The following is a 57671-nucleotide window of genomic DNA, read 5'->3' as shown; positions in this document are numbered from 1 at the left end:
GCACAGGTCACGGGGGGAGGATTTGGTGTGCGGTGCCCGGTTGCCATACGGTAACGACTGTGACGTGACCGACAACGGCGTCGGCCGTTGAATGAATCGGGAGTGAGCATGATTCAAGACGACCAGACCTGGGCGGCCAGAGCGGCCTGCGCCGCCGTTGAGCCTGACCAGCTCTTCGGCAAGGGGGCTGAGCAGCGCGACGCGAGATCACTGTGCTTCGCATGTCCGGTTCGTATGGAGTGCCTGGCCGAGGCCCTCAACTCCGAGTCCAGTTTCGGCGTGTGGGGTGGCCTGACCGAGCGGGAGAGGCGGGCGCTGCTGCGACGCTTCCCCGAGGTCGACGACTGGGGCCTGTGGCTCGAGCGCGAGGACGACGAGCTCGTCGCCGAGATTCACGCCCGTCGCGCCCCTCGTATCCTGGCCCGGGTGCGCTGCGCCTCCTGAGGCCGCCCCCGTGTTCCTGACTTCCGGCGCCTCGCGGCGGGCTCTAGGCTGAGGCCCATGACTGCATCTTCTGAGCCTGTATCCGCCGCGCCGACCACCTGGGAGTACGTCACCGTCCCCCTCATCACTCACGCCACCAAGCAGATCCTCGATCAGTGGGGCGCTGACGGCTGGGAGCTCGTCCAGGTCGTGCCCGGCCCGTCCGGCACGGACAACCTCATCGCCTACCTCAAGCGCCCCCGCTCCTGACGAGCCGTTCGGCGACCCCACCAAGCATGACGCCGCGCCCGCGGTCCGGTATCTCCCGGCCGCAGGCGCGGCGTCATATGCGTCGTTGATGCGGGCGCCAGCGCCCGGCGGCTCATCCGGTGCGCTGTGCTGAGGGCTCGCGACCCGAGACGGGACCTCAGCGGGCGCGACGGCGCAGGCGGTCGACGTCGAGCAGCGTGACGGCCCGGCCCTCCAGGCGGATCCAGCCGCGGGAGACGAACTCGGCCAGCGACTTGTTGACCGTCTCGCGCGAGGCGCCCACCAGCTGGGCGAGCTCCTCCTGCGTGAGGTCGTGGGGGACGTGGACGCCGTCGTCGGTGGGCGATCCGAAGCGGTCGGCCAGGTCCAGCAGGGCCTTGGCCACGCGGCCGGGCACGTCGGAGAAGACGAGGTCCGCCAGCGCGGTATTCGTGCGGCGCAGGCGCTGGGCCAGGGCGCGCAGCATGTCCTTGGCCAGCTGCGGGTGGGACTCCACGAAGGTCATGAGCTGGTTGTGGTCCAGCGTCAGGAGCTCGGTGGGGGCCACGGCGGTGGCGGTGGTGGAGCGCGGGCCCGGGTCGAACAGGGTCAGCTCGCCGACGATCTCGCCGGGGCCGAGCACCGCGAGCAGGTTCTCGCGGCCGTCGGCGCTGGCGTGGCCGAGCTTCACCTTCCCGGAGAGGAGAATGTAGAGGCGGTCGCCTGAGTCGCCCTCGTTGAAGAGGGTCTCGCCACGGCGCAGAGTCGTCTGCGTCATCATGGCGCGCAGTTCCTCCTGCTCCTCCGGGCTCAGGCCCTCGAAGAGCGGGATCCTGGAGATAATGCTGTCTTCCACGGAGATCCTCCTGGTGGTTAGGGGGCTGGCATCCCGCATGCGGGAGCCCTCGGGTCTATCCTGCCACGGCTTGTGACCTGTGGCACGCCGTCGAGCATTGTAGCCTCCGTGTGTTGCAGGTCAAAGAGAGGTGAGCAAAATCGGGTGCGTCCTGTGACACTTTTGAGCCAGGGGCGGATGGAGCCGATGGTGTTGCCGACGAGATCGCGGAAAGAGGATGAGGTGCGCAGATCGACAAGCAGTGAGGCCGGGACGGCTGAGGCGGCCCCCGAGGCTCCAGAGGTCCCTGAGGTGTCGGCGGTGGCGGATCCGGGCCGGCGCGCGGGCGCCGTCGACGACGAGCTCATGGCCCTCTACCCCGACGCCGCCTGCGCCCTCGATCACGACGGCCCCTTCCAGCTGCTCGTGGCCACCGTCCTGTCGGCCCAGACCACTGACGCACGCGTCAACACGGTCACCCCCGAGCTCTTCGGGCGCTACCCCGACGCCGCCGCCCTGGGGGCGGCCCGGCGCGAGGACCTCGAGGCGATCCTGCGGCCCCTGGGCTTCCAGCGTGCCAAGGCCGGGCACCTGCTCGGCATCGGGCAGGTGCTCACCGAGCGCTTCGAGGGGCGGGTGCCGCGCAGCCGCGAGGAGCTCGTCTCCCTACCGGGAGTGGGGCGCAAGACCGCCAACGTCGTGCTCGGTAACGCCTTCGGGCAGCCCGCCATCACCGTGGACACCCACGTGGGGAGGCTCTCGCGCCGCCTGGGGTGGACGACGTCGAAGGACCCGCTGCGTGTGGAGAAGGACATTGCGGCCCTGTGGGAGCCGTGGCGCTGGACCGACGGCTGCCACCGGCTCATCGAGCACGGGCGGCGGGTGTGCTCGGCCCGCTCTCCCCGCTGCGGCGAGTGCGTGCTGCTCGAGGCCGGCCTGTGCCCCCAGGTGGGTGTCTGAGGGCGGAGCCCGCGGAGCCGACGCCGAGCCGGGCGGATGCCGTGTCGCCCCACCGCGGTTCTGTAGGGCTAGGCGAAGAAGGCCCGGCTCGAGGATGCCAGACGTCGGGCGGAGGCGGCCCGGGCCGGTGTCGGGCTAGCCCCACCTCCGATTCGCCAGATGGCCGGATGGGCTGCGAGAGACGGCGCCGTCAGGCTGGAGGCATGACTGCTCACCCGCCCCTGGCCCCCTCCGATCCGACCGCCGCCTCCGCCACATCCCAGCCATCGACCACGCCGCCTCCCGGGCCGGACTCGTCGTCGCCCGTCGCCATCCGGCTGCGCGGCCTGACCCGCGTCTACGAGGTCCCCGGACGCCAGGACGCCCGCGTCACCGCCCTGGACCACGTTGACGCCGACCTGCCCGAGGGCAGCTTCACCGCCGTCGTGGGAGCCTCCGGATCGGGCAAGTCGACGCTGCTGCACTGCATGGCCGGCCTCGATGAGCCCACCAGCGGACAGGTGACCATGCTCGGCGCCCTCACCTCCGGGATGCGGCCGGCCGAGCGGGCCCGGTTCCGCGCCCGTCACGTCGGTTTCGTCTTCCAGGAGTACAACCTCATTGCCTCCCTGAGCGCCGCCGACAACGTCTCCATGCCCTCACGCCTGGCCGGCCGTCCCCTGAGCGGCGCCCAGACCCGGGCGGCCCTCGACGCCGTCGGGCTCGCTCACCGCGCCGGCCTCAAGCCCCACCAGCTCTCCGGCGGGGAGCGCCAGCGCGTGGCCATCGCCCGTGTCATGGCCAGCCGGCCCCGGATCGTCTTCGCCGACGAGCCCACCGGCGCCCTCGACCTGGACTCCGCCGCCCTCGTCCTGGACTGGCTGCGCCGGCTCACCGAGCAGGGCACCACCGTGGTCATGGTGACCCACGACGTCGAGGCCGCCGCCAGAGCTGACGCGGTCGCCGTCATGAGTCAGGGGCACCTGGTGCAGTGGACCGGCTGCCGTGACGCCCGCCAGATCGCCGAGCTCGTCCACTCGGCGCGAGCCACGCGCGCCGCCTGACCGGAACAGGATCAGGAGAGGATCGGAGAAGATCATGGTCACACTCATCTGGAACGACCTGCGCCACCACGCCCGCCAGTGGCTGTGGTCGCTGCTCGTCGCCACGGTCGGCGGCGCCATCATCGGCGTCATCATCACCGCCTGGTACAGCGCCCTGAACTGGGCCCAGGCCCAGGGCTCGGCCGAGCTCATCAACGCCTCCCACATCATCGGCTCCAGCCTTGTCTCCTACGCGGGGCTGGCCACCGCCGTCATCCTGTCCACGACGCTGGGCCTGACCGTCTCGGCCCAGCAGCGCTCCCACGCGCTGTGGAAGGTCCTGGGCATCCCCGGCAGCCGCATCCGCCGCATCATCCTGGCGCAGGTCGGGGTGATCGGGCTGCTCGGAGGCGTCATGGGAGCGGTGGCCAGCCTGCCGCTGGTTCGCGTCTACCTGCTCACCTGGCGGGAGTTCGACGTGTTTCCTCAGAATCTACCCATCATCATGCCGGGCTTCGGGGTGCCGTTGACCATCGCCGTGACGATGCTGTTCTGCGTCCTGGGCGCGATGGGGCCGGCCCGGCGGGCGGCGTCGGTCCCCGAGATGCAGGCGCTGCGGGAGGCCACGGCTCCGCAGACCCGGACCCGGTGGTGGCAGTGGGTGGTCGTCGGCATCATGCTCCTGGGGCTGGTCATGACCCCCTTCGAGAGCTCTCTACCCATGAGTGATGCGGAGAGGGCGGAGATGGCCACGTCCGGTATGAACCTCAACGACCCGGGGGATCGCGCGATGGCCGGCGCCTCCATGGGGCTCCTCGCCGCGATCGCCGCCCTGAGCGTGCCGAACTGGACGCTGCGGCCACTGCTGACCTGGTGGACCGCCCTCATCCCGGGCCGTAGCCCCGCCTGGTTCGCCGCCCGCGCCAACGCCCGCCACCGCGCCTCCCTGTCGATGACGACGATCGTCCCCTTCGCCATCGCCGTGGCCCTGACCGGCACCGTCTACGCCGCCGTCGGGGCCGGCCAGGCCACCGGCGCGCAGGGCTCGGTCAGCGGGTTCCTCTCTGTCGGGGTTCCAACCTTCTTCATTTCCGGCGTCGGCGGGATCGCCAACATCGCCATGGTGGGGCGGGCCCGGCGCCAGGAGGGGGCGCTGCTGGGGGTCATCGGGGCGCGCACCTGCACGGTTCTGGCCTCCACGGCGTTGGAGGGTGTCATCTACGCCGTCACCGGCATCCTCTTCGGGCTGGTGGCCACCGCCTTCAGCGCCGTCTACGCCGCGCTGTACTCCGGGGGCGGGATGGCGGTCCTGGTCGCCTCGGTCCCGGTGGGGCTGCTGGCCCTCGTCAGCGGGATCTCGCTGGCGCTCGCGGTGGCAACCACCTGGCTGCCCGCCCAGCTCGACCGGCGCTCCCTCATGGACAACCTGCGCCAGCCGGTGTGAGCCGGGGTGAGGCGGCGCCGGGCGCTCCTGCCCAGCCGTACCGCAGCCGAGCCGGGCCTTTCTCGCGCAGCCCTACCGTTACTCCGTAGGGCTGCGCGAGACGTGCCCGGCTCGAGGTGTCAAGCAGAAGTGGGCGGGGCGACGTCGGCCAGGAAGGGCAGCAGCGCCCGGACGAACCCGGCCGGGGTCTCCTCCTGGGGGAAGTGGCCGGAGCGGTGGATCGTCACCTGGCGCAGGTCGCCGGCCACGTGGTGGGTGTCGCGCGCATAGGCCTGGGCGGGCTGGACCGGGTCGAGCTCGCCCTGCACCGACAGAACGGGCACCGCCACCGGCTTGTCCAGAGCCGCCGTCTCCGCCCGGGACAGCACGAGGTTGCGCAGCGGCTCCAGGGCGCTGTGGGCGGCGCCGGGCCGGGACAGGAGCTCGGCGTAGTAGAGGGCCTCCTCGGCCACCGCCTCGCGCGTGTGCGGCCCGGCCCAGGAGCGCAGCAGGCCCTCCAGGGCACTGCGGCTGCGCAGGCGGCGTTCGGCCAGGCCCGGGATCCGCAGGCTCGCGTACTGCAGCGCCGGCCCCGACAGTGCCCGGGCCCGCAGCGAGCGCAGTGCGAGCGGGTGGGGAGCGCCGACCGGGACGATCGCCGTCGTCAGGTCCGGGGCCACGTGAGGCAGCGCCCAGGCGACCTGGCCGCCGAGCCCCGCGCCCACGACCACGGCCCGCTCGTGCCCCAGTGACCGGACCACGGCGGCCAGGTCCTGGGCGAGCGTCACCAGGTCATAGCCCGACGGCGGTCGGTCCGATCCACCGAAGCCGCGCAGGTCGAGGGCCGCCACGCGGTGCCCGGCCTGCGCCAGGGCGGGGATGACATGGCGCCAGGTCCACCAGCACTCGGGGAAGCCGTGCACCAGGAGGGTGAGGGGCCCGGTGCCGGCCGGGGCCTCAGGACCCGCCAGCGCAACATGGAAACGGGTACCGCGGGCGGTGAGGTTGCGGTGGGTCCAGGGGCCGGGGCGATTGACGTCAACAGGCACGCCCGCAGCCTACTGGTCGGCGCCCGGCACTGCCTGCGGGGCGACTTGCACCGTCCGAGGGGCGCCTTGCGCTGTCCGCGGGGCCCGGCGGGGACATTCCACGCGGTCAGGTGCGTTCCGTTCCATTCGGGGACACGGCGCGCGGTCGGGGACAGGAATCCCGTCCCCGACGGCGTCGAACGTCCCCGGCAGTGCAGGAATGTCCCCACCGGCGCAGAATGTCCCCAACCGCGAAGAAAGGAGAAGGCATGACCACCCATTGCCACCATGACTCGCGTGATGGCCCGACCGACGATCCCACCGACGACGTCGGCGCTGACACCTCTGGTCGTGCAAATGCCGATGTTGCGGCCGCAGACACCGATATCGACTCGGCTCGCCAGGCGGAGCCCGCCGCCGGGGCCGACGGCGCAGCAGGGGAGAGTGAGTCGGCGCCCGTCTCACCCGGGCGCCTGGAGGCCTTCAGCGACGGGGTCATCGCCATCGCGATCACCCTGCTGAGCCTGGAGATCAAGCTGCCCGACGGCGGCGGGAGCCTCCTGCGCTCCCTGGCCTCCCTGTGGCCCGGCTACGTGGGATTCGTGCTCAGCTTCCTCCTGGTGGGGCAGGTCTGGCTCAACCATCACGCCATCTTCGTGCGAGTGCGCAGCGTCGACCAGTGGATGCTCATCTGCAACCTCTTCCTCCTGCTCGACGTCGCCTTCCTGCCCTTCGCCACCTCGGTGCTCACCCGGTCCCTGGAGTCCGGGCACGACGAGCGCACAGGCGCCGTCTTCTACGGGGCGGTCATGGTGGTCGGCGGGATGTTCTTCAACGCCCTGTGGCGCGCGTCCATCCGGGACCGGAGCCGCCTGCGACCGGAGGTGACGCAGGCGGAGGTACGGTCCATGACCCGGCGCTTCGCGATGGGGCCGTGGCTGTACGCGCTGGCCGCACTGCTGGGGCTGGTCAGCGCCTGGCTGAGCGTGGTCACCTACGTGGCCCTCATCGTCTTCTACATGGTCGGCCACCGCCCGCGGCGGGTCAGCCCAGCAGGAGGCTGAGGGCGACGTACACGCCGGTGCCGCCGATGAGTGACAGGCCGATGGAGCGCCGCCACAGGTGCAGGCCCGCCGTCGCCCCGATCCCGCCGGCAGCCGGCAGCCAGCTCGACGGCGACAGGCTCACTCCGCCCAGCGTGTAGGCTACCAGGACGATCATGACCCCCAGCGGCATCGCCTGGGACAGGAAGGCCAGCAGCGCACTGTCCTGGCGTCCGCGCAGCAGCACGAAGGGCACGATCCGGCACACGAAGGTGATGACGGCGACGACCGCGACGGCGACCGCGACCTGCGGGTTGGTGAGCATCAGCCGGCTCTCCGCCGCGACTGCGGCCCGGGCTCCCCGGGCTGGCGAGCGCGCCAGGCGTACAGGCCCACCAGCCCGACGGCGAGCGTCACCAGCGCGGTCAGCAGCGCCGCCGAACCACCCATGGCCAGGCCGATGCCGCCGGCCACCAGCCCCACGCACAGCACCCCGATATCGGGGTGGTTGCGCCAGTTCTCGATGGCCAGGACCACGAACAGCGACGTGAGCACGAAGCCGAGCAGCTCGATGCGCTCACCCACCGCGGAGGCCAGCGCCGTTCCGGCCAGTGCCCCGACGGTTGTGCCCACCACCCAGGCGGTGTGGCTGATCGCCTCCACACCCACCAGGTAGCGCCCGCTCATGGCCCGTCGGTCGCGCGCCGCCAGCAGCGCGTAGACCTCATCGGTGATCGCGTGGACGGAGTAGAGGCGGGTGAGCGCCCTGCCCCGCACCCGCTCCAAGGGGAAGCCCAGTCCGTAGAAGACGTGCCGGCCCGAGACGAAACCGGTGGACAGGGCGATGGCGGCCAGCGGCTCGCCGCCACCGGCCAGCGGCACCAGCAGCATCTGCATGGTTCCGGAGTAGATGACCAGGCTCCACACCGGCGCCCACCACCAGGCCAGGCCCTCGGCGACCAGCAGCATCCCGGCCGCCAGCCCCAGCGTCACGTATCCGACGACGATGGGGACCGCATCACGGGCCGCATCGGCGAGGGTCTGCATCCGCCGAACCGACGGCGCACCCGTCCCGGCGGTCGGCGGGGCGGCGTCGGGCTCAGTCACGCAGGCCGCGGTCGTCGTCGCGGTTGCGTTGTCCGGCCCGGCGCGCCAGGTGGGCGACGACGGCGACCATGATCGTGAGCACGCCCATGAGGATGAAGCGGCCGGAGAGGCCGTCGTCCATGACATAGGTGGACAGGGCCCTCCCCAGGTCGGAGTGGGCCTGAAGCCGTTCGACCGTGGACCCGAGGATCGACTTGGTGACCCCCGGCATGAGGACGAAGGGCAGGCCGATGACCGCACTGATGGCGCCGACGACGAAGGCCCCCAGTGAGGAGCGCGAGATCATGAACAGGGCGGCGGCGCAGGCCGCGGTCCCGCCCAGGATCTCCAGCGCGCCCATCGGGGAGGCGGCCGACGGCCAGGCCGAGGGGTTGCCGCCGGTCAGGGTGGCGGCGCCGTCGTGCACGAGGAACCAGGCCAGGGGGAACAGGACGATGGCGACGAGCACCCCGGCCCAGTGGGTCTCGGCGCGCGAGCTCGGGGCGCTCAGCACGCTGGCGCCCTTGAGGAGGATGGAGTCGTCGTCCTCGCCGGCGCCGGTCATGGCCAGGGCGGCCTGCCGGGCCCGCGAACGGCCGCGCTCCTCCGGGTCGTCGCTCTCCCCGGCATCGGCGCTCGCGGACAGTCCCCGGGCGGTGGGGGCTGCTGAGGGCCAGGCGGGCGTCTGCTGCGGGGAGGGGGCCGACGGCGAGCCCGCCGGCGTCGGGCGGTAGTCCCTGGCACTCGTGGCGGTGGGAGCTGACTGGGTTGACGGCGTCGACGGCGCCCACTCGGGCTGCGCCGTCGTCTCCGCCGGGGCGGGGGTCGGCGTGTTGGCGGGCGCCTCGGGGCGGTAGCCGGAGAGCCCGGTGTACGGGGACGAGGCGACCCGGGCCGCCCCTCCCGTCCCCTCCGTTGTGGGGGCGGAGGTCGAGGCTCCGGCGGGGAAGGCGGGGCGGACGGAGGGCGTCGACTCGGTTGAACGCGTTGAGGGGGCGCTTGCGGCAGAGCCCGTCCGGGCCAGCTGAGCCGCGGGGGTCGCCGGCCAGGACGGGGCCGAGGGGCGGTTGTCCGTCGCAGCGTTCACCGGCGCCGTGGCCTCCGGCTCGGTCGGTGACGGCGATGAGGTCACCGATGGCGCCGAGGCCGCTGACGGCGATGAGGCCGGCGCCGCTGGCTCGGCCTTGGGCCGGGGCGAGGATGTGAGCTCCGGTGAGCCCGCCGACGGGGTGGCCGGTGTCGCTGCGCCCGCCGAAGGTGCTGAGTGTGCTGAGGACGCCGCGAAGGCCGCCGAGGCGGTGGTGGCCTCGCTGAGCAGTGCGAAGCCGTCACCAGCGTCATCAACATCATCGACGTCGGGTGCGCCGGCAGGCGTCTGAGAGCCGGAGGCCCGCGGAGTCGGCGTCCAGGTCTGCGCGGCGGGGGCTGCGGAGGCCGGCGTCGGGACGGCTGCCGGCTGCGCAGTCTCCTCGAAGTCGTCCTCGGCCTCCTGATCGGCCTCGTCAACCTCACCGGCTTCCTCGACGAGCTCGTCGTCGATGCCATCGATGTCGTCGATGCTGGTGTCAGTGTCGTCAGTGTCGTCCTCGCCCACTGCGGCATCCGTTGCGTCGGTTGCAGCGGAGGGGGTCTGGGCGGAGGCGCCCGCGGCCCCGTCCGAGACTCTGGCGGCACCGGTGGTCACGGAGACGGGCACCGCCCTCACGGCAGGGGAGCCGGACTCGGGGGTGGGGATGGCCGGGGTCGTGGGAGTGAGGTCGGCCTCCGCCTCGGGGGAGTCGAGGTCCTCGGCCTCGGTCAGATCCTCCGATTCCACGGAGTCCTCGGCGGTGTCGGCCACGGGCGCGTGTCCCTGTGCGCCCGCTGCCGCGGCCGCCGTCGGCACCGTGGCGGATGCGGCGGTCGTCCGGACGACCGGCTCGCTGCTGACTGTCTCGGCCGGCGTCTCCTCCTCGTCGTCCACCGGCGCGGGCGACGGCGCCTGCGGGGCGGAGACGGCGGAGCTGATGGGTGCTGAGGCCGGTGTGGTGGCCGTTGTGGCCGTGACGGCAGCCGTCCGATGCTCCTCGGCCCGGGCGGGCTCGGGAGCCGTGGGCGTCGTGGCCTCCGCGGCGACCTGCACCGGCTCCTCCTCCACCTCACCGGGCCCCGAGGACGGAGGAATCGACGGCGGCATGCCATCGGCCGCAGCGGTCCCGACGACTGTCTCCGCGACGGCGGCGTCGTCAGGGGTGAAGGACTCAGACGGCGTTGGCGCCGCCTGAGCCGCCACCGGGTGGGGGGAGGGGGCGGCGGGGCGCAACGGGGCCTGGGCAGGGCGGTCGGCCGGGAGGGCGCCGCCGGTCTTCTCGGCTGCGTCATCGGATGCGTCAGTGGCCGTGTCGGCGACCACCCGGGCTGCGCTCGTGACAGCGCTCGTGGCGCCCACGGCAGCGCTCCTGACGGCCTCGGCGGCCTGGCTCCCGGCAGCACCGGGGAAGGACGCCTGCTCGCGGAGGTTCAGGGTGTCGTCCTTGTCGTCCGCGGCCGCAGTCTCCTCCTCCTCAGTCTTGTCCATGGCCGCATCATCGGCCGTATCGGTGTCATCGGCGTCGATGGAGGTGCTGACCGGAACCACCTCACCCTCCGCAGCCACCGTTGCCTGAGACTCGCTGGAGGCGGCCGGGGAGACCTGGGTGGCCTTGCCGGCGAGGTCCTTGAGGGAGGCCGGGACGAGGGCCTCATCAGCCTTGGTGACCGTCGCCTCTCCCGGGCGGGGGTCCGTGGCCATTGCCCGTGCGGTGGGTGTCGACGCCGTCGGGGAGGATGGGGCGACGTCCTCGGAGGGGACGGGTGCCTGCGGTGCGGTGCGATCTGTGTTGTCGGTGCTCACGAGGTCTCCTTACGCATGCACACGGTAGTAGTAGGGATGGGGATGCCGGAAGGGGCCGGTCGTCCCCAGGACATGGAGTCGGGTATGGGACCCTCAGACGCCGGAGCGCAGCCTGGCCAGCGCGTTCGCACGACCCTGACGGCGAGCCACATGTGCTCCCCAGCCGATCGCCATGAGCTCGATGCCGATGGCGGCGAGCACGATGGCGTCCGGGCCGTACGGCAGGACCCTGGAGACCAGATGGCCGCCAGGGATCATACCGTTACTGAGCGCGGGCACCGCCGCAAGAATGAGAACCGGGCCGGTGACGCGCGCACCGAGGGTGGAGCGGGCCGTCGAGGCGCCGGCCGCGGCCAGGGCCAGGAGGGAGATGAGCACGGCTGCGAGCAGCAGCGGACCGGTCTGGACACCGGGGGCGACTGCTCGCAGGTAGGCGCGGGGCAGCAGAAGGGCCGCGAGCGCCAGCCCGGCGATGACCCAGGGCAGGGACAGGAGATGAGCGCGCCGGCGTGAGGGCGGTGGCGTCGGGGTGGAGCCCACGGTCCGGTCGGCCTGGGTCAGACGGAAGGCGGCGTGCCCCTGGGCGTGGCCGGCACGGCGGGCCAGGCGCATCCCCCAGGAGCCGCCCAGCCACAGGCCCGCCAGGACGAGCATGAAACCGGTGCTGACGAGCCGCTGTAGCCAGGGCTCGGTCAAGGAGGCCGCGTGAATGGGGGCCAGGAAGACCATCGACTGGGCGGTCAGCGCGGTCAGCCCGGTGGCGAGCGCGCCCAGCGAGGAGCGGCTGGCGAACAGGACGGCGGCGGCCGAGGAGAACAGCAGGAGCGCGCCGAGCAGCAGGCCGGTGCGCAGCGTCGAGGCCGGGTCGGTGGCCAGGCCCAGAAGGGTGGAGGCGCCCAGGGCGAAGATGACTCCGACGACGGCGGTGAGCACGTAGTCGGGTCGGCGACTGCGCGGTGGCCGGCCCGATGCGCCAGGGGTCGCGGGCGGCGGGCCGGAGCCCGGGGCGTGATGGGAGGGGGAGTCACTCACTTGATCGAGTCTAGGGGGTGCACCCGCCTCGTGCGGACTTCGTTGAGGAGAGGGGCCGTAGGGCTCCTGACGGTGTCTGTGGCTGCCGGTGTCCCCGGTGTGCCACAGTGGGGGCGTGGTGCGAATGTCTGTGGGGATCGGGCCGTCGGCGGCAGGGGGACCGAGGAGGCCCACGGCGCAGGGTGCGGTGAGCCGGCCCGGCGTGTCGACCGAAAGGTCGAATACTGGTGGGACCGACGGGTGTGCGTCAGCCGGGGCGTCTCCCGGTGGAGCGCCTCCGTCCGAGGATCCTGCGTTGGAGGCGCTCAGAGCCGTGGCCGCCGATGAGCGGGTGCGCGCCGCCGAGGCGGCGGTGCGTGAGGCCTGCTCCGAGCTGCGCTGGAACGAGGCCCTGCGGCGCCGGTGGCGTGAGGCCCGCGCCGAGGCCGCGATCCGGGGCGCCATCGCCTCGGGTGGCGTCGAGGGGGCGGTAGTTTCCGCCGACGTGCTGCGTGAGCAGGTGGCCGCCGGCTCACTCACTGAGGCCGCCACCGGTGACCCGGGCCTGGACGCCGTGGCCGGGCTGTGGCGCGCCGGTGCTCGCCTGGTCGGCTGGATGCCGGACCTGGTGGGCCGGGGCAGGCCGGTGGTGCCCCCGGCGCGCTCGCTGCTGGCCGCGGTGCACCGCGACGTCGTCGGCCCCCTGGCGGCTGGCGGCCGGGTGGGGCTGGAGGAGGTCGGCGCGCCGCGCACCGGGCAGGTGCGTGCCCGGGAGGGCGGTCCGGGGGATGCGCCGCAGGGCGAGGAGCTGGCGGTGAGGCTGGCGGGACTGGTTGAGCTCATTGAGGCGCAGCGGGCACCGGTGCTGGTGCGGGCGGCCGTCGTGCATGCCGAGATGCTGGCGGCACGGCCCTTCACCGCCGGGAACGCGGCAGTGGGGCGGCTGCTCGTGCGTCACCTCCTGGTGCGTGACGGGCTCGAGCCGACGGGGACGGCGGTCACCGATCTCTATCCCGGGCGGGTGCCGGCGGCCTACGCCGAGGCCGCCGGTGCCTACGCCTCGGGCACTATGGACGGGGTCGTGGCCTGGGTGGTGTGGCAGGCCGAGGCGGTGCTCGCTGGGGTTCAGGAGGCCCAGCGCCTGTGCCGGGCGGTGCAGGCCGGCACCTGGCGGGCCGGGTGAGCGGGCCGGGTGGGCCCCTGCGTGGGCCCGGCCGAGCGATTCAGATGCCGCGGGCGCCGCGCGGGCCGCGTCGGGCGACGAGCCAGGCGGCGGTGCCCCCGACGGCCAGCACACCGGCCACGTGAGCGATCACCGAGGCCCGGGTCGACAGGCTCGGGGGCTCCCAGCGCGGCCGCAGCCGCACCGGGCGGGCGAAGTCGCGCACCGGCCAGTCATGCTCCTGTGCCAGGCGCCGCAGGTCCCGGTCGGGGTTGACCGCGACGGGATGGCCGACGGCGCTGAGCATCGGCTCATCGGAGATGGAGTCGGAGTAGGCCCAGCACCGGGACAGGTCGATGCCGTGGGCGGCGGCGTCCTCGCGCAGCGCCACCACCTTCTCCGCGTGCAGCATGGAGCGGGAGATGCGCCCGGTGAACAGGCCGTCCTCGCCGACCTCCATGTGGGTGGCCACGGCCCGGTCGGCCCCGACGAGGCGGGCGATGGGGGAGACCATCTCGGTGATGGAGGCCGAGACCACCACGACGTCGTGCCCGGCCCGGCGGTGACCCTCAATGAGGTCGAGGGCCTCGGCGTAGACGGCCGGCTCGATCGCCGTGGTCAGGGCTCCCTCCACGACCTCCACCAGGTCGCGGCGGCTGATGCCGGCGGACATGAGGGCCAGGTGCTCCATGAGGCTGCTGGACCGCCGGACGCCGGCACCCACCAGGAGATAGGGGAGCTGGGCGATGAGCCCGTGGGCCAGGGCCCGTGAGGAGATGAGGCCGCTGCGCCGCATCGGGGTGCCCAGTGCCCAGGTCGACGACGTCGCCAGGATCGTCTTGTCCAGGTCGAAGTAGGCCGCCGCGCGGTGCCCGGTGGGTGAGGGGGCGGCGGCGGAGCGCTCCGGCGCCACCGGTGGGACGGTCGGTGCCGTCACCGGTGAGGTCGCTGTCAGTCGGGAGGGGTCGCTTGCGCGGTCCTGCGCGCTCATGCCCCCCATCACATCACGAGCCGGACCCCGGTGTCAGGCGTGTCAGCCCCGCAGTGGCCTCCGTCATCGCCGGCGGTTCCGTGGCCGGCTGTGACCGGCTGCAGCGGGCGCGGGGCCACAGGCCCGTTTCTGCAACCCGTCTCCACAGGCCCGACGACGTCGATGGGCGCAGCCGCGGGCGGGCCCGCACCCTGGTGGGGAGCCGCCCGCGGTGCTGCGGTCCCCGCGGTACCGCCGTGCGGGGCGCCGGTCGGGGAGCCGTGGAGACGGCCGGCAGGCCGCGGGGAAGACACGGCAGGACGGTGGAGACATGTGGGAGAGGGAGACGATGTCGGTGAGGATGCCTGTGAGGGAGGTGCGCGTGCCCGCGGGGGACGGCACATGGCAGGTGGAGCAGGCGGAGCAGACGGAGGAGATGGAGACACTGACCATTCCGGCAGTGGCGGAGCCCGGGGACGAGGCGGCGCCGGGGCGCACGCAGGTGTGGGACGGTCGGGATGTCTCCTTCCCTCCCCTGAGGCCCTCCGCCGGCCGGCCTGTGCAGTCCGGTGGAGATGCGCGGGCGACGGAGGACAGGGCGTGTGAGGGGACAGAGCGCTCGGGCCACGTCGCCCAGGTCCTGGCCGTCACCGGTGCCCGCGGGGGCCTGGGGGCCAGCGTCCTGCTGCTGCACCTGGCGTGGGCGCTGGGCCGAGCGGGCAGGCGGGTGGCGATGATGGACCTCGACCCCACCGGCGGCCTGGACCTCCTGTGCGGGGAGAGCGTCCTGACCGGGCTGCGCTGGGCGGACCTGCCGGCCGATGAGTCGGCCTTCCGGCCCGGCCACCTCGTCGGGGCCCTGCCCGTGTGGCACGCCATGCCGGTCCTCACCGGGGACGTGCGCGGAGGGCCCCGGCCCTGCGTGGAGGCGGTCCTGGAGGCGATGCGGGCCGAGCACGACGTCGTCCTGGTGGACCTGCCCCGAGGGGCGCTCCCGCCCCCGGGAGCCCGGGTCCTGATCGTCACCGGACTCGACCTGCGCTCGGCGATCGCCGCCGAGAGCATCGTCTCACGACTGCGGGGTGCGGTGCCCGGCGGTACCGAAGCCGCCGACACCGCTGCGGGGGTGCCGGTCTGGCTCGTGGTGCGCCAGGTGGGCGAGGACGTCCTCGCCGAGGACCTCGAGCTCATCACCGGCTGCCCGGTCCTGGGGCAGGTTCCCACCGACCGGGTCCTGGCCAAGCGGCTGGCCCTCGGGGAGGACCCGGTTCGGGCCCGCTCGGCCATCCGGCGCGCCGCGAGCGCCCTGGCCCGGGAGCTGCTGCCCCGGCTCCCTGGCGCTGCGGCACCGAACCGGGCGAGGAGCGCCGCCGGACCCACCCCCGAGCCGGCTGATGCGGTAGCCGTCCGAGGACCCAGGGAGACGGGGAACCAGTCAACGAGCCGGCCACCGAATCCGTCAACGAATCAGTTAACGAATCAGTCCAGGAGGCAGCCATGGTCCCGGTGAGTCCCGATCAGCCCGGCGTTCCCGGTGGGGTCGCGGGAGGCGACGGCCCCGAGCTCGCCCGCGTCCGCAGCGCCCTCGCACGCGGCGTGGGCCTGGATGAGGCCCTCAACGACGCCGCCGCCCCCGCCACCGGACAGGTGGGGATGGCGCGTCTCGGGCAGCGGGTGCGCGCCGACGTCGACGGCGCCGGGCCACTCCTCCAGCCCCTCATCGAGACCGACGGCGTCACCGACGTCCTCGTCAGCGGCGGGCGCACCTGGATCGACCGGGGACACGGCCTCGAACCCGTCCCCGCAGCCGCCATGGACGAGCCCGAGGTGCGGGCCCTGGCCGTGCGCATGGCCGCCTCCGCCCACAAGCGCCTCGACGACGCCTGCCCCGTCGTCGACGCCACCCTGCCCGACGGCACCCGCCTCAACGCGGTCCTGCCGCCCCTGAGCGCCGACGGCACCCTCATCAGCCTGCGCACCAAGCGCCGCCGTGGCTTCACCCTGGACGAGCTCACCGCCGCCGGCACCGTCGCCCCCGGCCTCGACGAGGTCCTGGCCGCCCTCGTGACCGGCCGCGCCAGCTGCCTGGTCACCGGCGCCACCGGCACCGGCAAGACCACCCTCCTGGCCGCCCTGCTCGGACTCGTCCCGGTCACCGAACGCATCGTGTGCATCGAGGAGGCCAGCGAGCTGCGCCCCCACCACCCCCATGTCGTCCACCTCCAGGAGCGCGGCGCCAACGTCCAGGGCGTCGGGGCGGTCTCCATGACCTCCCTGGTGCGTACCGCCCTGCGCATGCGGCCCGACCGGATCGTCCTGGGCGAGTGCCGCGGCCCCGAGGTGCGCGACGTCCTCACCGCCCTCAACACCGGGCACGAGGGCGGCTGGGCCACCCTCCACGCCAACTCTCCCGCCGACGTCCCCGCCCGCCTGACCGCCCTGGGGGCGCTCGCGGGACTCGATGAGGCGGCCGTCGCCGCCCAGGCGGCCAGCGCGCTCGACGCCGTCGTCCACCTGCGCCGACAGTCCGGCACCGCCGGGGCGCGTCGCTTCGTGGCCTCCGTCGGCGTGCTGCGGCGCGAGACGACCCCGGCCGGAGCGGTCCTTGTCTGCGAGGAGGCCCTCCGCGTGGCCGACGACGGCCGCCTCAGCCCCGGCCCGGCCGCGGAGGCGCTGCGAGAGCGGATCGGCCCGCAGGTCTTTGCCCACACCGGCCTCGACGGACTGCCCGGGCCGGGGGAGAGGAGACCCACATGACCGGTATGGCCAGCATGACCGGCATGACCTGCCTGAGGGGGCCCGTCTCCCTCCTGCCCCCGGCCGGGCACCTGGCCGGCTCCGCGAGCGGACCGGTGCCGGGCGCCTGGATCGCGGCGGTCCTGGTCGCCCTGGCCGCCGCCGTGCTCCTGCTGCCGGCCCGCCGCGGCCTGCCCCGCAGCTGGACCACGGGCGCCCCCGCGGTCGAGGAGCGAGCATCGACCCCGCAGGCGGTTCTCTCCGCACTGCGCTCCCGACGCTCCGGGGCGCCCGAACCGGACCTCGGTCTGCTGCTCACCGAGGTCGCCAGCCTCCTGCGCGCCGGTGCGACCCCGCAACGGGCCTGGGTGCGCGCCTGCCAACGCGCCGGCCTGACCGAGGGCGCCGAGCCCGATGAGGACGGCGTCCCACCCGTGCTGCGCGCGCTCGCGGACCTCCAGCACGACTCGTGGCTGCCCCGATGGAGCGACGGGCGCCTGTACTGGCGCCCGCCCCCGAGGGGACGGCGGACCCGGCAGCGGCGGGCCACCGCCGCCGGGGTGCCGGGCGCCATCGCCTCCTGCCGCCTGTCGACCGCCCTGGGGGCACCCCTGGCTGACATCCTCCAGACCGTGGCGGGCGGGGTCGCCGAGTCCGGTCACGCCGAGGCCTCCCGTCGGGCCGCCCTGGCCGGCCCCCGTACCACCGCGCGGCTCCTGGCCTGCCTGCCCGTGGTCGGCCTGGGACTGGGAATGCTCGTGGGTGCCGACCCCGCCGCCCTCCTGCTCGACGGCGGCGTCGGTAGCGCCGTGGGGGCGCTCGGCATCGTGCTCATGGTGGTGGGGCACCTGGTGACCAGGCGCCTGGTACGCGCGGCGACGGCTGACGGCGACGTCGTCGATGAGGCCCTGGTCCTGGATCTGGCTGCCGCCGCACTGAGTGCCGGGGCCTCGGTGCCCGGGGTGCTGACCGCCTTGGGCGAGGCCCTGGAGGAGGAGGGGGCCGGCGTCGTGGGGCGGGCCCTGCTGCTGGGCGCCCCGTGGGAGGAGGCCTGGCAGGCGCCCGACGACGATCAGTGGCGGGCGCGGCGCTCCCGCCTGGAGTCCTGCCTGCGCCCGGGCTGGGAGGACGGGGCCTCGCCGGCGGCCCTCCTGGCGGCGACGGCGGCGAGCCTGCGCGCGGGGCGGCACGCTCGCGATGAGGAGGCCGCCGAGCGCCTGGCGGTGCGCCTCGTCCTGCCGCTGGGCGCCTGCCACCTGCCGGCCTTCGTCATCCTGGGGATCGCTCCGGTCGTCGCCTCAGTCGGCATGAGCATGCTCACCGGGTGAACGCACCCCGCTCTGCCAGTGCCCTGCCCCCGGAGGCGCTCCCGCCCGCCCAGCGGCCCGAACACTCCCGGCTGATGGCGGAGAACCGGGGACTCCTGACCCTTCGGGTGCGCGAACCCCCGGCGGCCTGGCACGATGGAGGCATGGCACTGTCGAAGAAGCTCCTGAGCCGCGACGAGGTCGTGGTGCGGCACATGCACACCCACATCAAGGTCCTCCTGTGGCGGTTCGTCGTCGAGATCCTCCTGCTCGTGGTCGGCGTCGTCGCCTCGGTCATGGCCCCCGCCACCTGGCAGCCCTGGGGCGTCCTGGCGATCTGGGTGGTGATCCTCGTCGTAAGCGTCCCCCTGCTGATTCTGCCGTGGCTGCAGTGGTACATGCGCACGTACACGGTCACCACCAAGCGCATCATCACCCGCTCCGGCATCATCAGCCGTGTCGGCCACGACCTGCCCCTGACCCGGATCTCCGACATCCAGCTGGACAAGGATGTCAGCGACCGCTTCTTCGGCTGCGGCACGCTGGCCCTGCAGACCTCCGCCGATGACCCGCTCCTCCTGCACGACGTCCCCCAGGTGGAGATGGTCCAGGTCGAGATCTCCAACCTGATCTTCGACGACACCCAGGGCGCCATCGACGCCGATCCCCGCAGCTGAGCGGTACTGGCCCGTAGACACCTAGACAGACGGCGGCCGCCGGCTCTTCCTGGGGAACCGGCGGCCGCCGTCGTTATTGTGGTGATCGTGTCGGGGCCGGGTCAGTCGAGGGTCTCGACGACGCCGACCGCCTGGGCCACACCGGTCAGGGTGGCGGCGATGCGCGCGGCCTCCCAGACTTGCTCGGTGCTCAGGCCCTCGCCACGCACGGTGGCCTCGTGGGCGGTCACGCACTTCTCGCAGCCGTTGATGGTGGACACGGCCAGGCTCCACAGCTCGAAGTCGACCTTCTCCACACCGCCGGAGGTGCCGATGATGTTCATGCGCAGGCCCATGCGCTCGTTCTCGTAGGCCGAGCCCAGGAAGTGGCGCGTGCGGTAGGCGACGTTGTTCATCGCCATGATGGAGGCCGCGCCCAGGGCGGCGCTGATGGCCTCCTCGGACAGGTGGGTGCGGGCGTCCTCCATGACCTGGACCAGGACGGACTCGTTGCGGGTCGCGGCGGCCGCGGCCACGAAGGTGCCCCACTGCTGCTGCTCGGTCAGTGAGGAGGAGCGGGACAGGGTGGACAGGTTCAGGGAGAGGTCCTTGGCCCACTCGGGCAAGGCGGAGCGCAGGTTGTCGATGCTCATGTGTTCTCGTTTCGTCGTTCAGGTGGTGGAGGTCAGGGGACTGGGGCGGGGCCCGTCAGCTCATCTCGCCCAGGGCGTCGATGGTGGCGGCGCCGGCCTGCCAGTTGCAGGCGCACAGCTCGTCGGACTGGAGGGCGTCGAGCTGGCGCAGGACCTCCTCGGTGTTGCGGCCCACGGAGTCGGCGGTCACGGAGACCGACTGGATGACGTTGTGGGGGTCGATGATGAAGGTGGCGCGGTCGGCCTCACCGGTGGCGCGCTTGATGCCCAGGGCATCGGTGAGCTCGCGGTTCAGGTCGCTGGCCATGGGGAAGGGCAGGTCCTGGAGCTTGTCGTGGCTGCGGCGCCAGGCGTAGTGGGTGTACTCGTTGTCCACCGAGACGCCCACGACCTCGCAGTCGCGGTCCTTGAAGTCCTGGTAGAGGTCGCCGAAGGCGGCGATCTCGGTGGGGCACACGAAGGTGAAGTCCTTGGGCCAGAAGAAGACGACGCGCCAGGTGCCGGCGGGAACCTGCGAGGAGACGGTGGTGAAGTAGTCCTCGGGCTTGCTGGCCTCAACCTCCTTGAGGTTGCCGGGAACGACGGCGGTGAGCTCGTAGGCGGGGAACTGGTCTCCGATGGTGAGAACGGCCATGGGTGCCTCCTGAATGATGCGAATCGCGGTGCGAGTTGGTGCGGGCCTGCGCCGGCCTGTGCCGGCCCAGGTGGGGCCGGTGCGGGGCGGCTCCGTCGGTCCAACCGTAAGGCGCCAACGCCATAGGTGCAACTAAAAGTTGTCCTATCTTTAAGAAGGTATACCTTATCTGGTGACGCTGCGGTGACACGACCCAGGGGAACATTCGCGTCCGCTGCGCGGGGCTTCCACCCGCCGGTCCGCTCAGTCGGAATGAGCCGCCGTCCCGCGGTGTTGCCCCACTACCGTCGCACACCAGGTCAGGAGAAGCCATGAGTCCTCGTCTCAGCCGGATCAGCGTCCTCGAGCAGGTCCCACTCTTTGAAGGGGGAGAGGTTCGCCGGACTCTGGAGGACCTCGTCCGCCTGGGGCGCGGCCTGGAGGAGTCCGGCTACCACCGCTTCTGGCTGGCTGAGCACCACAGCACCGGAGCCTTCCTGTCGTCGGCGCCCGACCTGCTCATGATGCACATCCTGGACGCCACGAACAGCATCCATGTGGGCTCGGGCGGCGTCATGGCCATGCACTACGGCTCGCTCCAGATGGCCGAGCGCTTCGCCACCCTGGCCGCCCTCCACCCCGGCCGCGTCGATATGGGCCTGGGCCGCGCCCCCGGCGGGGACATGCGCGCGGCCGGAGCCCTCAACCAGGGCCGCGTCATCGATCCCGACGCCATCAACACCCTCATTGAGGAGACGGTCGCCCTCCTGCGCGACGACCTGCCGGCCACGCATCCCTACGCCTCCGTCGAGGTCCAGCCCCGCCCGACCCAGCTGCCGGAGGTCTGGCTCCTGGGCTCCTCAGGGCAGTCGGCCGCCTGGGCCGGAGTCCGCGACCTCAACTACGCCTACGCCCAGTTCTTCACCGGCCGCCAACAGGTCGAGATCATGAACCACTACCGCGCCCACCTCCCCGAGAGCCGGGGGACCCGGGCCGACGGCGCACCCCACCGCGGCGGCGGCCACGGCTCCATCCACGGGGGCCAGACCCTCTCCGCCCTGTGCGTCAGCGCCGCCGCCACCCGCGAGGAGGCCCGTGAGCAGGCACTCGTGGCCGCCGACGCCCGCTTCAGCCTGCGCACCGGCCGCCCCATGCGCTTCCGCGACCCGGCCACCCTCGACGCCGCCTACCGCGCCGAGGTCGAGCGCTACCTCGAGCGCGACACCGCCATCATCGTGGGTACCTATGACGAGGTCGCCCGGGCCCTGTCCTCCTTCGCCGAGAATCACGGCACCGAGGAGGTCATGCTCATCAGCTACATCGATGACGTCGAGGTCAAGACCCGCCAGTACGCCGAGCTCGCCTCCCGGCTCCTGTGAGCCGGCGGTCTTTTGCCTCCGCACGTCTGAGGCGTGCTCGGTAGGGATCCCGGGCAGGATGGTCGCCCTGGAGCCGACGGCGGGCCGAGGGGAGAGGGCTGCTGGGTCACTGGTGTCCATGGTGCTGACATCACCCCCCGCACCGACGCCGCACGCCGAAGATGAACCGCAGCATTCCAGGGATCCTCTGTGGCCGTTTCGACGGTGGGCCCGTTGATGTCAGCGCTGTGGACACTGGGCCGAGCGGGAGTGAGTGTGTGGCAGAGCCCGGTGCCTTCGTACAGGTCCTGCCCCCGCCCGACCCCTCTGTCTGACCCCTTCTGGCTCCCGTGCGAAGGCCCGGAGGCCGTGACTCGACGTCGGTTCCACCCTGAGTCTCACCTCGGGCTGGTCTACTGCACGCGGGTTGGGATCTACTGGTCAAGGGTTGTGCGTACTGCACGAAGGCCCTGCCTACCCGAAGTGCACCCGACCCTCCTCCAGTAGCACCCCACCCTCGTGCAGTACACGCCCCGCACCACCCGAACGAGTGTGAGCAGCCGAACCAGCCCCGACATCAGGGCATTCGATCCTCGTCGAGGCCAGGAGCCAACACACCTGTGAGCCGGAGGGTGCCCCTGCGGCGGGGCGCCCGATGCGAGCGGCGCCCCGCGTTACGGTCGGTTTCATGAACCCTGCGAGCGCCCGGTCCGCGTCCGAACCGTCGTCGTCCTTCCCGCCTCCGACGCTCACGCCCGAGCAGGCGGTGAGCCTGCGGGTGGACCTGGCCGAGTCCGGCTGGGGAGTGGAGGCGGTGGCCGCGCTCCTGGGCGAGGTCGCCAACGCCGCCCTGCGCCGGGAGATTCGTCTGCCCGCTCTGCAAGCCGTGCGCACCGCCCTGGCCGCCGGGCCGGCCCCCTCGCCCGTGGCCATCCTGACCGCCCTGTTCATGCTCGGCGAGCCGGTCCCCGCCACCGCTCTCGACGCCGCCCTGCCCCGCACTGCAGCGGCGGGCGCGGCCGCCATCGGCCTGGTCGGCGAGCCCGATGAGACCGGATGCGTCCGTGCCCGCCTCGACCTGCGCCCCCATGAGGCCGTCGACGACGCCGGCGAGGTCCGCTGGTGGGTGGCCTCCGATCTGGGTGAGCTCGTCACCGGCCGGGTCCTGGCCCCCGACCACGTCCTGGGTGTCGGTGGCGCCGGCCTCACCCTGGCGGGCCTGACCCCGCGCACCCCCGTGCGCACCGCCTTGGACCTGGGCTGCGGCTGCGGCATCCAGACCCTCTACCTGCTGCGTCACGCCGAGCGCGTCGTCGCCACCGACATCTCCGCTCGCGCCCTGGCCTTCACCGCCTTCAACGCGGTCCTGGCCGGCGTGAGCGTCATCGGTGCCCCCAACGCCGACACCGGCTCCGGTTTTGAGGCCGGCTCCGACTCCGGTGCCGGCCGCCTGGAGCTCCTGCGCGGCTCCCTCCTGGAGCCGGTGACCGGCCGTCGCTTCGACCTCATCGTCTCCAACCCTCCCTTCGTCCTCACCCCGCCTGCGGTGCGCGAGGCCGGTCTGCCCCTCATGGAGTACCGCGACGCCGGCGGCCCCGTCCTGCCGGCGCTCGTCGCCGGGCTCGGCGAACACCTCGAACCCGGCGCGGTCGCCGTCATGCTGGGCAACTGGGAGCACCGTGGCGTCGGCGCGTGGAGTGACGCCGTGGCCGCCTGGATCCCCGAGGAGCTCGACGCCTGGGTCATTGAGCGCGAGGTCCAGGACCCGGTGGAGTACGCCACCATGTGGCTGCGCGACGGCGGCCTGACCCTCGAGCGTGATGCCGGGGGCTTCGAGACCGCCCTGGAGGCATGGATCGACGACTTCGAGGACCGCGGAGTCCGGGGCATCGGCTTCGGCTACCTCATCGTCCACCGTCCCCGGCGCCCCCGCGAGCCCTGGCGCCTCCTGGAGGAGGCGACCACCTCCGGCCAGGGGGTCCTGGGCCCTCATGTCGCCCAGGTGCTGGAGGTGCGCGAGCTGCTCGCCGGTCTCGATGACGAGGCCGTCGCCGACCTGCGCCCGGTACTGGCCCCCGACGTCACCGAGGAGCGTCACCTCATCCCGGGGGCCGCCGAACCCACGGTCATCCTGCTGCGTCAGGGCGCAGGGCTGGGACGGACCCTGCAGGCCTCGACGGCGGTGGCCGCCCTGGCCGGGGTGGCCGACGGCGAGCTGAGCGTCGGGCAGGTCGCCTCCGCGGTCGCCGCGCTCAGTGAGCTGAATCGTGCGGATGCGGCCGCGCTGCGCGCGGAGATGGTCGAGGCGACCCGGCGCCTTGTGACCATGGGTTTCCTCACTGTCGACTGAGAATTACGCGCCGAAAAAAGTTCAAAAAGGCTCCTGCTTTCAGTGAGCATGCGGTAGGTAATCTCTCTTTTTTGAGACTGGCGATTTATGTTCGCCGCCTGCCCTTAATTATCGTGACCTCCCCACCATGAACGATGCACAACTGTGACGTAGGGCGATCTGCGGTATCTCTGGGGAAAGTGGTTGTGTCGCGCAAAGATGCGCGATTGTTGTTCTCTGAGGGGGCTCTCGAGTATCGGGATGCTTGTGGGAGTTCTACATTTCTTGGCAGCCAAGTTTGTGGCGCACCTCAGCGCTACCGTCTCTCATGATCGGAATCACATCGGCATGCCCCGCATATCAAGGTGCTCGCGAAGCGGGCACGACGGAATTCTGTGCAAATTCTTTGCCGCGTTCAGCTCTGTTGCCATTGTTTCGGTAATGATGGTGGCTTTTCCGTGGCTGGTGCCGTCTGTGGATGCGGCCACGAGCGACCTCAGCGTCCCCCTGGGGGAGACCGAGGTGCAGATCGCGTACGTGCGCAACACCGAGGGGAGTGACGTCATTGCCGATTGGGCGGACGGCTACTACTACTCGGCGCTCCCGTGGCAATGGGCCGCCACTCGGGCCTGCATCCGCTACTCGCCCGCCGGCGGCGACTACTCCACCGGTGTGGTCAAGGGGAGCAGCGGATCCTACGCCACCGTTGGCTACGGGCGCCGGGAGCTCGGCGGGAGCTGCCCGGGCTTCGAGGGGGACCCCTCCTGGGGCAGTCAGTCCTCCCTGGGGTTCCAGCCATCCAACACCACATCCGTCAAGGCTGGCCAGGTTTTTCTTGTCGGAATGATGAGGCACGTCAACCGTCCCATCTACTCCGATACCAGCGCGGTCACCAACCCGGCCAGGCCGGAGACGGCCTACTACGGGAGCTTCACTGTTCGGACGGCCGGAACGATCGAGGCGAACTTCCCCTGGGTGGAAAAAGACACGATTAACACCTGCACTGGAAAGATCGATTCCGACGGCAGGCTGATCGTTGGAGACTACGGCAGGGAGGGGGAGGTGATCCCGACTTCTTATGCCTATGACTCCAGGGGAAATGTTGGACGTTATGGGCGCAACTACGTGTATATGTACCAGAATAACCGTCTGGTGCGATTCGATGGATATATGTCCCAGGACTACACGGACAAAAATGGGCGCAGCTGCTCGGACGACATCCTCGATATCAAGTCCGACCGCTCGGACACGGCCTGGACCGACCCGAGCACCGGCATCAGGTACAAGCTGAAGCTCTGGGGATTCGTCAACAACGGGAGCTCCGACAACTGTCAGGCCCAGCTGTCCAAGGCTGAGTCCGCAGGCCTTGAGGAGCGCTTCATCACCCGAGAGCAGTCCATCTCCTACGGGTGCCTCTACGGCTCCCTGGAGCAGGAGCGCCCCGTCACCTTCGCCAAGGACATCAAGGCCGACCCATCCGTCCACGGGTCGTTGACAATTCCTCAGTTCACCTACCTCAACGCCTCACCCGAGGGCACCTACGGTCACGAGAACTGGGGCACCCCCTCCGGACTCACCCCCACCTGGAGTGGCGAGGCCGTGGACCCGCGGACCTACACCCTGCTGGCCCCCAACGACGCCGCCACGGTTCAGGAGGCGCAGGCCGACCCGCAGGCCGTTGTCGACCGCAACACCGGCGATGTCCGGACATCCGGTTGGTTCCTCCGCAACGTCACCTGTACGGCGGGGACTCGGGGAGCGCCGCTGCTGCGCCGTGACGGAACCACCCGCCTGGACCAGTCCGACTCGGTGGACCTCGACAAGCGCACGATCCGCCTCGATGAGACCCAGCTCGCTGAGCGTCAGGACGAGGTCGCAGTCAAGTGCGTCTGGCACAACGAGTACGTCGTCGGCCGCGGGCGCGTCACCCTCGTGGCCGTCGTCGACGTCGGTCACGCCAGGCCCGAGCAGTGGACCCTGACCGCCAAGCCCGCCACCGAGGGTCTCTTCGGGCAGAAGACCATCACCGGCGCCAGCGGTACACCCGCCGTCAGCAAGGTCTACACCGCCGGCGGCACCTACGTCCTCTCCGCAGGCAAGGGCCCCGAGGACTACTCGCAGAACGGCCCCTGGGTCTGCACCGATGACGATGGCAGTGACACGCCCGTCAGCAGCGACAACACGTTCGTGCTGGGCGAGGGCAGGAACGTCACTTGCGTCGTGCACCAGAAGCCCCAGCAGACTCCCGTCAGCGCGGTCAAGACCGTCGACGGAGCCTCCGACGCCGCCACGGCCGGCTCCTACTCCCTGAGCTACACCTGCACCCCGGGTCCCGGCGGCAAGGCCATCTCCGCCGGCAAGATCACGGTGGACGCCAAGGGCAACGCCGCGGACCTGCCCGCCCAGCGCGTGGGCGCCACCTGCACCGTCACCGAGGACGCCCGTGACGCCAGGGGGCTCAAGCAGCCGGGCTCTCCGGCCGGTGGAAGCCTCAGCTGGAAGCACCCGGCCGCCTTCAAGGTGGTCACCAGCCCGGGCGACCATGAGAAGGAGGTCGCCTCCACCGCCGTGGCCCCGACGAGGGACAACGCGGGTGGCGTCACCTTCACCGTCCCCGACTCCACGCAGGGCGCCGTGAGGATCAAGGTCGTCAACTCCGTCCTCCCGCACGCCGGTATCGCCAAGACCTTCACCAAGGTCGCCAAGAGCGCCGAGAAGGTCAATGGCCGCACCACCTTCGACCAGACCTACACCATCACGGTGACCAACCCCTCCGCCAAGGCGGGCCTCACCTACGACCTCAACGACGCCTGGCAGGCTCCCCGCGGGGTCACCGTCCACAAGGTCAGCATCTCCGGCGGTGCCATCACCGGCACGGAGACGCCTCAGGCCGGGGTCGCCTACACCAAGACCGGCATCACCCTGCCCGCGGGCCAGAAGCACATCTACACGGTGGTGCTCAACGTCTCCGGTCCCAACGCCGGACTGCCCGGTGTCCAGGGGACCTGCACCCCCGGAGCCGTCAGCCAGGGCAAGGCCGTCTACAACAAGGCCTCGGTGACCACGAAGGGCGACGGGCAGCCCAAGGAGGCCGCAGCCTGCGGCACCCTGCCCATCAGCCCCCGGTTCAAGGCCTCCAAGACCCCGCTCGACGTGGTCCGTAATGGCGACGGCACCTTCACCTCCGGCTACACGGTGACGGTCACCAACACCTCCCTGGCTGCCAGCCCGGTGGTCGCCGACCTCACCGACACCCCGCAGATGCCCGCCGGCACCTACCTGCACAAGGTGCGGATCCTGGAGAAGGGCGTCGACGCCCGGGGTGTCGCCCTTCCCACCATCAACCCCACCACCGGAACCCTCAACGGTTCGATCACCCTCATCAAGGCGGGCACCGGAGAGAGCCTCGCCGCCGCTCCCCGGACCGGGGCCGACGGCGGCAGCCGAACCTTCACGGTACAGATGACCTTCACCGTTCGCGAGAGCACCCCGGGCTACAACGAGTCCGACTTCCAGTGCGGTCACCAGCGCGCCGACGGCAAGCCCTCCGGCCTGGTCAACACCATCGCCATGGAAGGCGACACCGACGGCGGGGGGAACAACCACGGCTGCCTGTCCACCTCCGGCAGGCTGAGGTTCTCCAAGGAGGTCACGACTCAGCCGGGCAACGGCTCGACCTTCGACGTCGTCTACACCGCGAGCGTGACCAACGAGGGATCGCTGACCGCGTCCACCGGGCCGATCGACGACAAGCCCTCCTTCGCCCCCGGGCTCAACCCGACCCTGGTCAAGGTGCAGCGCGAGACGGGGCCGGCCCGGACGGTCTCCGCCCAGCCCGACGGCTCCTACCGCCTGTCCGACAACGAGCAGCTGTACTCGGGCATGACGATCCGCTACACCGTCACCTTCACGGTGAAGATCGACCCGTCGGCCTCCGGATACCGCGATGACCTGCTGTCCTGCACCACGGAGAAGGCACGCCTCGTTCCCGGCCACGGCCTGTACAACAAGGTCGTTCCTCAGGCGGGCAAGGACTCCGACACCCGGCCCGACCACGACGTGGCCTGCGCCAATGTCTCGCCCCATGCCGGCAAGCGCGTCCTGTCGATCGTCAAGACCGGTAGTCAGGGCCCCCTGGATGACGCGGCCTTCGACATCTACCCGATGGACCCCTCCACCCCGGGTGCCAAGCCCCTGACCAACGGTGTGACCTTCACCGGCGGCAAGGGAACCGGAACCTTCACCACCACGGGACTGGCCATCAACCGCGAGTACTGGCTGGTGGAGACCAAGGCTCCCGCCGGGCACCAGCTCATGGCCAAGCCGGCCCGCTTCAAGGTGACCGACACGGGCATCGAGATCATCACCGCGACTCCAGACGGCTCGGCACTGACGGTCTCGCGCAGCGGGGCCAGCAAGTCCGAGGACACGATCACCGTCCGAGACCTCCAGGTCGGCACCCTTCCGCTGTCCGGCGGACGCGGCATCGGAATGAACATCGCCGTCGGGATCGCGGCCATTACCGGCGCCGGCCTGCTGGCGCTACGTCAACGAAAGACTTCCTCGTTCGGGCGCTCGGCCTGATCGCGAGAAGAACCCACGACTCCGCTCCGTCGCGCGCGGGTCACCCCATTCATCCCTCATCCATCCCAACAACACAGGAGAGAACAGAAATGCACTCCCTCACCACGCGCCGGGGCCTCGGCCTCGCCGCTGCGATGACGCTCGCCGCTGGCGCGCTCGTCGCCCCGACCGGCGCGGCGGCACCCGCTGACCCGAACGGCTCCACCATCGACCCCGACGCGGCCACGACGCTGACCATCCACAAGTGCGAGCAGACCGACACCAACGGCGTCAAGGAGGGTGACGGTAACGAGGACCCTGCAGCCGAGTGCAAGCCCGTCTCCGGCGTCGAGTTCACCATCACCAAGCTGAGCGTGGACCTGACCACGTCCGAGGGCTGGGAGACCCTGGCCAAGCTCAAGGGCGACGTCTCCCAGACCAAGGATTTCAAGTCCGGTACCGTCCAGAAGATCACCACCGGTGGTGATGGCCTGGCCGCCTTCACCGACGCTCAGACCGAGGTCGGCGCCTACCTCGTCAGCGAGACCAGGACCCCGGACAAGGTCATCCCCGCCGAGGACTTCGTCGTCACCCTGCCGATGACCAATCCGCAGGACACCACCGCGTGGAACTACAACGTCCACGTCTACCCCAAGAACACCATCTCCGGTGTGGACAAGCAGGTGACGGACAAGCCGGCCCCCGGCTCCGGTCACGACATCACCTACACCATCACCACCTCCATCCCGAAGGTGGACTACCCGGGCGGTGCGCGCATCAAGCGCTACGAGGTCGTTGACCAGCTCGACAAGCGCATCAAGAAGGACGCCCTCACCCCGGTCGTCAAGATCGTCGGTCAGAACGGGATGACCCTGGCGAACACCACCGACTACACCCTCATCACCGCCGATGGCGCCGACCACAACTGGGCCACCATCCAGCTCACCGAGGAGGGCCGCCGCAAGGCCTCCGAGGCTCGTTACAACGGCAACGGCGAGACCAAGATCCAGGTGACCCTGACCGCCACGTTCGACGCCAACGTCGACCTGGAGGGAGACCTGTCCAACACCGCGGGCCTCATCCCCAACGACAGCCCCAACTTCACCTGGGACCCGAACCGCCCCGGCACGAAGGTCCCCGGCATCCCCACCACCCCCGCGCTGTCCAAGTACGGCAAGGTGGTCGTCACCAAGACCGGTACGGACGACCTGGCCGACAAGACCACGTACAACGGCGCCCAGTTCCAGGTCTACGAGTGCACCAAGACCGCGAGCGGCGCCACACTGCGTGACGCCGACCCCAGCACCTCGACCGTCGACCCGCTGACCATCGGTGGGCAGAAGACCTTCACCACCTCCGGCCAGGGCGTCGTGGAGATCAACTACCTGCGCGCCAACGACTACGTCAACGGTGTGGCGAAGTCCCAGGACCAGCTGACCGCCGAGGACCACTACTGCCTCGTTGAGACCAAGGCGCCCGAGGGCTACAACCTCCAGGCCGACCCGATCCCCTTCCGCGTCATGGCTGAGAAGGCCACGGCCAAGGCCGCGACCGCGGTGACCGTCACCGACGTGCCGAAGAACGCCGGCTTCCGCCTGCCGCTCACCGGTGCCAACGGCGTCATCTTCCTGACGGTCGCGGGCGCCCTCCTGGTGATCGGTGGCGCGGTGTCCGCCTACGCCAACAAGCGCCGTCACGCCGCCAGGCACTGACCGCTCCTGACGGCCACGGGGCGACGAGCCCCATCCGGTCGTCATCCTGCTGACTGCTCACTGCGGGGGAGGCGGGAGAACCCGTCTCCCCCACGGGGCGTTGCAGGGATCCTCCCTCCCCATCGGTAACCCGCCACCGATCCCCATCCGCCCCTCACAGCGAGCTCCGCAGACAACCCGACGAAGGAAGGCACGGTTCTCCGTGACAGCGCTACCCCCATTACTTCGCGACCGCATTACCCGGCCCTGCATGAGCCGGGCCGAGAAGGGGCCCGACGGCGCGGCTCCGCGGCCCGGCCCGGGCGAACCGGTCTCCCCTGGGACCGGCCCGGACGAGGCGGCCCGCCGCAAGGTCCTGCGCGAGCACTTTCTGACCTGGCTCCCACTGGCCCTGGTCCTGCTCGGCGTCGCCGTTCTCCTGTACCCGGTCATGGCGACTCGGCACAACAACGATGAGCAGCAGCGCCTGGCCACGATGTACACCGCCTCCGTGAACGCGGCCGGGCCGGAGGCCATCGCCGCGGAGCGCGCCTCCGCCGAGACCTACAACAACAACCTGGAGAGCGCGCCGATCCTCGACCCCTGGCTCGAGCTGCAGCGTCCCGACACCCCCCAGTACCAGGCCTACCTCCATGAGATGGACATCGACCCGGTCATGGCCCGGATCGTCATCCCCTCCATCCACGTGAGCCTGCCCGTCTACCACGGCACCGACAGCCGTACCCTGGCGGAGGGGGTCGGGCACCTGTTCGGCACGAGCCTGCCGATCGGCGGCCCCTCCACCCACGCAGTCCTCACCGGTCACACCGGGCTGTCCACCGCGACCATGTTCGACAACCTCAGCCAGGTCAAGAAGGGCGACGCCTTCTACATCTCCTCCCTGGGGCAGACCCTCAAGTACGAGATCACCGACATCACCGTCGTCAAGCCCGATGAGACCGACTCCCTGCGCAAGGTCCCCGGACGCGACCTGGTCACCCTCATCACCTGCACGCCCTACGGCGTCAACTCCCACCGTCTCCTGGTCACCGGTGAGCGCGTCCCCATGGACCCCACGGCCGCCGCGGCCGAGGAGGCCAAGGCCCTGCCTGCCCCCATGCAGACCTGGATGAAGGCCATCATCGCCGCCGTCGTCGTCATTCTGACGATCGTCACCGGCATCCTCGTGCGCCTGTGGTGGATGCGTCGTCGCCGGCGCTCCCGGGGCGCCGGTGGACGGGCCGCCAAGGACTCGGCCGCCGCGGCTCGGAGGGACCGGCAGCCGGCCCCCGGGGGCGCAGCCCCCTGACGGGCCGATCACCGAGGCCGCCGGCGCACCGGTCGATGACCCGCTCAGCGACGTGGAGGCACACGAGCCGTGAGCAGTCCCGCACAGGAATCGCTGCTGACTTCCTATTGGATGGTGCGGGCGAGAACCTACGATCGGCCGGTGGCCTCCTTCCAGACGCAGACCTCCCGCTCCCTGGGACAGCTGCGTCTGCGCGGAGGTCTGCTGTCCCTGTCCTGCCTGGCGGCGACGCTCGGCCTGTGGCGACTGTTCGTATTCACCCACACCGGCCAGGTTCTTGACGCCATGGCCCTGGAGGGCTCGGAGATCGGCTCGCACTACGTGAGCGCCCACGCCCGCACCCTGCTGTCCGTGGTGTCCATGCCGGCGGCGGTCGTCCTCGTGGTGACGATCCTCGTCATCGGTCTGCTGCGGCGCAGCCACCGGCGCGCCGTGTGGGCCGTCGTCGCCGTGGCCGGGGCCAACCTGACCACCCAGATCCTCAAGTACCAGTTCCTGTGGCGGCCCGACTTCAACATCACCGAGCGCTGGGACAACGCCAACACCCTCCCCTCGGGGCACACGACCATGGCGGCCTCCGCCGCGGTCGCCCTCATCCTGCTGTCCGGGCGGCGCTGGCGGCCGCTGTCGGCCTGGGCGGGGGCGCTGTTCACCATCGCCATGGGCTACTCCACCCTCGTGTGCCAGTGGCACCGCCCCTCCGACGTCCTGGCCGGGATCTTCGTGCCCGTGGCCTGGGGGGCCTTCGCCGTGGCCGGCGGGGCCTGGCGCGCCCCCTGGTCCCTGCGCGAGGGAACCGGGGAGGAGGGCTCCGGTGAGGTGCCCGAGCTGACCACCGTGGGGACGATCCCGGTGACGGCCGCCGGGCCGCGTCTGTGGCACCAGTTCGTCGGCAACATTCTGTTGGCCGTTACCGGCATCGTGTGCACCCTGGGGGCGCTCGGTCTGGGGGCCTGGGTGTGGCGGCACCTGGACGGTCCGGACTCGCGCTGGCAGCTCTTCGGTGCCTACGCCACCGGGTCTGTGGCCGTCGTCGGCGTCACCTGCCTGTCCCTGTCCGCGCTCGTCTCACTCACCGACTGGGGCCGCACCCGCCGCAAGCACGACCCCCGCCATCGCGACTGACGGGCACTCGACGCCGTCGAGCACGTGAGCCCTCGCCGAGGGGCGTTCGTTGTCCGCTCCACGAAAGTCGGGACCTACTGGCCACGGGTTGTGCGTACTGCACGAAGGCCCGACCTGCGTGGAGTACAGCCGACCCTCTTTTAGTGGCTCCCGGCCCTCGTGCAGTGGCCGGCCCTGAGGGGTGGGTTCTGGACCCTAATCCTCGACAGTGGCGGCCGGGAGCCTGACGGTGAAGGTGGTCCCGTGGTCCTCGGGAGCGGTGGAGGAGTCGACGTCGATGCGGCCGCCGTGGGACTGGATGATCGCCAGCGCGATCGACATGCCCAGGCCCGTCGAGCCGGTGCGCCGCTCACGTGAGGAGTCCCCCCGGGCGAAGCGCTCGAAGAGGCGCTCGCGCACGTCCGGAGCGATCCCCGGGCCGTCGTCGTGGATGCGCACGATGAGCGTGCCGCCCTCGCGCGCCAGTGTCGTGGTCACGTGGCTGCCGGCGGGGGTGTGGACCCAGGCGTTGGCCAGAAGGTTGACGATGACCTGACGCAGGCGGGCCTCATCACCGATGACCAGTGGGGGCTCAGGCAGGAAGTCCTCGGCCTCCTCGGCAGTGGCGTCGGCCGGCGGCTCCAGGACGGCCAGGTCCAGCTGCCAGTCGTGGTCGGGGCCGGCCGCACGGGCATCGGCCACCGTGTCCACCAGGAGGCCGACCAGGTCCACCTCCTCGCGGCGCAGCTCGCGCCCGGCGTCCAGGCGGGCCAGCAGCAGCAGGTCCTCGACGAGGGCCGTCATCCGCACCGACTCGGAGTGCACGCGCTCCAGGGCGTAGGTGGCCTCCTCCGGCAGGTCGGCATCGGCCCCCTCCCGGCGGATGAGCTCGGTGTAGCCGCGGATCGAGGCCAGTGGTGTGCGCAGCTCGTGGGAGGCGTCGGCCACGAACTGGCGTACCTGCGTCTCTGAGCGCTGGCGCGCGGCCAGGGCGGACTCCACGTGCCCCAGCAGCGTGTTGAGGGCGCCGCCGACTTGCCCGACCTCGGCCGAGGAGTCCAGGTCCGCCTTCTCCACGCGGTCCTCGATGCTCACCTCGCCGCGCTCCAGCGGCTGAGAGGCCACGCGGTGCGCGGTGCGGGCCACCCGCTCCAGGGGCGCCAAGGAGGAACGCACCATGGTCCGCCCGGCCAGGGCCACCACGAGGGCTCCCACCAGCGCCACCGCCAGCTCGATGAGCAGCTGGGTGCGGATGAGCGCCTTGTCCCCCTCCAAGGAGAGCCCGGTGATGACCGTGCTGCCCGAGGCCTCGTCACGCGTGGCCACCACCCGGTAGCTGCCCAGGTGGTGCAGGTGGACGGTGACGGGGTGGTCCTCGGTGGCCTCGGACAGCAGCAGCCGGCAGTCCTCCTTGGAGATGGCCGCGTAGTGACCGTTCTTGTCGATGTAGGCGGCGGCCTCGCTGCCGGCGGCCGATGTCTGCGCGGTGATGAGCGTCAGCGTGCCGGTGGACTGCCCGGCGGCGTCGAGGCCGGGAGGGACCCCCTGCTTGTCGGGGGCGCCGTCGGTCCCGCCCGTCCCGTCGGGCTGGCCGTCGGGTTTCTCCGCGCCCTCCTGGGCCGTCTCCTCGGAGGCCTTCCTGGCCTCCTGCGTCAGGTCGTGGCGCTTGTCGGCGGCGCGCTGGGCGGCCGCCATCAGCTGACTGTCCGTCCGCGTCATGAGGGTGTGGCGCAGGCTGACGGTGGAGAAGGCGCTCATGACCGCCGCCATGACCAGGACCAGCCCGAGCACCCCGACCACCAGCCGGGTGCGCAGACTGCGAGGAGGCGTGAGCAATGAGCCGGGCCGCCACGAGCGCAGGCTCATCCGCCACCTGGTCGGTGCTGGCTGCTGGGACATCTGCGGGTGCTCAGGCGCGCTCGTCCGTGCCGGCAACCGGCTTGAGGACGTATCCGACGCCGCGCATCGTGTGGATCATGGGCTCACGGCCCTTGTCGATCTTGCGGCGCAGGTAGGAGATGTAGAGCTCGACGATATTGGCCTGGCCGCCGAAGTCGTAGTTCCACACCCGGTCCAGGATCTGCGGCTTGGACAGGACCCGGCGGGGGTTGCGCATGAGGTAGCGCAGCAGCTCGAACTCGGTGGCGGTCAGCTGGATCTCGTCGTCACCGCGCCAGACCTCGTGGGAGTCCTCATCCATGCGCAGGTCCCCGACCTCCAGCAGGGATGCGGGCTTCTCCTCACTGGCCCCGGAGCGGCGCAGCAGGGCGCGCAGCCGGGCCACGACCTCCTCCAGGGAGAAGGGCTTGGTGACGTAGTCGTCGCCGCCGGCGGTCAGCCCGGCCACCCGGTCCTCGACGGCGTCCTTGGCCGTCAGGAACAGGACCGGTACATTCGGGTGGTGGCCACGCACCCGACGCATGACCTCCAGGCCGTCGAAGTCGGGCAGCATGATGTCCAGGACGATGACGTCCGGGTCGATCTCCTGGGCGGAGCGGACGGCTGCGATCCCGGTCCCGGCGGTCGTGACCTCCCAACCCTCGTAACGCAGGGCGGAGGCGAGCAGGTCGGCGAGCATCTGCTCGTCGTCGACGACCAGGACGCGTAAGGGGGAGCCATCGGCGCGGGTGAGGTTCTCGGTGGGGGCGTTAGTCACGTCGTCTATTCAACAGGAAGGCGCTGTGCTCGACCACAGCGCAACCTGTGTCTCGACTGTGTTACCGATCTGAGACCGAACGGTGACGCAGTGACGCGAGTGCTGTGACATGCTTATGCGGTCATGCGTCTTGGTTGTTGATCTCCACATTCGTGTGCACCAGAACGTTACTCCGTAGCGTAGCCCCATAGAGAGCGGCCCAGTGGTATCTCAGCCGTCTCCTCATCCAGTGTGTCGCCGCCGGTGAGCCGGCGCCGACCTCATTTCCCTCATACAGCAACAGCAGGAGAGTCATGGAATACGTCGATGGCAACGAGCGCCGCTTCGGTGCCGAGGACCTGTTCTTCTCAACGACGGATACCAAGGGCGTCATTCGCAGAACGAACCGGGTCTTCGATTCGCTGTCCCGTCATAGCGCCGAGGAGCTCGTCGGCTCTCCGCACAACATCATTCGGCATGATGATATGCCCGCTGGAGCCTTCAAGCTCATGTGGGATGAGCTCGAGCAGGGGCGCTCCTCCTGCGTCTACGTGCTCAATCGGGCCAAGGACGGGTTGGACTACTGGGTCTTCGCCACGATCGCCCCGCTGACCGACGGCTACCTGTCCGTGCGTGTGCGCCCGACCAACCACGCCATGTTCACCCCCGTCAAGGAGATCTACGCCCGCGTCCGGGCCGCCGAGCGCGCCTACGCCGAGGAGGGCCACGGACGCCGGGAGGTCGCCGAGCACGGGGCGTCGCTGCTGACTGAGGAGCTGGCGAGGCTCCAGTACCACGACCTGCACAACTTCGCCCGGGCCGCCCTCCCGCGCGAGCTGGCGCTGCTGGTCGTCGAGGGCGTCCGAGTGCCGCCGCGCGCCGAGTCGGACGATCCCATGTTCGCCGTCCTTCAGGCCGTCGGGGCGATCGAGCGGGACACCGACGAGCTCATCTACCAGCTCGGCGAGTACCAGGAGCTCATCAACGGCCTGGGCTCCTGGGCCGGCGGAGTGCGCTCGGTCATTGACCGGGCCAACCGTGTGGGCTCCCTCATGGAGGAGGTGACCAGTCCCGACGGCGAGTCCTCCGTCCCCACTGTCTCCGAGCGCGTCAAGGAGCGCGGGGCTCAGGCCGTCGAGGTGCTCCGTCAGCTCAACTCCTCCCTGGTGGCGCTCTACGAGGCGGCCTCCGAGGTGCGCTTCCGCAGCTCGATGATGCGTCTGCACACCCTCATGGCCGGCATCTTCGCCGCCGCCGTCCTGGACGGTCAGGAGGGGGAGTCCGCTGACGCCATCGGTGACCTCGCCGAGGCGATGCTCTCCGACCTGGAGGAGCTCGTGCCCTCCTGCCAGGAGGCGGCGAACCTGGCCGAGCGCCTGGAGGGCGATCTTCGCTCCGTGGTCAGCAACCTCGACCGTGTCAAGCGGCCCTTCCAGCGCTGGATCCGCGCGCTTCAGGATGAGGGGGCCCAGGCTCTCGTCGAGGGTGTCGACGCCGAGGCCGCCCTGCAGGAGGCCATCGCCGTGGGTGAGCAGGGCTTCCCGGAGACGGCCTCGCTGGCCGAGCTGGCCGCCAAGGCTCGCGGCGTCGTCGTGACCCTGGACGAGTCCGTCATCCGTGAGCGGGTGGCGACGGTCCGCGAGAGTCTGAGCCGCCTGGGGGAGTAGTTGGTGATAATCCACAATATAGATTCCACCTCATTGGTGACAATGTCATAAATAGTCTTCCGCGGGCCCGCGCGTGTCATTAAGGTTTTTCCGGCACTGTGCGAGGAGCTAAGGAAATGGTCCTCGACGAGGTGCTCCCGCGAACCATCTACCATGAAGGAGAGCACCCATGGAATCGCAGGTCGGGTACGAGCGCTTGTTCGATCCACAGGACATCTTCTTTTCCACCACGGACCTCAAAGGTGTTATTAAGAACACCAACCGGACATTCGATACGCTCTCGCGCTACTCGCGTGAACGTCTCATCGGGGCTCCGCACAACATCATTCGTCACCTGGACATGCCGGCCGGCCTCTTCCGCCTCATCTGGGACGATCTGCAGTCCCAGCGTCCGGCCTGCGGCTACATCACCAACCGCGCGGTGGACGGTCTGGACTACCGGGTCTTCGCCACGATCGTGCCGCTGCGTCAGGGGTACCTCTCAGTGCGGATCAAACCGATGGACGCCGTGACCCGGGACAAGGTCGAGGAGGCCTACCGCCGGGTGCGTGCCAAGGAGCGCGATCTCGAGGCCCGGGGCGCCTCGCGCCACCAGCTCGGCGAGTTCGGTGGTCGCGAGCTGGCCGCGGAGCTGACGGCCCTGGGCTTCTCCTCGTTGCACGACATGACGCTGGCGACCCTGCCGCGTGAGGTGGCCGCCCTGGTCAACTCCGGGGTGCGCGTGCCGGCGGTCGCTCCCGAGAGCCTGGGCGCCGTGGCCCGGATCCTCAACACGGTGGCCGCCATGGAGAAGGACACCAACGCCCTGGTCTTCGAGCTCGACGAGTACCTGCGCCTCATCACCACCATGGAGGCCACTCACGACTCCGCTCGGATGGTGGAGGCGCGGGTGGGTCGTATCGGTCAGCTGGTCTCCCACGACGTCGGCAACAGCACCCAGACCAAGACGCAGATGCTCGCCGAGCGGATCGCCGAGCTCACAGGGGCCGCGGGATCGGAGCTGACCGGACTGCCTTCGCGGCTCAAGGTCCTGCACCAGTCGGTCACCGAGCTGCGCTTCTCCGTGGCCCTCATGCGCCTGCTCACCCTCATGGTGGGGCGCTTCGCCCAGTCCATCCTTGACGGCAGCGAGGTGGATGCCGTGCACTCCCTGACGGACCTGTGCGAGGCGCTCGAGTCCGGCTTCCGCGGACTGGACCCCGTGCTGCGGGCCGTGAGCGGTCAGGTCGCTCAGCTCAACGACGCCCTGCACACGGTCACCTCCAGCCTGGACCGCGCGGCTAGGCGCCTGGGTCAGTGGGTCGACCTGCGTGGTGGTGGGGCCGGCTCCTCGGGCTCGCCGGTTGTTGATGAGGTCGCCCAGCTCGCCTCGCGCGGCTTCCCCGAGGTCCGCTCCTTGGCCGAGCTGGCCGCTGAGTGCCGCGGACTGCACCTGCCCTACGACGAGAACATCGCCGCTCAGCGCCTGGCCGCCGTACGCGGTGCCCTGGCCGAGCTCATCTGAGACGAAAGTCGTTTTTCCGAACACTGCCTGGTTGGAAAAGGTGGGTGGTGCGTTACAGTCGGCTGAGAGCCGGCACAGTCCGACTCCCCACCGTCCCCCTTCGTCGGGGCCCGGATCGCCTGGATCGTCATGATCGCGCGGAGGTCGCAGGGGCCCGCCGACGTCGTGAACCAGCCGCGGCCAGCCGCGCACCACCCGTGAGGAAGGCTTTACGTGTCCACCAAGCTCGTCATCGTGGAGTCCCCCAACAAGGTGCGCTCCATCGCCGGCTACCTGGGTCCGGAGTTCGACGTCGAGGCCTCCGTGGGGCACATCCGCGACCTGCCGCAGCCCTCCGAGCTGCCCGCCACCATGAAGAAGGGGCCCTACGGGAAGTTCGCGGTCGACGTCGAGGACGACTTCACCCCCTACTACGTCGTCAACCCTGACAAGAAGAAGACGGTCGCCCAGCTCAAGAAGGCCCTCAAGGATGCCGACGAGCTCTACCTGGCCACTGACGACGACCGTGAGGGCGAGGCCATCGCCTGGCACCTTCAGCAGGTCCTCAAGCCCAAGGTCCCGGTGCGCCGCATGGTCTTCACCGAGATCACCCGCGAGGCCGTCACCCGGGCCCTGGACAACACCCGCGACCTGGACATCCACCTCGTCGACGCCCAGGAGACCCGCCGCATCCTGGACCGCCTCGTGGGCTACGAGGTCAGCCCGGTCCTGTGGCGCAAGGTCCGCGCCGGCCTGTCCGCCGGGCGCGTCCAGTCGGTGGCCACCCGCCTCGTCGTCGAGCGGGAGCGCGAGCGCATGGCCTTTCGCTCCGCCTCCTACTGGGGAGTGGAGGCCACCTTCTCCACCGTCCTGTCCGCAGTGGACGTCGCCGCCCGCCAGGACGCCTCCTTCACCGCCCGGCTCGTCACCCTCGACGGGCGGCGCGTGGCCACCGGCCGCGACTTCAACGACGACGGCCAGCTGCGTCCCGCCGCGCTCAAGGCCTCCGCCGTCCACCTCCACCAGGTGGGGGCCACCGCGGTGGCCGAGGCCATCGGTCGGGGAGAGCCGCGCGTGGCCGGTGTGGAGGACAAGCCCTACAAGCGCCGCCCGGCGGCACCCTTCACCACCTCCACCCTCCAGCAGGAGGCCTCCCGCAAGCTGCGCATGAACCCGCGCGAGACCATGCGCGTGGCGCAGGGCCTCTACGAGAACGGCTTCATCACCTACATGCGTACCGACTCCACGGTCCTGTCCGGTCAGGCCGTGGCCGCGGCCCGCTCGCAGGTGGCCGAGCTCTACGGGGCCGAGTACGTCCCCGAGCGCCCCCGCGTCTACGCCTCCAAGTCCAAGGGCGCCCAGGAGGCCCACGAGGCGATCCGCCCCGCCGGCGACCACTTCCGCACCCCGGCCCAGGTCTCCGGCGAGCTGACCGGTGCCCAGTTCCGTCTCTACGAGCTCATCTGGAAGCGGACCGTGGCCTCGCAGATGGCCGACGCCGTCGGCTCCACCGCCACCGTGACCGTCGAGGTGCCGCTGACGCCGGCGGCCGGCGAGTCGCGCGACTCGGGCCCCACCTTCTCCACCGCCGGTCTGACGGCGTCGGGCACCGTCATCACCTTCCGCGGCTTCCTGGCCGCCTACGAGGAGGGACGCGACGCCGAGCGCTACCAGGACGACTCCGGCGCCGCCGCCAAGGACTCCAAGGACGTGCGCCTGCCCGCGATGATCTCCGGCCAGGAGCTGGCCCCCCTGGCCGCCGAGGCCGCCGGCCACGAGACCACGCCGCCGCCGCGCTACACCGAGGCATCCCTGGTCAAGGCTCTCGAGGAGCGCGAGATCGGCCGCCCCTCGACCTACGCGGCCACCATGTCCACGATCTCCGACCGCGGCTACGTCGACCACCGCGGCCAGGCCCTGGTGCCCACCTGGCTCGCCTTCGCCGTCACCCGGCTGCTCGAGGAGAACTTCGCCGAGCTCGTCGACTACGACTTCACCGCCTCCATGGAGCGCGACCTGGACCGGATCGCCGCCGGTGAGGAGGACCGGGTCGCCTGGCTGCGGCGCTTCTACAACGGTCAGGGCGGCGCCGTCGCACAGGAGGTCGCCCAGGCCGCCGCCTCGGGTGATCTCGACGCCGCGGCCGCCGCGCTGCGCGCCCACGGTCTCAAGGGCCTGGTGGACAACCTCGGTGAGATCGACGCCCGCGCCGTCAATTCCATCGAGATCGGTGAGGGCATCACCCTGCGGGTGGGGCGTTACGGCCCCTACCTGGAGGACGCCGAGGGCAAGCGCGCCAACGTGCCGGCCGACCTCGCCCCCGACGAGCTGACCGTGGACAAGGCCCGCGAGCTCTTCACCCGTGCCGCCGACGATGGCCGCGAGCTCGGCGTCGACCCGGTCAGCGGACACGTCATCATCGCCAAGGACGGCCGATACGGCCCCTACGTCACCGAGGTCCTGCCAGACCCGGAGGAGACGGCCGGGGCTGAGGCCTCCGCAGCCGCCCAGGCCGGGGAGGCGGCGACCAAGACGGCGAAGGCGGCGAAGTCCACGAAGACGAAGAAGGCGGCCAAACCCAAGCCCCGCACCGCCAGCCTCCTGCGCTCCATGGATCTGTCGACCGTGACGCTGGAGCAGGCCCTGGACCTGCTGAGCCTGCCGCGCGTCGTCGGGCAGGATCCTGAGTCGGGCGAGGACATCACTGCCCAGAACGGCCGCTACGGGCCCTACCTCAAGAAGGGCACGGACTCGCGCTCCCTGGAGACCGAGGAGCAGATCTTCGCCGTGACCCTGGAGCAGGCCCTGGAGATCTTCGCCCAGCCCAAGCGGCGTCGAGGGCAGGCGGCCGCCCGCGGGCCGCTGCGTGAGCTGGGTCAGGACCCGGCCACTGACAAGCCGGTGGTCATCAAGGACGGTCGTTTCGGCCCCTACATCACTGACGGGCAGACCAACGTGACCGTGCCCCGCAGTGAGGACCCGGCCACCATCACCGCCGAGCGGGCCTTCGAGCTGCTCGCGGACAAGCGCGCCAAGGGCCCGGCCAAGAAGCGCACCACGCGCAAGACCACGACGCGCAAGACCGCCGCCAAGAAGACGACGGCGAAGAAGACCACCGCCACCAAGAAGACCGCCGCGAAGACGGCGACGAGCAAGGCGGCTGCTTCGAAGGAGGAGTAAAAGGGGCCGCGGCGGTGGGGCGGACCACCGCCGCCGGTCTCAGCCGGGGACATTCTGCGCGCCGGGGTGCGTCTTCCTCCGGTCGGGGACAGTCCGCGCGTCCGGGGACCGGATTCCTGTCCCCGACGGCGTCGAATGTCCCCGACCGTACGTAAGGGTCCTCGTTGGCGCAGAATGTCCCCACACGCGCAAGCTGGGTGCCCCGTGATCATCGTCGCGGCCTGTGTCGCAGTTCTGCGACAGTACTGCGACGAGGAGGGGACAATCGGCCGGTATTGTATTTTTTGTACAACTCCCCACACGTTTCCTGAGAGGATCCCATCATGCGTCTGCCCAAGATTGTTCTCGCCGGCACTGCTGCTTTGGCCCTGTCCCTGAGTCTGGGCGCCTGCTCCCTGTCCGTCAACGGTTCCGGCTCCGGGGACTCCGGTACGCCGGCCGCCCAGGCCGAGCAGAAGGACTCTCAGGGCGCCGGCTCCAAGGACTCGTCCAAGACCGATGCCAAGGAGGCTGCGACGGCCGACTCCCAGACCTCCTCCGGCGGCTCGGCTCAGGCCCCCGCCGCCTCCAGCAGCAAGGACGGCGATCACGACGACGACAAGGACGGTGACGACGCCCCCATCACGGACGCCACCTGGAAGGACATCCAGAGCAATGGGCAGCGCACCGAGGTCTCCGGCACTTACTCCGTCCAGGGATCCGGAACGACGCTCAACCTGGTCGGCGACCTCGAGAAGCTGACGGTTCAGGGCTCTGACGTCAAGATCGCTGCCGAGGACATCGACGACCTCACCGTCCAGGGCTCCAACGTCACCGTCTACGCCCGCGACATCGACCACCTCAACATCATGGGCTCGGGCGTCACCGTCCACTGGCTGGGCGACGACCCGACGATCCAGGACACCGGTGCCAACAACACCACCGGGAAGCTCAGCCAGTGAGACTGCCGTGACCCAGCCCGCTGCCCCGGCTCCGTCCGCCACCGTCCTGCTCGTCGACGACGAGGCCCCCATCCGCCGCTCGCTGGGCCCCTACCTGGAGCGCGGCGGGTGCCGGGTCCTGCTCGCCTCGGACGGGGTGGAGGCCCTGGACCTCCTGGCCTCCTTCCAGGTGGACATCATCGTCTCCGACGTCCTCATGCCCAGGATGGACGGGCGGGAGCTGGTGCGGCGGGTCAGGGCCGGTGGGGCCTGGACCCCCATCATCCTGCTCACCCAGGTGGACGCCTCCTACGAGCGGGTCTCGGCCCTGGACGACGGCGCCGACGACTACCTGTCCAAGCCCTTCGACCCCGCCGAGCTCGCCTCCCGGATCCGCGCGGTGCTGCGTCGCACCCGTGGCGTGGCCCAGCCGCTGACCTCCGCCTCCCGGCTCATGGCCGGAGAGCTGCTCCTGGAGCGGACCTCGCGGCGAGTGACCCTGTCGGGGCGCGAGGTGACGCTCACCCCGAAGGCGACGATGCTCCTGGACTACCTCATGAGCCATCCCGGTGAGCTCCACACCCGTGACGACCTGCTGGCCTCCCTGTGGGGCATCGACTTCGCCACCTCGACGCGCGCCGTCGACCACCGTATCCGCGAGATCCGCCAGGCTCTGGGCGACGACGCCGCCCACCCCATCTACATCGAGACGGTTCCCTCCGTCGGCTACCGATTCCGGGCCGAGGTCCGGGCATGAGCCTGTCGCCGATACCACCGTCGCCGCAGCTGCCACCCTCGGTTCCACCGCGCGCGGCGCCCGTGCAGGACGGCCGCACCCGTTACCTGGAGCCGGCGGTGGACACGGGTGGGCCGCGCACCATGCCGGTCACCCGGCCTGCAGCGCAGGGCGCGCCGCCGGTCGGCTACTCGATGGCGGGGGATCCGGTGGGCCGCCAGCAGGCTGCGGCCGAACCCCAACCCGTCGAGCCCTTGGCCGGAGTCGTCGCCGAAGCCGCCCCGACCCACCTGGACCCCGCGACGAAGAAGCCCCGGCGGATCGCCTGGATCGGATGGGTGCTGGCGGTGGTGGCCGTTGCCGTTGCGGCGGTGGTCTCCTATGCGATCCTCGGACTGGACCCGCTGGTCGTCTCGACGGCGATGCCACTGGTGGTAGCGGAGATCGGGATCGTTCTGCTGCTGGTTGCCCTGACTGTGACCGTGATTCGCCGCAGGCTGCGCCTGGCGGTGCAGCAGGGGCGACGTCAGGCCCAGGAGGAGGCGTGGTCCCGTCACCAGCAGTTCCTGCGTCGACTGGACCATGAGCTGAAGAATCCGCTGACGGCGGTGCGGGCCGCCGTCGCCGACCTGCCACAGGCCCGGCCCCAGGAGCTGCAGGCCCGGGTCGACGTCGTCGACGCCCAGGCCCGCCGTATGGGGCGCTTGGTGACGGACCTGCGCAAGCTGGCCGACCTGGAGACGGCCGCACTCTCACTGGAGGACGTCGATATCGCCGAGACCGTCCACGACGCCGCCCATGCGGTCGGTGAGGAGGGGGTGGCGCGTGGCGGCGCACCCAAGATCCGCCTGGATCTGCCCCAGGTGCCGTGGCCGCTGTCGCATGTGCGCGGTGACGGCGACCTGCTGTACTCGGCCGTCTACAACGTCATCTCCAACGCCTCGAAGTACACCCGGCCCGGCGGGACCGTGGAGGTGCGCGGTCGGGAGGAGTCCGGAACCGTCACCATCGAGGTGGCCGACACCGGGATCGGGGTGCCGCAGGCGGACCTGCCGGCGGTGTGGAGCGAGCTGGCCCGGGCCGGCAACGCCCGGGGCCTGCCGGGCTCGGGGCTGGGGCTGGCGCTGGTCTCCACGATCGTGCGCCGCCACGGCGGCAGCGTGCGCATGGCCTCCCGTGAGGGTGTGGGAACCCGCGTCTGGCTGAGCCTGCCCGTGGCGGGCCCATCGGATACGCCGTGAGCGCTTGGTGTGCCGGCGGTCGAGGCTGAGGACGCCCCTGTCACCCCACTGGGGCCTGTCGCAGGACTGCGACAGGGTGGGAACCGCGCAGCGACAACGATTCAGTAACGTTCGGGGCATGACGAAAGCACTCATCTCCCTGCCCTCCCTCTCCCTGATCGCCGCCCTCGCGCTGAGCGGGTGCTCCCTGTCCGTCGGAGGCGGTTCATCGTCGCAGGCTCAGAAGTCGCAGACCCAGGTCACCTCGGACTCCGAGGGCTCTGCCGGAACCACGGACGGGGCCGCCGCCTCGGCGACGGGAACGGCGGGCTCCTCGGGGCAGGCCGTTGCCGGCTACGAGCCCGGACAGATCCCCCCGATCCCCATGATCTCGCTGCCCGACCTCAGTCTGCTCACCCAGTCCACCGGAGTCTTCACCCCGGACCTCACGCGCTCCATCACCTCCCAGCCCGGCGTTACCGTCAGGCCCGCCCGCTGCGACGCGAGCGGATCGCTCGTCTCCGGCTCGACGGTCCTGGGCGGCGACGGCTCGATGACCACGAGCTCGGGATCCACCTCGGTCACCAACAACGGTGACGGCTCGGGCACCTTCAGCGACGGCAAGGTCTCCATCACCAACAACGGTGACGGCTCAGGGACCTACTCCGACGGCAAGGTCTCCATCACTGTCAACGGTGACGGATCGGGCACCTACAGCGACGGTCACGTCTCGGTCACTGTCAACGGCGACGGCTCAGGGACCTACAGCGACTCCTCCACCGGTGAGTCCATCACCCTCAACGGTGACGGCTCGGGAACCTACTCCGACGGCAAGGTCTCCATCACCAACAACGGTGACGGCTCGGGAACCTACTCCGACGGCAAGGTCTCCATCACCAACCTCGGTGACGGCAGCGCCATCGTCGACGGCTCCTCGATCTCCGCCAAGCCGGTCCCCAAGGCCGGCAAGGTCGGCACCTTCCCCTCCATCGACGCCGCCAAGCCGGTGCAGTCCTGCGGCACCGTCATCACCCTGGAGGACAGCGTCCTGTTCGACTTCGGCTCATCCGACCTGCGCTCCGACGCCTCGACCACCCTGACCAACCTGGCCACCGTCCTCAAGGACTCCAAGGCCCCCAAGGTCCAGGTGCAGGGCCACACCGACTCCGTCTCCGACGACGCCTCCAACCAGACCCTCTCCGAGCAGCGGGCGCAGGCCGTCTCAGGCGCCCTGAAGTCCGACGGCGTCACCGCCTCGATCGAATCCGTCGGCTTCGGCGAGACCAAGCCGGTAGCCCCCAACGAGAACCCCGACGGATCCGACAACCCCGGCGGTCGTCGCCTCAACCGCCGCGTCGAGGTCTTCGTTCCGACCTTCTGAACCGTCCGACCACCAGGTCGGCTCGTCATATCGCCCGCCCACCCACACCGCATCTGAATACCGGAGAAGAACCATGTCCCCGACCACTCATCCCCTCCGTCCCCGTCGTACGGCCGCCGTCATCCTCGTGGCCCTGTCCCTGACCGGCATCAGCGCCTGCTCCATCTCCGTCGGCGGAGGCTCGTCCGACCAGGAGACCGCCGCAGCAGCGGGCCAGGAGGAATCGGCCCCGAAGCAGTCGGCGGCCGCCTCCCAGGCTACGACGGCGACGACCGACTCCCAGGCGCCCCAATCGGAGACCACTGCGCCGAGTGCGCAGGAACAAACCTCGCCTACCGCCGTCGGTTCCAGCGCCCCCGCGGCCAGCGCCCCGGTGGCCAGCGCCCAGCCCGCAAGCGGCGACCGTCCCGGTGCTCGGGCGTCCATCACCGACAGCGACTGGCTGAGCGACCTCGAGTTCGTGGACCGGACCGTCTCGGCGAACCCGTCCATGCTCCTGGACAAGTCCAACGACGACGTCCGCATCGAGGGTGACGTGGATAGTCTCAGTGTCACCGCCAGCAACACGAAGGTCTTCGTCGACTACGTCGGCCTGCTGACCGTCTCCGGTAGCAACGTGACTGTCTACGTCAAGGACGTCGACCGCGTCGTCATCAAGGGAAGCGGCGCGGAGGTGGTCTGGGCCGGCAACACTCCGAAGGTGGAGGATTTCGGGACCAATACCGAGACCCGTCTCCAGGGAAACGGGGACTGAGTCCGGACTCGCCCCGCCTTCCCCATCCGGTGCCGTAGCGGCAGTCCACAGCGAGCAGTGGCGGCGTCTGAGGGGCGCGGTGACCGGACCTGTTCCTGAACCCGGCGACTGGGTCTGCTCCTGGGCCCGGTCGCCGGGGTCGTCTCTGAGTCGGCCTGCACCGCCCCTGACCGCCGGTATCCCGCAGTATGCGGGTGGAACAGCACTTGACTCCACTGTGCACCTACTGTCTATAGTGTGCATGTACAGAAGGAGTTGCCATGCCGCTCTCGGTCGTCCTGTCCAACACGGCAGGAGTTCCCATCTACGAGCAGATCGCCCAGCAGGTCAGGGACGCGATCCTGACGGGCCAGGTGGAGGCCGACGAGATGCTGCCCTCGATCCGGGCTCTGGCCCGGGACCTGCGTGTCAGCGTCATCACCACCACCCGCGCCTACTCCGACCTCGTCACTGACGGCTTCCTGGCCAACGTTCCCGGCAAGGGCTACTTCGTCCTGCCCCGGGACTCCGAGCTGGTGCGCGAGCAGGTGCTGCGGGAGGTCGAGGAGCACCTCGACCGCGCCGTGGAGCGCGCGCGCCTGGCCCAGCTCAGTGACGAGGAGCTCCACACCATGCTTCAGACCATCATCACCACCTCCACCACCTCCAAGGACAAGCAGTGAACCCTGTCGAGATCTCCCACCTGACGAAGCACTACCCGGACTTCAGCCTCAGCGATGTCACCTTCTCCGTCCCCGCCGGCTACGTGACAGGTTTCGTCGGGGCCAACGGCTCGGGGAAGACCACCACCATCAAGGCCGCCCTGGGCATGATCCACCCCGATGCCGGCTCGGCCACCACCCTGGGCCATGAGCGCATCGGCGTCGTCTTCGACGCCCCGCCCTACAACCCCGAATGGCGCCTGAAGGACCTGGGCCGTGGCATCGGGCGCTTCTACCCCGCCTGGTCCCAGGAGCGCTACGACGCCGAGCTCCAGGCCGCGGGCCTCAACCCCACCAAGAAGGTCAAGGAGCTCAGCCGGGGCATGGGCATGCGCCTGCAGATGGCGGTGGCCCTGGCCCACGATCCTGAGCTGCTCATCCTCGACGAGCCCACTGGTGGACTGGACCCCCTGGCCCGAGCCGAGATAGTGGACATGCTCGCCCAGTTCATGGTGGAGGAGGGGCACACCATCCTGTTCTCCACCCACATCACCTCCGACCTCGATCGGCTGGCCGACTACCTGGTCATCCTCAGCCGGGGCAGGGTCGTGGCCAATGGCACCGCCGAGGAGATCATCGGCTCCTTCCGACTCGTGCGCGGCACCCCCGAGCACCTGACTGACGCCGTGCGCCAGGCCAGCCTCGGGCTGCGCAGCACGTCGCTGGGCTGGGAGGCCATGATGCCGGCCGACACCGCCGAGGCACTGGCCGACCGTATCGTCGTCGAGGCTCCCACCATCGAGGACCTTGCCGTGCACATCGCCAAGGAGGCGGGCCGTGAATGACCTCATGACCGCGGATCTACGCGAGCACCCCGCCGAGGCAGCCGCGGTGGCCGAGGTGCCGGCCGGCTCGATGACGAGGGGCGCCGCGGCCGGGCCCGGACGGGGCGCTCGGGTGATCTCGCTGGTGCGGTTGCACCTTCTGAGCCTGCGAGGTCCTCTGCCCTCCCTCCTCGGCCTTCTCCTCATTATGGGCGCCGTCAACTTCGTCTCCGGAAGTATCGTCCCGGTCAGCGGATTCCTCACGGGGGCCGCCCTGGCCGGGGGCCTATCGGGAGTGATCGCCGAGCGCTCCGGCATCAACCGTCTGCTGGCCTCTCTGCCCGTCTCCCGGGCCGACGTCGTCAACTCCTACTGGGCGGTCGCGGTGCTGCATCTCCTGGCCGCCTCGGCCCTCTACGCGGCCATAGGCCTCCCCCTGGGTGTGCTCCCGGGTGATCTGCTCGACGTTCCCCTTGTCGTCATCACGGGGCAGGCCCTGGGAATTCCCGTGTTCCTGCACTTCGGGCGTTGGCGTGGCCTGCTCGTCTGGGCGAACGCGATCGTGGTCCTGGCGGGGTTGGGTGCGCTGGTGCTCAGCTTCAGGCCGATCCGGGACCTTGCACTGCGGACGACGACGGGCCACGGCCTGCTCCTGGCCCTGGGGGCCTGCGCCCTCGTCGGCCTGTGGGCGCTGAGCCACCGCCTCTACCTCAAGCAGGACCAGTGAGCGCCACGATGATGGGGACGACGACGGGGACAGCGCCCGATAGCAGCCGGGGCATCGGAGCGACCGCGGCGACTGGGCCGGCAGGCCCTGAGGGCAGCGGCGCGACGGCGCTCGCCGGGGTGGGGGCGGTGCTGCGACTCGACCTCATCGTGCTGCGCCGTCGTGGTCCACTGCTCCTCCTGCCCCTGGCGCTGGCGCCGTTCATCGCCATGGACGTCCTGGCCGGCCGTCTGCAGACGACGGTGATGGTGGGCATCGCCCTGGGACTGTGCGCCCAGTACGCCCAGGGCGCTGTCGAGTCCGCTCACCACATGGAGCGCCTCTACGGGGCGCTGCCGCTGCGGCGCAGCGAGCTGGTCGGTGCCCGCTGGGTCGAGGGGGTCGCCCTGGTGCTCCTCTCCGGCCTGGTCTGCGTACCGGCGGCCGCTCTCACCGGTGACTGGGGCGGTCTCATGGCCGGCCTGCTCGTCATCTGCCTGTCCACGGCCCTCGGGCTGCCCCTGTTCCTGTGCCTGGCCCCCGAACGGGCCCTGTGGGTGTGGGGGCTGTGCCTCGGGGCGGGAGCCGGGGCCCTCTACGGCGGTATCCCGCTGCTGGCAGGACCCGCGGCCGAGGTGCTGGGCGAGCCGGTGCCAGTCGTCCTGGCTGCCCTGGCCTGCCCCGCCCTCCTGGGCGCCTCCCTGGTGGTGGCCCTCCGCTGGTACGGGCGCCAGGACCACTGAGACCCCACAGAGAAAGAACGACGTCAGGAGATCGACCATGCCCGAGTCCGTGCCCACGTCCGAGTCCGTCGTGTCCGCTGCGCGGACCGTACCCACTCCGCCCACTGCCGCCGAGTCCTGCAGCACTCAGGTTCCCAGTGCGCCTGCGGCAGTGCGGGGGAGGGGCGCCCTGACCCGGTGGGAGACGGTGCGCGCCGTGATGCGCCTGGAGCTGGTTGCCTGGAATCAGGTGTACCTGACGACGATGATAGGGCTGATCCTCATCGCGCAGGCCGGTATTACCGCGCACCGCTGGCTGGGGGTAGTGCTCCCGCTTCCGCTGGTGCTCGTCCTGGCGATCTTCCCACCATTCCTCCTCCTGACCCTGTGCGGGTTGGTGTGCCTGACCCTGTGGGATCCCTCGCGCTCCTCAGGGGCCCTACGGCTCTACGGGGCATTGCCCGTGACCCGCTCGGAGGTGCTTGCCGGCCACTACCTGCTCAGCCTGGCCTACGGGGGTGCCTCAGTCCTCCTGGCCGTCATCCATCTCCTCGGGGCCCTCGGCGCCGCCGATCCCCTGGTCTGGGCGATCGTGCTGGCGTGGGTGGTGGCAGTGCTGGGGATCTGCGCAGTGATGTTCCCGGTGCTCGCCAGGTACCGCAGCCCCCTCACGGGGATCGTGGTCATGATGCTGGTGATCGCAGTCCTGGGCCTGCTCGGCGGGTTCGTCAAGGGCTCCGAGGCGGTATCCCTGACCGCCGCCTCCCAGTCCGGGATGCTCCTGGCCCTGACGGCCCTGCTCCTCGTGCTCGTTCCAGCGGGACTGGGCGTCTCCTGGATGATCTGCCGCCGCATCTACACCCGGCAGGACCACTGAGGATCAGGCGATGTGAGTGGGACGCGCTGTTGACGGTTGATCAGGAACATAGAGTCACGAAGAAGGACACGATCATGAGTGAGTCCACTGCCGTGCGCCCAGCCGACGCGCCTGCGGCGTCGGGGAGTCGCGGGGCCGGCGCCCTGACCCGGTGGGAGACGGTGCGCGCCGTCATGCGCCTGGAGCTGCTCTTCACCTGGAGGCGACGGGATACCGTGGCGCTGCTGGGGCTGTGCGCGCTCGGTGCCCTGGGAGCGGCCGTGCCCGGAGTGAGGGGGTGGCTGGGGCCCTTCTCCCCGGACAAGCTGGTGTACTACCTGCTAGCCGCGGTGTTGATGGTGGGCCTGATGCTATGGCGGCCCTCCCGTGAGGCCCGGATGCGCCAGCTCTACGGGGCACTGCCCGTTACCCGTCTTGATGTCCTGGCTGCCCGCTACCTCCTGCTCGCGGTCGGCTGGGTGATCCTGCTCCTCGGGAGCTCCGCAGCGGTGCTGCTCGGAGGTGCGGCATCGGATGATGCCGTGGGCCTGCATCTGACGTTCCTGATCGGCTTGGGGGTGATTGTCGTGGTGATGCCTCCCCTGCTTGTGGCCCGCGGCGGAACCTCCTCCCTGCCGGTGCTCGACCTGTTGTGGGGCCTTGCCTTCTGCGTCGTCGTGACTCTGCCCGCGGTCATCGGGGTGCTGATCGCGCTGGAGGCCATGCCCCAGCAGGTGGTGCTGGCCGACGGGCTCGGGCTCATCGCCGTGCTCTCCGCAGTGGGGCTGGGCGCCTCCTGGTGGGGCTGCCGCTGCATCTACCTCAGGCAGGATCACTGAGGGGGCCGCCTGAGAGCGCCAGTGGCGGTGGCCGGTAACGTGTCGCCTCACGGAAAGGGCGTCGCCTCGCCCAGTGCGCTCGCCGGCGACCGGTCAACGCTCCCGGGGCCTTCCCCATGGACCGTTACCCTGGGCCTGTGACCACCGCTGCCCCGCCCGCTGCTCCCGGCGTCCCCGTTCCGCCTACGCCCAGCCCCGGTCTGTTCATCTCCTTCGAGGGAGGAGACGGCGTCGGCAAGACGACGCAGATCCGTATCCTCGCCGACCTTCTGGCCGCAGCGGACGTCGACCACATCCTCACCCGTGAGCCGGGCGGCACGGAGCTCGGCGTCGAGATCCGCCGCCTCCTCCTGCACGGCGGGCACGTCGCCCCGCGCGCCGAGGCCCTCCTGTACGCCGCCGACCGCGCCCACCACATCGCCACCCGCGTGAGGCCCGCCCTCGAGCGCGGCGCCGTCGTCCTGGCCGACCGCTACCTCGACTCCTCGGTCGCCTACCAGGGGGCAGCCCGTTCGCTCGGCCCCCAGGAGGTCCGCGACCTCTCCCTGTGGGCCACCGAGGGCCTCCTGCCGGACCTGACCATCCTGCTCGACGGCGACCCCGACCTGGCCGAGCGACGCACCACCGGCCGCGGCGCCAAGGACCGCCTCGAGCAGGAGGGGGACACCTTCCGCACCTCCCTGCGCCGGCAGTTCCTCACCCTGGCCCAGGCCGAGCCCGAACGCTTCGTCGTCGTCGACGCCGATCGGCCCGTCGACCAGGTGGCCGACGACGTCATTGAGGCCGTTGTCGCCGTGGTGCGCCGTCACGGTGTTCACCTCGCCCACGGCGGGACCCACCAGGGCGTGCTCCTCGGCCTGGAGGCCTTCGTGGAGGCCGCCGCCCGCCGCAGTGCCGCAGAGCCGGACGAGGAGGCGCGCTCATGAGTGTGTGGGAGGACGTCGTCGGCCAGGAGAGCGCTGTGGCAGCCTTCACCGCCGCTGCCCAGGCCGCCCGCCAGGCCGCTGAGCAGCGCGAGGCGCAGGCCGCCGCCGGAGACGCCCCCGAGGCCGTGCGAGGCGGGGGAGCGGGCTCAGGAGCGACATCGCCGGTCGGGCTCGCCATGACCCACGCCTGGCTGGTGACCGGCCCGCCCGGCTCGGGCCGCTCGAATGCCGCCCGAGCCTTCGCCGCCGCCCTGCAGTGCACCGGTCCCGTGCCCGGCTGTGGGCAGTGCAAGCCCTGCCGTGACGTCATGGCCGGATCCCACCCCGACGTCGTGCGCCTGACCACCGAGAAGCTCATCATCACCATGGAGGAGGTCAAGACCCTCATCGGCGAGGCTCAGCGCCGCCCCTGGACCGGACGCTGGCGCGTCATCCTCGTCGAGGACGCCGACCGCATGGCCGAGCGCACCACCAATGTCCTGCTCAAGTCCATCGAGGAGCCCCCGCCCCAGACCGTCTGGCTGCTGTGCACCCCCAGCGCCGACGACGTCCTGCCCACCATCCGCTCCCGCTGCCGCCTGGTGACGCTGCGGATCCCGCCGGCCGACGCCGTCGCCGAGCTCCTCGTGCGCCGAGACGGCGCCGACCCCGAGCTGGCCGCCCGAGCCGCCCGGGCCAGCCAGTCGCATATCGGGCTCGCCCGCCATCTGGCCACCGACGCCGGCGCCTGGGACCGCCGCCGCCGTCTCCTGCTCGCCCCGGTCTCGCTGCGCAGCGTCGGTGACGCCGTCCTGGCCGCCGCCTCCCTGGTCGATGCCGCCGAGTCCGAGGCCAAGGAGGCCACCGCCGAGCGCGACGCCCGCGAGAAGGTCGAGCTCACCCGCGCCCTCGGCCTGGAGAGCGACGGGAAGATCCCGGCGGCCCTGCGAGCCCAGATCCGTCAGCTCGAGGAGGACCAGAAGCGCCGCGCCAAGCGCGCCCGCACCGACGTCCTGGACCGGGCCATGATCGACCTGCTGTCCTTCTACCGCGACGTCCTGACCACCCAGATGGGCAGCGACGTCGAGCGCGTCAACCTCGACCTGGCCGACGCCGTCGACCAGGCCGCCCGCACGACCAGCCCCGAGCAGTCCCTGGCCCGCATCGGGGCCATCGAGGAGTGCCGCAGCCGCCTGCGCTCCAACGCCGCCCCCCTGCTGGCCGTCGAGGCGCTCATGGTGCAGCTGCGCCCCCAGGCCGAAGGACGGTGAGCCCCCCCTGCCCCATCCGACCTGTGATGTGGCGTGAGGTGTCCTCCGTAGGGCCGGAGCACCGGCCGACGCAACCTCCAAAACCAAGACGGCCACGGCCGGGTGTGCAAGAGTCGTGACATGACCGTGACACAGTCAGGGGCCGAAAGCGGTGGCCGCGCCGCTCGGTTCGAGCCGATCATCCGTAGGTCGAGCCCGCAGGAGCGAGTCATCGCCTGGGGGCTCATCGCCGTCGGCGCCCTGGGCGTGGCCATCGGGGCGGCGATCATGACCTACGCGCAGTACCGGGGGATGCTCGCCTGCTTCGCCGCGGCGGCACTGTGCCTCCTCATGGGGTACCTGACCCTGCGGCCGCGGACCGTCTTCGACCGAACCGGTATCCACAGCAGGACGCTGCTGCGCTCCTACGACGTCGCCTGGCCCGGCTCCCGGGACGACTTCGTCATCGCTCGAGACCCCCGAACTGCTCGTCCCATCCGCGGCGCAGGCCCGAGCGTGCAGGCGACAGTGCGCAGCGAGGCAGGCACGGTGGCGCTGGGAGGAATGAGTACTCGGGCGCTCACCGAGGCCCGGGCTCACTACCTCATGGAGGAGGAGCTCGATCGGATATGGGCCTGGGCCGTGTCCTGGGGGCTCGTGCATTGCGAGGATCCGCAGGACGATGGGGCTCGCGGGGGAGAGAGCAACGGTCCATCTCATCCCTGAGAGGGATCACACACTGACCGATCGGTTCATACCATCTTCGGTATGGAAACGATAACGAGAACGAAGCATCATCCAAGGAATTGCTCCGATCGGTCCTTGCTCCCGGTTGTGGACAAAGGGGGACGATCCGGAGGCCTCCGGCATCGTCGGGTGTCTGCTGGGGCGCTGGCTGCTGTGGCGGGTGTGTGCCTGGCGGTGGGGGCCGGCGTGGTTCCTGCGGCTGCGGTGCCTGCTGCGGGGCCGGCTCCGGCAGCCTCTTCCAATTCCAAGGCTGCGGTGCCCAAGGGGCTGGAGTCCTTCTATGGTCAGAAGGTCGAGTGGTATGACTGCGTGGCCACTGCCGGGGTGGAGAAGTCGGCTGACAAGACCGGTTTTCAGTGCGCCAAGGTCACAGTGCCGTTGGACTACTCCCAGCCGGATGGGCAGACCATTGAGATCGCGATGAAGAAGCACCTGGCCACCGGCTCGACGCGCCAGGGCACCCTCTTCATGAACCCCGGCGGCCCCGGTGGGTCCGGGGTGGACAGCGTTGGCGTCATGGCGACGACGACCTTCGCCGGCGTGCAGAGCGCCTACGACATCATCGGCTTCGACCCCCGCGGCGTCGGCTCCTCCACCGCCATCACCTGCACCTCCGACACCGAGGTGAAGGCCATGGCGGGGGCCGCTCCAGTCAACGCCGCAGCCGGCGCCACGACATTCGAGCAGCGGGCCGCCGCCATCTCCACGCAGTTCAAGCAGCTGGAGGCCAGTTGTGCGGCGAACACCAAGCCGGCCGGGCTGCTCGACCATGTGGACACCGTCTCGGTGGCCCGAGACCTTGATGTTCTGCGGGCGCTGTCCGGGGACCAGAAGCTCAACTACGCGGGCTTCTCCTACGGCACCTACCTGGGCGCTCACTACGCCGAGCTCTTCCCCGCCAACACCGGGCGGCTGGTCCTCGATGGTGCCATGGACCCCAGCCTGACCTACAGTGAACGCAGGCAGGGGCAGGCCCTGGGCTTCGAACGGGCGCTGCGCAACTACGTCGCCTGGTGCCAGTCGGGGCAGAGCTGCCCCCTGTCCGGTGATGTCGACGCGGGCGTCCAGCAGATCGGAGACATCTTCACCTCGGCCAACCAGTCGCCCGTGCCCTCCTCGGACCCGAACCGTCCGGTCACGGGCGAGGAGATGAAGCAGGTCGTGGGGCTCCTGCTCTATTCTCCGGAAGCTGCTTGGGGCACCGTGAATGAAGCCCTGGGACAGGTCATCAACCAGCACGACGCCTCGACCTTCAGGACCATCGTGGACCAGCTCACCGCTCACCCGCTGGTCAACATGGGTGCGACGGTCGGCATCAACTGCCTGGACTACCGGGTCGAGGGCGACATGGCCGCCTGGACGGCGCAGAGCAAGGAGCTGGAGAGAATCGCCCCCCGCTTCGCCACCATCTCGGAGGCCGGTGACCTCGGCTGCCAGGCCTGGGGGCATACCGGCACCCAGCCGCCCAAGGCGCTCCACGCCAAGGGAGCCGCACCGATCCTCGTGATCGGGACGACCGGCGACCCGGCCACTCCGCACGAGTGGGCCGTGGCCCTGTCCGATCAGCTGGAGTCCGGCCAGCTCCTCACCTGGGAGGGCAACGGGCACGCGGCCTACTCGAATCCCGGGCACGGCCCCTGTGTCACCAAGGCGGTCGACACCTACCTGCTCACCGGCACCATGCCCAAGAAGGGGCTGACGTGCCACGGCACGGAGTGAGCCCTCGAGGAACCGCCGCCCTCTTGCAGGTTCCGCACTGAGGATCGTCAAGGAGTGCTGCGGATGCTCATCACCGTGGTTGGGACGCTGGAGTCAAGCGCCCCAACCACGGTTCTTTTTCGTCCCTCAGATGCCTGCCGATGACATGGGCATGTTCCGTTTAGCATTTGTAATATGGCGACCATGAAAAATGATGTGAAACACTTTTCCTGTTCGGGTCGAACCGCTTCAGGTCGTCGGGTGGGTGCCGGGGTGCTGGCTGCTGTGGCGGGTGTGTGCCTGGGGGCGGGGGCCGTGGTTCCTGCGGCTGCGGTGCCTGCCGCGGGTCCGGCTCCGGCAGCCTCTTCCAATTCCAAGGCTGCGGTGCCCAAGGGGTTGGAGTCCTTCTATGGTCAGAAGGTCGAGTGGTATGACTGCGTGGCCACGGCAGGAGTGGAGAAGTCGGCTGACAAGACCGGTTTTCAGTGCGCCAAGGTCACAGTGCCGTTGGACTACTCCCAGCCGGATGGGCAGACCATTGAGATCGCGATGAAGAAGCACCTGGCCACCGGCTCGACGCGCCAGGGCACCCTCTTCGCCAATCCCGGCGGTCCCGGCTACTCCGGGGTGGACATGGTGGAGAACAACGAGACCCAGTTCTCGCCCACCGTCAACCAGGCCTACGACATCATCGGCTTCGACCCCCGCGGTGTCGGCTCCTCCACCGCCGTGAACTGCACCTCCGACACCGAGCTGGAGGCGGCGTCGGAAGGTACTCCGGTCAATGCCGGAGAAGGCGGCATGACGTTCGAGCAGCGTGCCGCCGTCATCTCCGCACAGTTCAAGCAGTTCGAGGCCAGTTGTGCGGCAAACACCAAGCCGACTGAGCTGCTCGACCATGTGGACACCGTCTCGGTGGCTCGGGATCTCGACGTGCTGCGGGCGCTGTCCGGGGACCAGAAGCTCAACTACGCGGGCTTCTCCTACGGCACCTACCTGGGGGCTCACTACGCCGAGCTCTTCCCCGCCAACACCGGCCGCATGTTCCTCGACGGCGCCCAGGACCCCAGTCTCAGCTTCACCGAGCTCATTAAGGGACAGGCTCGGGGCTTCGAGCGGGCGCTGCGCAACTATGTCGCCTGGTGCCAGTCGGGGCAGAACTGTCCCCTGTCCGGTGACGTCGACGCGGGCGTCCAGCAGATCGGGGGCATCTTCACCTCGGCCGACCAGTCGCCCGTGCCCTCCTCGGACGTGACCCGTCCGGTGACGGGCGACGACATGAAGCAGGTCGTGTCGGTCATGCTCTATTCTCCGGAAACCGCGTGGGACACCCTAAATGAGGCATTTGGAGAGGTCGTCAACGAGAATAACGCCTGGGCCTTCAGGTCTATCGCGGACCAGCTTGACGCTCAGCCCCTGGCCAACACCGGTGCGTTGATCAGCGTCAACTGCCTGGACTACCGGGTCGAGGGCGACATGGCCACCTGGAAGGCGCAGAGTGAGGAGCTGCAGAAGATCTCACCCCGCTTCGCATCCACTTTCGATGGAGTCGAACTGGGGTGCCAGGCCTGGGGGCACACCGGCACCCAGCCGTCCAAGGCGCTCCACGCCAAGGGGTCCGCACCGATCCTCGTGATCGGGACGACCGGCGACCCGGCCACTCCGTACGAGGATGCCGTGGCCCTGGCCGATCAGCTGGACTCCGGCCAGCTCCTCACCTGGGAGGGCAACGGGCATACGGCTTACGCCAGCTCCGGGAGCGGCCCCTGCGTCACCAAGGCGGTCGACACCTACCTGCTCACCGGCACCATGCCCAAGAAGGGGCTGACGTGCCACGGCACGGAGTGAGCCCTCGAGGAACCGCCGCTCTCCTACCGGCTCTCCACTGAGGATCGTCAAGGAGCGTCGTGGGTACTCGTCACCATGGTTGGGACGCTGGAGTCAAGCGCCCCAACCACGGTTCTTTTTCGTCCCTCAGATGCCTGCACATGACGCGGGCATGTTCCGTTTACTGTTTGTAATATAACGTTCATGAAAAATGGCGTGAATGAATTCACCGGTCCGCGACGAGTCGCTTCAAGGCGCCGTCGGGTGTCTGCTGGGG

General features: G+C 70.5%; 47 protein-coding genes. 36 read left to right on the top strand and 11 right to left on the bottom strand.

The features are described 5' to 3' along the window. The first annotated feature begins 108 nt into the window (after positions 1-108). Positions 109-444 carry a WhiB family transcriptional regulator gene (locus BKH28_RS04535; RefSeq protein ID WP_075417743.1) on the top strand — a complete coding sequence of 112 codons (336 nt, stop codon included), beginning with the start codon at positions 109-111 and terminating at the stop codon, positions 442-444. 57 nt (positions 445-501) lie between these two features. Continuing rightward, on the top strand, positions 502-693 hold the full coding sequence (locus BKH28_RS04530; protein ID WP_003787945.1) for a DUF4177 domain-containing protein: 192 nt from the start codon (positions 502-504) through the stop codon (positions 691-693). A gap of 157 nt (positions 694-850) precedes the next feature. Here BKH28_RS04530 and BKH28_RS04525 read toward each other — a convergent pair whose 3' ends face one another. After that, complete coding sequence (locus BKH28_RS04525) at positions 851-1528, bottom strand: Crp/Fnr family transcriptional regulator (protein ID WP_003787943.1); 678 nt, start codon at positions 1526-1528, stop codon at positions 851-853. A 177-nt stretch (positions 1529-1705) separates the two neighbouring features. Between BKH28_RS04525 and nth the strand changes: the two genes are divergently transcribed. The 3 genes from nth (at position 1706) to BKH28_RS04510 (ending at position 4933) form a co-directional block, all read left to right on the top strand. Beyond that, complete coding sequence (gene nth / locus BKH28_RS04520; RefSeq protein ID WP_075417678.1) at positions 1706-2467, top strand: endonuclease III; 762 nt, start codon at positions 1706-1708, stop codon at positions 2465-2467. Positions 2468-2670: 203 nt separating this feature from the next. Next, positions 2671-3510, top strand: coding sequence for an ABC transporter ATP-binding protein (locus BKH28_RS04515; protein ID WP_143224064.1), 840 nt, complete (start codon positions 2671-2673; stop codon positions 3508-3510). 34 nt (positions 3511-3544) lie between these two features. Continuing rightward, entirely contained in the window at positions 3545-4933 is a 1389-nt protein-coding gene (locus BKH28_RS04510) for an ABC transporter permease (protein WP_075417677.1), read from the top strand. Between the two features lie 119 nt (positions 4934-5052). Here the strand turns inward: BKH28_RS04510 and BKH28_RS04505 are convergent, their stop codons facing one another. Then, a complete protein-coding gene (locus BKH28_RS04505) occupies positions 5053-5961 on the bottom strand; it encodes an alpha/beta fold hydrolase (protein ID WP_075417676.1) in 909 nt (302 codons plus the stop codon). Positions 5962-6209: 248 nt separating this feature from the next. Between BKH28_RS04505 and BKH28_RS04500 the strand changes: the two genes are divergently transcribed. After that, positions 6210-7004, top strand: a complete 795-nt coding sequence (locus BKH28_RS04500) for a TMEM175 family protein (RefSeq protein ID WP_075417675.1) — start codon at positions 6210-6212, stop codon at positions 7002-7004. Here BKH28_RS04500 and BKH28_RS04495 read toward each other — a convergent pair. From BKH28_RS04495 to BKH28_RS04480, 4 genes are all read right to left on the bottom strand, one after another. Beyond that, the gene (locus tag BKH28_RS04495; protein ID WP_075417674.1) at positions 6985-7308 is read right to left on the bottom strand and encodes a branched-chain amino acid transporter permease; all 324 of its coding nucleotides are present in this window, start codon (positions 7306-7308) and stop codon (positions 6985-6987) included. The two genes, BKH28_RS04500 and BKH28_RS04495, sit on opposite strands and share 20 nt — an antisense overlap. Beyond that, positions 7308-8030: an AzlC family ABC transporter permease gene (locus BKH28_RS04490; protein ID WP_075417673.1), complete on the bottom strand. Its 723-nt coding sequence runs from the start codon at positions 8028-8030 to the stop codon at positions 7308-7310. The genes BKH28_RS04495 and BKH28_RS04490 overlap by 1 nt, the downstream gene beginning before the upstream one ends. Before the next feature lie 52 nt (positions 8031-8082). Then, positions 8083-10941, bottom strand: coding sequence for a hypothetical protein (locus BKH28_RS13755; RefSeq protein WP_256695483.1), 2859 nt, complete (start codon positions 10939-10941; stop codon positions 8083-8085). A gap of 93 nt (positions 10942-11034) precedes the next feature. Further along, positions 11035-11973, bottom strand: coding sequence for a hypothetical protein (locus BKH28_RS04480; protein ID WP_256695482.1), 939 nt, complete (start codon positions 11971-11973; stop codon positions 11035-11037). A gap of 295 nt (positions 11974-12268) precedes the next feature. Between BKH28_RS04480 and BKH28_RS04475 the strand changes: the two genes are divergently transcribed. Then, complete coding sequence (locus BKH28_RS04475) at positions 12269-13135, top strand: Fic family protein (protein ID WP_075417671.1); 867 nt, start codon at positions 12269-12271, stop codon at positions 13133-13135. Positions 13136-13175: 40 nt separating this feature from the next. Here BKH28_RS04475 and BKH28_RS04470 read toward each other — a convergent pair whose 3' ends face one another. Further along, positions 13176-14105, bottom strand: a complete 930-nt coding sequence (locus BKH28_RS04470; protein WP_075417670.1) for an HAD family hydrolase — start codon at positions 14103-14105, stop codon at positions 13176-13178. Between the two features lie 361 nt (positions 14106-14466). Here BKH28_RS04470 and BKH28_RS04465 point away from each other — a divergent pair, with 361 nt between their 5' ends. The 4 genes from BKH28_RS04465 to BKH28_RS04450 all read left to right on the top strand — a co-directional run bounded on the left by BKH28_RS04465 (position 14467) and on the right by BKH28_RS04450 (position 18804). Next, positions 14467-15594 carry a cellulose synthase operon protein YhjQ/BcsQ gene (locus tag BKH28_RS04465; protein ID WP_256695481.1) on the top strand — a complete coding sequence of 376 codons (1128 nt, stop codon included), beginning with the start codon at positions 14467-14469 and terminating at the stop codon, positions 15592-15594. Next, a complete protein-coding gene (locus BKH28_RS04460; RefSeq protein WP_075417668.1) occupies positions 15582-16841 on the top strand; it encodes a TadA family conjugal transfer-associated ATPase in 1260 nt (419 codons plus the stop codon). Before BKH28_RS04465 ends, BKH28_RS04460 begins: the two co-directional genes overlap by 13 nt. Continuing rightward, a complete protein-coding gene (locus BKH28_RS13750) occupies positions 16838-18148 on the top strand; it encodes a type II secretion system F family protein (RefSeq protein WP_256695480.1) in 1311 nt (436 codons plus the stop codon). The genes BKH28_RS04460 and BKH28_RS13750 overlap by 4 nt, the downstream gene beginning before the upstream one ends. A gap of 143 nt (positions 18149-18291) precedes the next feature. Beyond that, complete coding sequence (locus tag BKH28_RS04450) at positions 18292-18804, top strand: PH domain-containing protein (RefSeq protein WP_075417739.1); 513 nt, start codon at positions 18292-18294, stop codon at positions 18802-18804. A gap of 101 nt (positions 18805-18905) precedes the next feature. Here BKH28_RS04450 and BKH28_RS04445 read toward each other — a convergent pair whose 3' ends face one another. Further along, positions 18906-19436 carry a carboxymuconolactone decarboxylase family protein gene (locus tag BKH28_RS04445; protein ID WP_075417667.1) on the bottom strand — a complete coding sequence of 177 codons (531 nt, stop codon included), beginning with the start codon at positions 19434-19436 and terminating at the stop codon, positions 18906-18908. 55 nt (positions 19437-19491) lie between these two features. After that, positions 19492-20070 carry a peroxiredoxin gene (locus BKH28_RS04440; RefSeq protein ID WP_075417666.1) on the bottom strand — a complete coding sequence of 193 codons (579 nt, stop codon included), beginning with the start codon at positions 20068-20070 and terminating at the stop codon, positions 19492-19494. Positions 20071-20381: 311 nt separating this feature from the next. Here BKH28_RS04440 and BKH28_RS04435 point away from each other — a divergent pair, with 311 nt between their 5' ends. From BKH28_RS04435 to BKH28_RS04410, 6 genes are all read left to right on the top strand, one after another. Further along, positions 20382-21428: an MsnO8 family LLM class oxidoreductase gene (locus BKH28_RS04435; RefSeq protein WP_075417665.1), complete on the top strand. Its 1047-nt coding sequence runs from the start codon at positions 20382-20384 to the stop codon at positions 21426-21428. A gap of 667 nt (positions 21429-22095) precedes the next feature. After that, positions 22096-23757 (top strand): DUF7059 domain-containing protein, encoded by a 1662-nt coding sequence (locus BKH28_RS04430; protein ID WP_075417664.1) that lies wholly within the window; start codon positions 22096-22098, stop codon positions 23755-23757. A 453-nt stretch (positions 23758-24210) separates the two neighbouring features. After that, positions 24211-28320: a SpaA isopeptide-forming pilin-related protein gene (locus BKH28_RS04425; protein WP_256695479.1), complete on the top strand. Its 4110-nt coding sequence runs from the start codon at positions 24211-24213 to the stop codon at positions 28318-28320. A gap of 89 nt (positions 28321-28409) precedes the next feature. Further along, on the top strand, positions 28410-30011 hold the full coding sequence (locus BKH28_RS04420) for a SpaH/EbpB family LPXTG-anchored major pilin (RefSeq protein WP_075417662.1): 1602 nt from the start codon (positions 28410-28412) through the stop codon (positions 30009-30011). Positions 30012-30261: 250 nt separating this feature from the next. Continuing rightward, complete coding sequence (locus tag BKH28_RS04415) at positions 30262-31299, top strand: class C sortase (protein ID WP_256695478.1); 1038 nt, start codon at positions 30262-30264, stop codon at positions 31297-31299. Between the two features lie 141 nt (positions 31300-31440). Next, positions 31441-32424: a phosphatase PAP2 family protein gene (locus BKH28_RS04410; protein WP_075417738.1), complete on the top strand. Its 984-nt coding sequence runs from the start codon at positions 31441-31443 to the stop codon at positions 32422-32424. Positions 32425-32619: 195 nt separating this feature from the next. Here the strand turns inward: BKH28_RS04410 and BKH28_RS04405 are convergent, their stop codons facing one another. Continuing rightward, a complete protein-coding gene (locus tag BKH28_RS04405; RefSeq protein ID WP_178388826.1) occupies positions 32620-34302 on the bottom strand; it encodes a sensor histidine kinase in 1683 nt (560 codons plus the stop codon). A 10-nt stretch (positions 34303-34312) separates the two neighbouring features. After that, positions 34313-35059, bottom strand: a complete 747-nt coding sequence (locus BKH28_RS04400; protein ID WP_075417660.1) for a response regulator transcription factor — start codon at positions 35057-35059, stop codon at positions 34313-34315. A 293-nt stretch (positions 35060-35352) separates the two neighbouring features. Here BKH28_RS04400 and BKH28_RS04395 point away from each other — a divergent pair, with 293 nt between their 5' ends. From BKH28_RS04395 to BKH28_RS04305, 19 genes are all read left to right on the top strand, one after another. Beyond that, positions 35353-36705 (top strand): diguanylate cyclase, encoded by a 1353-nt coding sequence (locus tag BKH28_RS04395; protein WP_075417659.1) that lies wholly within the window; start codon positions 35353-35355, stop codon positions 36703-36705. Between the two features lie 169 nt (positions 36706-36874). Beyond that, positions 36875-38209 (top strand): diguanylate cyclase, encoded by a 1335-nt coding sequence (locus BKH28_RS04390; RefSeq protein WP_075417658.1) that lies wholly within the window; start codon positions 36875-36877, stop codon positions 38207-38209. A gap of 213 nt (positions 38210-38422) precedes the next feature. After that, entirely contained in the window at positions 38423-41368 is a 2946-nt protein-coding gene (gene topA, locus BKH28_RS04385; RefSeq protein WP_075417657.1) for a type I DNA topoisomerase, read from the top strand. A 323-nt stretch (positions 41369-41691) separates the two neighbouring features. After that, on the top strand, positions 41692-42309 hold the full coding sequence (locus BKH28_RS04380; RefSeq protein ID WP_075417656.1) for a DUF3060 domain-containing protein: 618 nt from the start codon (positions 41692-41694) through the stop codon (positions 42307-42309). 7 nt (positions 42310-42316) lie between these two features. After that, complete coding sequence (locus BKH28_RS04375; protein ID WP_075417655.1) at positions 42317-43045, top strand: response regulator transcription factor; 729 nt, start codon at positions 42317-42319, stop codon at positions 43043-43045. Further along, positions 43042-44265 carry a sensor histidine kinase gene (locus tag BKH28_RS04370; protein WP_256695477.1) on the top strand — a complete coding sequence of 408 codons (1224 nt, stop codon included), beginning with the start codon at positions 43042-43044 and terminating at the stop codon, positions 44263-44265. The genes BKH28_RS04375 and BKH28_RS04370 overlap by 4 nt, the downstream gene beginning before the upstream one ends. Before the next feature lie 118 nt (positions 44266-44383). Next, a complete protein-coding gene (locus BKH28_RS04365; protein ID WP_075417654.1) occupies positions 44384-45625 on the top strand; it encodes an OmpA family protein in 1242 nt (413 codons plus the stop codon). A gap of 73 nt (positions 45626-45698) precedes the next feature. Beyond that, positions 45699-46379: a DUF3060 domain-containing protein gene (locus tag BKH28_RS04360; RefSeq protein WP_075417653.1), complete on the top strand. Its 681-nt coding sequence runs from the start codon at positions 45699-45701 to the stop codon at positions 46377-46379. A 260-nt stretch (positions 46380-46639) separates the two neighbouring features. Further along, the gene (locus BKH28_RS04355; RefSeq protein ID WP_009393341.1) at positions 46640-47041 is read left to right on the top strand and encodes a GntR family transcriptional regulator; all 402 of its coding nucleotides are present in this window, start codon (positions 46640-46642) and stop codon (positions 47039-47041) included. Continuing rightward, complete coding sequence (locus tag BKH28_RS04350) at positions 47038-47865, top strand: ABC transporter ATP-binding protein (protein ID WP_075417652.1); 828 nt, start codon at positions 47038-47040, stop codon at positions 47863-47865. Before BKH28_RS04355 ends, BKH28_RS04350 begins: the two co-directional genes overlap by 4 nt. Next, positions 47858-48571 (top strand): ABC-2 transporter permease, encoded by a 714-nt coding sequence (locus BKH28_RS04345; protein ID WP_075417651.1) that lies wholly within the window; start codon positions 47858-47860, stop codon positions 48569-48571. Before BKH28_RS04350 ends, BKH28_RS04345 begins: the two co-directional genes overlap by 8 nt. Further along, on the top strand, positions 48568-49293 hold the full coding sequence (locus BKH28_RS04340) for an ABC-2 transporter permease (RefSeq protein ID WP_075417650.1): 726 nt from the start codon (positions 48568-48570) through the stop codon (positions 49291-49293). Before BKH28_RS04345 ends, BKH28_RS04340 begins: the two co-directional genes overlap by 4 nt. Before the next feature lie 37 nt (positions 49294-49330). Beyond that, positions 49331-50149: an ABC-2 transporter permease gene (locus BKH28_RS04335; protein ID WP_075417649.1), complete on the top strand. Its 819-nt coding sequence runs from the start codon at positions 49331-49333 to the stop codon at positions 50147-50149. Between the two features lie 74 nt (positions 50150-50223). Further along, positions 50224-50967 carry an ABC-2 transporter permease gene (locus BKH28_RS04330; protein ID WP_143224063.1) on the top strand — a complete coding sequence of 248 codons (744 nt, stop codon included), beginning with the start codon at positions 50224-50226 and terminating at the stop codon, positions 50965-50967. Between the two features lie 116 nt (positions 50968-51083). Then, the gene (gene tmk, locus BKH28_RS04325; RefSeq protein WP_075417648.1) at positions 51084-51893 is read left to right on the top strand and encodes a dTMP kinase; all 810 of its coding nucleotides are present in this window, start codon (positions 51084-51086) and stop codon (positions 51891-51893) included. After that, entirely contained in the window at positions 51890-53143 is a 1254-nt protein-coding gene (locus BKH28_RS04320; RefSeq protein ID WP_075417647.1) for a DNA polymerase III subunit delta', read from the top strand. Before tmk ends, BKH28_RS04320 begins: the two co-directional genes overlap by 4 nt. Before the next feature lie 120 nt (positions 53144-53263). Next, complete coding sequence (locus BKH28_RS04315) at positions 53264-53848, top strand: hypothetical protein (protein WP_075417646.1); 585 nt, start codon at positions 53264-53266, stop codon at positions 53846-53848. Between the two features lie 42 nt (positions 53849-53890). Continuing rightward, positions 53891-55588: an alpha/beta hydrolase gene (locus BKH28_RS04310; protein WP_081380034.1), complete on the top strand. Its 1698-nt coding sequence runs from the start codon at positions 53891-53893 to the stop codon at positions 55586-55588. Positions 55589-55771: 183 nt separating this feature from the next. After that, complete coding sequence (locus tag BKH28_RS04305) at positions 55772-57415, top strand: alpha/beta hydrolase (RefSeq protein WP_075417735.1); 1644 nt, start codon at positions 55772-55774, stop codon at positions 57413-57415. Positions 57416-57671 lie beyond the last annotated feature (256 nt).

It is taken from the genome of Actinomyces oris (genome assembly GCF_001937665.1).
GTDB classification, from domain to species: domain Bacteria; phylum Actinomycetota; class Actinomycetes; order Actinomycetales; family Actinomycetaceae; genus Actinomyces; species Actinomyces stomatis.
The sequence above is the reverse complement of the archived record's forward strand: the minus strand, read 5'-3'. Positions and strand labels throughout refer to the sequence as shown.

Coding starts and splice junctions, on each gene's coding strand:
- BKH28_RS04535 (WP_075417743.1), top strand. CDS start 109: ATGATTCAAGACGACCAGACCTGGGCGGCCAGAGCGGCCTGCGCCGCC.
- BKH28_RS04530 (WP_003787945.1), top strand. CDS start 502: ATGACTGCATCTTCTGAGCCTGTATCCGCCGCGCCGACCACCTGGGAG.
- nth (WP_075417678.1), top strand. CDS start 1,706: ATGGAGCCGATGGTGTTGCCGACGAGATCGCGGAAAGAGGATGAGGTG.
- BKH28_RS04515 (WP_143224064.1), top strand. CDS start 2,671: ATGACTGCTCACCCGCCCCTGGCCCCCTCCGATCCGACCGCCGCCTCC.
- BKH28_RS04510 (WP_075417677.1), top strand. CDS start 3,545: ATGGTCACACTCATCTGGAACGACCTGCGCCACCACGCCCGCCAGTGG.
- BKH28_RS04500 (WP_075417675.1), top strand. CDS start 6,210: ATGACCACCCATTGCCACCATGACTCGCGTGATGGCCCGACCGACGAT.
- BKH28_RS04495 (WP_075417674.1), bottom strand. CDS start 7,308: ATGCTCACCAACCCGCAGGTCGCGGTCGCCGTCGCGGTCGTCGCCGTC.
- BKH28_RS04490 (WP_075417673.1), bottom strand. CDS start 8,030: ATGCAGACCCTCGCCGATGCGGCCCGTGATGCGGTCCCCATCGTCGTC.
- BKH28_RS04470 (WP_075417670.1), bottom strand. CDS start 14,105: ATGAGCGCGCAGGACCGCGCAAGCGACCCCTCCCGACTGACAGCGACC.
- BKH28_RS04460 (WP_075417668.1), top strand. CDS start 15,582: ATGGTCCCGGTGAGTCCCGATCAGCCCGGCGTTCCCGGTGGGGTCGCG.
- BKH28_RS13750 (WP_256695480.1), top strand. CDS start 16,838: ATGACCGGTATGGCCAGCATGACCGGCATGACCTGCCTGAGGGGGCCC.
- BKH28_RS04450 (WP_075417739.1), top strand. CDS start 18,292: ATGGCACTGTCGAAGAAGCTCCTGAGCCGCGACGAGGTCGTGGTGCGG.
- BKH28_RS04445 (WP_075417667.1), bottom strand. CDS start 19,436: ATGAGCATCGACAACCTGCGCTCCGCCTTGCCCGAGTGGGCCAAGGAC.
- BKH28_RS04440 (WP_075417666.1), bottom strand. CDS start 20,070: ATGGCCGTTCTCACCATCGGAGACCAGTTCCCCGCCTACGAGCTCACC.
- BKH28_RS04435 (WP_075417665.1), top strand. CDS start 20,382: ATGAGTCCTCGTCTCAGCCGGATCAGCGTCCTCGAGCAGGTCCCACTC.
- BKH28_RS04430 (WP_075417664.1), top strand. CDS start 22,096: ATGAACCCTGCGAGCGCCCGGTCCGCGTCCGAACCGTCGTCGTCCTTC.
- BKH28_RS04420 (WP_075417662.1), top strand. CDS start 28,410: ATGCACTCCCTCACCACGCGCCGGGGCCTCGGCCTCGCCGCTGCGATG.
- BKH28_RS04415 (WP_256695478.1), top strand. CDS start 30,262: ATGAGCCGGGCCGAGAAGGGGCCCGACGGCGCGGCTCCGCGGCCCGGC.
- BKH28_RS04405 (WP_178388826.1), bottom strand. CDS start 34,302: ATGTCCCAGCAGCCAGCACCGACCAGGTGGCGGATGAGCCTGCGCTCG.
- BKH28_RS04395 (WP_075417659.1), top strand. CDS start 35,353: ATGGAATACGTCGATGGCAACGAGCGCCGCTTCGGTGCCGAGGACCTG.
- BKH28_RS04390 (WP_075417658.1), top strand. CDS start 36,875: ATGGAATCGCAGGTCGGGTACGAGCGCTTGTTCGATCCACAGGACATC.
- BKH28_RS04380 (WP_075417656.1), top strand. CDS start 41,692: ATGCGTCTGCCCAAGATTGTTCTCGCCGGCACTGCTGCTTTGGCCCTG.
- BKH28_RS04370 (WP_256695477.1), top strand. CDS start 43,042: ATGAGCCTGTCGCCGATACCACCGTCGCCGCAGCTGCCACCCTCGGTT.
- BKH28_RS04365 (WP_075417654.1), top strand. CDS start 44,384: ATGACGAAAGCACTCATCTCCCTGCCCTCCCTCTCCCTGATCGCCGCC.
- BKH28_RS04360 (WP_075417653.1), top strand. CDS start 45,699: ATGTCCCCGACCACTCATCCCCTCCGTCCCCGTCGTACGGCCGCCGTC.
- BKH28_RS04355 (WP_009393341.1), top strand. CDS start 46,640: ATGCCGCTCTCGGTCGTCCTGTCCAACACGGCAGGAGTTCCCATCTAC.
- BKH28_RS04335 (WP_075417649.1), top strand. CDS start 49,331: ATGCCCGAGTCCGTGCCCACGTCCGAGTCCGTCGTGTCCGCTGCGCGG.
- BKH28_RS04330 (WP_143224063.1), top strand. CDS start 50,224: ATGAGTGAGTCCACTGCCGTGCGCCCAGCCGACGCGCCTGCGGCGTCG.
- tmk (WP_075417648.1), top strand. CDS start 51,084: ATGGACCGTTACCCTGGGCCTGTGACCACCGCTGCCCCGCCCGCTGCT.
- BKH28_RS04320 (WP_075417647.1), top strand. CDS start 51,890: ATGAGTGTGTGGGAGGACGTCGTCGGCCAGGAGAGCGCTGTGGCAGCC.
- BKH28_RS04315 (WP_075417646.1), top strand. CDS start 53,264: ATGACCGTGACACAGTCAGGGGCCGAAAGCGGTGGCCGCGCCGCTCGG.
- BKH28_RS04310 (WP_081380034.1), top strand. CDS start 53,891: ATGGAAACGATAACGAGAACGAAGCATCATCCAAGGAATTGCTCCGAT.
- BKH28_RS04305 (WP_075417735.1), top strand. CDS start 55,772: ATGAAAAATGATGTGAAACACTTTTCCTGTTCGGGTCGAACCGCTTCA.